Below are 56,356 nucleotides of genomic sequence, written 5' to 3'. Positions count from 1 at the left end.
CTGTCACCGAAAAGGGGGTGACCGCTGTCGGCGGGTGGCCCTACGGTCGGTCCATGACGACCAGCGGCGCGGCCATCGAGGCCGTCGACCTCGTGAAGACCTTCGGTGACTTCACGGCCGTCGACGGCGTCAGCTTCTCGGTGCCGGAGGGCACCGTCTTCTCGATGCTGGGGCCGAACGGCGCCGGCAAGACCACCACCGTCCGGATGATGACCACGCTCTCGCGGCCGACGAGCGGCACGGCCCGGGTCGCCGGTCTCGACGTCGTCCGCGACGCCGACGCCGTGCGCCGCCGGATGGGGCTGACGGCGCAGTCGGCGACCGTCGACGAGCTCCTGACCGGCCGCGAGAACCTGCGCCTCGTCGGCGACCTCTACGGCCTCGACCGGCGCACCGTCCGCCGGGTGGCCGACGAGCTGCTCGAGCGCTTCTCGCTGACCGACGCCGCGACGAAGGTCGTCAAGGAGTACTCCGGCGGGATGCGCCGCCGGCTCGACCTCGCGGCGAGCCTCGTCGCGACCCCGCCGGTCCTCTTCCTCGACGAGCCGACGACCGGCCTCGACCCGCGCAGCCGCGTCGAGCTCTGGGGCGTCCTGCGCGACCTCGTCCGCGAGGGCACGACGCTCTTCCTCACCACGCAGTACCTCGACGAGGCCGACCAGCTGGCCGACCGCATCGTCGTCGTCGACCACGGGCGGGTCATCGCCGACGGGACGCCGCTCGAGCTCAAGGACCGCTCCGGCGCCGCCAGCCTCGTCGTCGCGGTCAGCCGCCCGGCCGAGGTCGAGCGGGCCGCCGAGATCGTCCGCGGCGAGGTCGGCGAGATCCACCTCGACCGCGACGCCCGGCGCATCACCGCCCCGGCCGAGGGGGTCGGGGCGCTGACCCGCATCGCGGCCCGGCTCGACGAGGCCGGCATCGACCTCGACGACATCGGGCTCCAGCGCCCGAGCCTCGACGACGTCTTCCTCACCCTCACAGGGCACCGGGCCGAGTCCGAGGCCGCCGGTGCCACGTCCGACGCGAGCGCCGAGGAGGCCCTGCGATGACCGCTCCGACCACCACCACCGCCGCCGGGCGGCCGTTCCACGCCGAGCACCCGAGCGCCGCCGGCACGAGCCCGGTCCGTCAGGTCTCGGCACTGGTGCGCCGCAACCTGACCCACATCAAGCGCCAGCCCGAGATGCTCACCGACGTCACCATCCAGCCGGTGATGTTCGTGCTGCTCTTCGCCTTCGTCTTCGGCGGCTCGATCGTCGTGCCCGGCGTCGACTACAAGGAGTGGCTGCTGCCGGGGATCATGGCGCAGACGATGACCTTCAGCGCGTTCATCGTCGCCATCGGCCTCAACACCGACCTCGGCAAGGGCATCGTCGACCGCTTCCGGTCCCTGCCGATCGGCCGCTCGTCGGTCGTCGTCGCGCGCAGCGTCTCGAGCCTCATCCACTCGATGATCGGCATCGTCGTCATGTCGGTCACCGGGCTGTTCGTCGGGTGGGGCATCCACCACGGCGTGCTGCGCGGGCTCGCCGGCTACGGCCTGCTCCTGCTCTTCGGCTTCGCGATGATCTGGGTCGGCATCCTCTTCGGCTCGGCGCTGCGCTCGGTCGAGGCCGTGCAGGGCGTCATGTTCACGACGGTCTTCCCGATCACGTTCCTGTCCAACGCGTTCGCGCGCACCGACGTCATGCCCGACTGGCTGCGGTTCCTCGCCGAGTGGAACCCCATCAGCTCGCTCGTCCAGGCGCTGCGTGAGCTCTGGGGCAACGACGGCATCCCGCTGCCGGCCGACTCGGCGCTGCCCCTCCAGCACCCCGTGCTGACGACGGTCATCTGGTCGGTCGGGCTCTCGGCGGTGCTCGCGCCGCTGGCCGTCCGCTCGTTCGTCAACCGGACCCGCGACTGAGCGCAGGCGTCGGTCGTCCGCTCGTCGACGGGCCCGGGGACGTCCGCGGCGGCCGGCCCGTGCTTCGATGACGGCATGACCGCCGTGCGCCTCGTCGACGTCTTCTCCGAGCGAGCCTTCCGGGGCAACGCCCTCGCCGTCCTCCACGACGCCGACGGGATGTCCGACGACGAGATGCTCGCCGTCGCGCGCTGGACCAACCTCTCGGAGACGACCTTCCTCACCGCCCCCACCGACCCGCGCGCCGACTACGGCGTGCGGATCTGGACGATCGGCTGCGAGCTGCCCTTCGCCGGCCACCCCACCCTCGGCAGCGCCCACGCCTGGCTCGAGGCCGGGGGCGTGCCGCAGACCGAGGGCGTCGTCGTCCAGGAGTGCGCGGCCGGGCTCGTCGAGGTGCGCCGCGGCGCCGACCGCCTCGCGTTCGCGGCCCCGCCGCTCGTGCGGTCCGGGGCGGTCGAGGGCGACGAGCTCGCGCGCGTCGTCGCGGCCCTCGGGGTCGCACCCGCGGACGTCGTCGACGCCGCCTGGGTCGACAACGGGCCGGGTTGGCTCGCCGTCCTGCTCGCCTCGCCCGAGGCCGTCCTGGCCGCTGCGCCGGACCCGGTGCTGGCGCGCCGGCTCAAGGTGGGCCTCGCGGCGCGCTACCCGGCCGGGGCGCGCACCGACGGGGTGGGCCTCGAGGTGCGGGCGTTCTTCTCCGACGAGCGCGATTTTGGGGAGGACCCCGTCACCGGCAGCCTCAACGCGGGCCTGGGCCAGTGGCTGGTCCCCGCCGGGCACGCGCCCGAGCACTACGTCGCCGCGCAGGGCACGGTCCTCGGCCGAGAAGGCCGGGTGCACGTCGACGTCGAGGACGGCGTCGTGTGGGTCGGCGGCGCGACGCACACCCTCGTCGACGGCGTCCGGCCCGCCTGAGCGCCCTGCCCGGTCGGACGACGGACGGCCCGGCCCCACGAGGGGGCCGGGCCGTCCGTCACGTCGCCGGAGCGACCGGGCTCAGCCGGTGTAGGGCTTCGCCGCGAGGATCTTGACCTCGATCTGCTTGCCGTTCGGGGCCTCGTACGAGACCGAGTCGCCGACCTTGTGGCCGTTGACGGCCGCACCGATCGGGGACTTCTCGGAGAAGACCTGCATCGAGGAGTCGGTGATCTCGCGGGAGCCGAGGAGGAACTTCTCCTCGTCGCCGAACATGTCGACGGTGACGATCATCCCGGGCTCGACGACACCGTCGTCCTTGGGGGTCTCGCCGATGACGGCGTTCTCGAGCAGCTGCGTCAGCTGGCGGATGCGGGCCTCCATCTTGCCCTGCTCCTCCTTGGCCGCGTGGTAGCCACCGTTCTCCTTGAGGTCGCCCTCCTCGCGGGCCGCCTCGATCTTCTTGGCGATCTCGGTGCGGCCGGGGCCGGTCAGCTCGTCGAGCTCGGCCCGGAGGCGGTCGAAGGCCGCCTGCGTGAGGTAGCTCTGGTTCGTCGTCTCGGTCACGGGTCATCAACTCCTGCGAAGTGCGTAGGGGCGCCGGACCCTCGCGGGCGCGCCGCGGGGTGCTTACGGCAACGGGCCCGGGCCGACCGCCGTCTCGCGGCGCTAGCGTCGGCACGGACCCGAACGTGAAGCATTCAGTCTACCAACGTGCGGCGCTCGCGCCACAATCGTCGCGCGCCGTCGTGCGAGGTCAGCCCGCCGCGACGCGCACGCAGGACTCCACGACGCCGGTCACCGCACGGGCGCTCGTGCGCACCTCGACGACCCGGTGGACGATCGCCGGACCGTCCGCGGGGATGGCGTCCTCGACCGTCCCGACGCGGCCCTTCGACCCGTCGAGCCCGCTGACCCGGCACGTGACGGCCGTGCCCTCCGGCCGCACGAGGTCGTAGCCGACGCGCACGAGGGCGTCGGACTCGACGCGGTAGCCGGTCACCGTGGGGCGCACCTGGCCGGCCGTCGCGGTCCACCCGTACCAGGCGATGCCGGCCACGGCGAGCACGACCGCGGCGAGCGCGAGCAGCGTGCGACGGCCGGCGGGGTCGCGCGGGTCGGGCAGGCGCACGGCTGCTCCCTCGGTGGTCGGCGGGCAGTGAGAGGATGGTCCTCGGTCCATTCTCGGGTACCGCCCGAGCCCACCTGCACGAAGGGTCTCTCATGTCCGAACGGCTCCGGCTCATGTGCGTCCACGCGCACCCTGACGACGAGTCGAGCAAGGGTGCGGCGACGATGGCGAAGTACGCCGACGCCGGCCACGAGGTGCTCGTCGTCTCCTGCACCGGCGGCGAGCGCGGCGACATCCTCAACCCCCGGCTCAAGGACGACGTCCACATCCTGCGCGACCTCGCCCAGGTCCGCCGCGACGAGATGGCGCGCGCCCGGGACATCCTCGGCGTGCAGCACACGTGGCTCGGCTTCGTCGACTCCGGCCTGCCGGAGGGCGACCCGCTGCCCCCGCTGCCCGAGGGCTGCTTCGCGCTCGAGCCGCTCGAGGTGACGACGGAGGCGCTCGTGCGCGAGATCCGTCGCTTCCGCCCGCACGTCGTCACGACGTACGACGAGAACGGCGGCTACCCCCACCCCGACCACATCATGACCCACGACGTCTCGGTCAACGCCTTCGCGGCGGCCGGCGACCCCGACGCCTTCCCCGAGGCCGGGCCGGCGTGGCAGCCGCTCAAGCTCTACTACAACCAGACCTTCAGCCGCGCCCGCATCGAGGCCTTCCACGAGGCGCTGACCGGTCTCGGTCAGGAGAGCCCGTACGCTGAGTGGCTCGAGAACTGGACGCGCACCGAGCGCGTCGTCACCACCCGCGTGCAGTGCGCCGACTGGTACGACCGCCGCGACGCCGCGCTGCTCGCCCACGCCACCCAGGTCGACCCCGACGGCACGTGGTTCCAGGTGCCGCGCGACCTCCAGGCGCAGGTCTGGCCGGTCGAGGAGTACGAGCTCGCGCTCTCGTTCGTCCCGTTCGTCGACGGCGAGGACGACCTGTTCGCCGGCCTGCCGACCGACGTCGCGGAGGCCGACGCCCTCGCGACGAGCCCCGACCTCGCCCTCGTCCACGACACCGTCACGGAGCGTGCCGCATGAACGACTCCCCGCCCGACGTCTCGACCGGCTTCCTCGCGTTCATCGCGTTCACGGTCCTCGCGCTCGCGCTCTGGTTCCTCATGCGCAACATGAACGCGCGGATGCGCCGGATGTCCTACCGCCAGCAGCGGGCCCACCGCGGCCGCGACGAGCAGCAGGCCGGCCCGGCCGACGTCGAGCCGGAGCCCGGCGACGCGCTCGAGGCGGACCCGCGCGACCCGCGGCGCGACGACGGGTCGCCGGGCGCGGTCTGACCCGCTGACCTCCCGCTCCCCGGCGCCGAGCCGTGGATGGGGGGCCGCGCGGCCCGGGCGGCTCAGGCCTGCGGGCCGGTGAGCGCGAGCGAGGCGGCGACGAAGTGCGCCGTGAAGGCGAGCACGGTCAGCGCGTGGAAGACCTCGTGGAAGCCGAACCAGCGCGGCGAGATGTTCGGCCGCTTGGTGCCGTAGACGAGCGCGCCGAGGCTGTAGAGCACGCCGCCGACGACGACCCACGCCATGACCCCGCCACCGGCGTGCTGGACGAGCGGGCCGAAGTAGAAGACCGCGACCCAGCCGAGCATGAGGTAGGCCGGCACGTAGAGCCAGCGCGGGGCGCCGGTCCAGAAGATGCGGAAGGCGACCCCGAGCAGGGCGCCGCTCCAGACGATGAGCAGCATCCGGCGGGCCTGGTCGGCGGGCAGCATGAGGGCGAAGGGCGTGTAGCTGCCGGCGATGATGAGGAAGATGTTCGAGTGGTCCCAGCGGCGCAGGAACGCGCCGACGCGGGGCGACCACGTGCCCCGGTGGTAGACCGCCGACGTGCCGAAGAGGAGCACGGCGGTGCCGGCGAACACGGCGGCCGACACCTTGCCCTCGGTCGTCGTCGCGAGGAGCACGAGGACGATGCCGGCGACGAGCGCGACGGGGGTCATCCCGGCGTGCAGCCAGCCGCGCAGCTTGGGCTTGACGGTGGTGAGGGCGGCCTCGACGCGCTGCTCGAGCGCCTCGAGACGACCGGTCTCGGTGGCGGGGTCGGGCTGCTCACGGGTCATGCGTCCACGGTAACCTACGCGAGCGTAGGTTAGGAACCGGACGAACGGCCCCGCTCCGTGAGGTCGGGCACGGCAGCGCGGAGTACCGTGGGCCGCGGTCGCCCCGCCGGGCGGCCGGATCCGGAAGCGCACGGGAAGGGCGGCTGGCATGCGGCGGCTCAGCGACGTCCTCTACGCCGCGTACGCCAAGCGGGTGGCCCGTCAGCTCGGGGGAGCGCCGGTGCCGCGCCACGTCGGGGTCCTCGTCGACGGCAACCGCCGCTGGGCCAAGCAGCGGGGCGCCGGGACCGAGGAGGGGCACCGCGCCGGCGCCGACAACATCCTCAACCTGCTCGCCTGGTGCGAGGAGGTGGGCGTCGAGCTCGTCACCCTGTGGCTGCTCTCGACCGACAACCTCAACCGCCCGGAGCGCGAGCTGCGCCCGCTGCTCGGCATCATCGAGGACTCCGTCGACTCCATCGCGGCGACGATGCAGTGGCGGGTGAACCCGGTCGGCGCCCTCGACCTGCTGCCCGCGGCGACGGCCCAGCGCCTCAAGGCGGCCGCGGAGCGCACCCGCGAGGTCGACGGGATGCTCGTCAACGTCGCGGTCGGCTACGGCGGCCGGCGCGAGATCGCCGACGCGGTCCGCAGCCTCCTGCACGAGCACGCGACGCGCGGCACGAGCATCGAGGAGCTCGCCGAGGTCATCGACGTCGAGCACATCGCCGAGCACCTCTACACCAAGGGGCAGCCCGACCCCGACCTCGTCATCCGCACCTCGGGGGAGCAGCGCCTCTCGGGGTTCCTCCTGTGGCAGAGCGCGCACAGCGAGTTCTACTTCTGCGAGGCCTACTGGCCCGACTTCCGCAAGGTCGACTTCCTGCGGGCGCTGCGGGCCTACGGGGAGCGCCACCGCCGCTTCGGCGCCTGAGCGGGCGGGACCTTCGGGACGTCCTCGCCGCGGGGTCGTCGGCCTCGGGTGAACGGCCGGTGACGGACGGGGTCGAACGGATGACATCTCGTCCCAGACGTCACACCTGTTCACTGCTGTCACGCGGGTGCCGACACGCCGGTCCTCGCCTCCCGCCGGGGCCCGGAGGCGGTCGTAGCGTCGAGCCACGATCCTCCTCCGACCACCGGGAGCGGCACATGACCTCGACCACGCCGACGGCAGCCAGCACGCGAGCGGGAGAGGAGCCGCGCCGGACCTTCGTCCTCGACACCTCGGTCCTCCTGTCCGACCCCCGGGCCATCCTCCGGTTCGCCGAGCACGAGGTCGTCCTCCCCGTCGTCGTCGTCACCGAGCTCGAGGCCAAGCGCCACCACCCCGAGCTCGGCTACTTCGCGCGCCAGGCGCTGCGGATGCTCGACGACCTGCGCATCAAGGCCGGGCGCCTCGACGCCCCGGTCGAGGTCGGCGAGGTCGGCGGGACGCTGCGCGTCGAGCTCAACCACACCGACCCGATGTCGCTGCCGGCCGGCTTCCGGCTCGGCGACAACGACACCCGCATCCTCGCCGTCGCCCGCAACCTCGCGAACGAGGGACACCTGGTCACGGTCGTCAGCAAGGACCTGCCAATGCGGGTCAAGGCCTCGGCCTGCGGGCTGGACGCCGAGGAGTATCGCGCCGAGCTCGCCGTCGAGTCCGGCTGGACCGGGATGGCCGAGCTCGACGTCAGCGTCGAGGAGATGGACCACCTCTACGAGCACGGCCGCCTCGAGCACGCCGGCGCGGCGGAGATGCCCTGCCACACCGGGCTCAAGCTCATCTCGCCGCGAGGCTCCGGCCTCGGGCGCGTCGGCCCGGACAAGCAGGTGCGGATGGTGCGCGGCGACCGCGACGCCTTCGGCCTGCACGGGCGCAGCGCCGAGCAGCGGATCGCCCTCGACCTGCTGCTCGACCCCGACGTGGGCATCGTCAGCCTCGGCGGGCGCGCCGGCACCGGCAAGTCGGCGCTCGCGCTGTGCGCCGGCCTCGAGGCCGTGATGGAGCGCCGCCAGCAGCGCAAGGTCGTCGTCTTCCGTCCCCTCTACGCGGTCGGCGGCCAGGAGCTGGGCTACCTGCCGGGGTCCGAGGCCGAGAAGATGAACCCCTGGGGGCAGGCGGTCTTCGACACCCTCTCCGCGCTGGTGTCGCGCGAGGTCGTCGAGGAGATCCTCGACCGCGGGATGCTCGAGGTCCTGCCGCTGACCCACATCCGCGGGCGCAGCCTGCACGACGCGTACGTCATCGTCGACGAGGCGCAGAGCCTCGAGCGCAACGTCCTGCTCACCGTCCTGTCGCGGATCGGCCAGAACTCCAAGGTGGTGCTGACCCACGACGTCGCGCAGCGCGACAACCTGCGGGTCGGGCGCCACGACGGCGTCGTGGCGGTCGTCGAGGCGCTCAAGGGGCACCCGCTGTTCGCCCACGTGACGCTGACCCGCTCCGAGCGCAGCCCGATCGCGGCCCTCGTGACCGACCTGCTCGAAGGGCTCGAGGTCTGACCGAACGGCCCCTGACCTGCTCGTCTGAGCGGATGCTCAGGGGCCGATTTCGGCCGTCGACGCCTCTCCACCTAGGCTAAGGTCTCGATTCCGTAACGCCGCTCGTGGCTGCACCACGCCCCGAGCCCCCCACCCCTGGAAGGTCCACCGGTCCCCCATGGCCCGATACACCCCGCGTCACGCCCCGCGTCACGCCGCTCCCAAGCGGTCGCTCGGGCGGACCGCCGTGTCCGTGGTCGGACGGCCGCTGGTCTCGACCAGTCTCGTCGCCGCCGTCGTCACGAGCGGCATCGCCCTCAGCGGCACCTTCGAGGACTCGGCCAACGCCGACGCCACCGCCCTCGCCTTCGACGACTCGGCCACGGCCAGCTCGACGCAGGAGAGCCAGGTCGCCCTCGAGGACGCCGCCCGCGTCGCGTCCGACCGCTCGGCGACCAACGTCCAGAAGTCCGTCGTCGCCGCGAAGGCCGACGCGAAGCAGAAGGCCGAGGCCGCGGCGCTCGCGAAGAAGCGCCAGGTCGCGCAGGAGCGCGCCGCCCGCGCCGCCGAGCGCAAGAAGGTGCTCGAGAACGCGCAGGAGGACCCCAAGTCGGTCGCGCGCCTGCTCCTGCCCGAGTACGGCTTCGGCTCCGGCCAGTGGGGCTGCCTCGAGCAGCTGTGGATCGGCGAGAGCGACTGGCGCTGGTGGGCCGAGAACTCCTCCTCGGGCGCCTACGGCATCCCGCAGTCGCTCCCCGCGAGCAAGATGTCGAGCGTCGCCAGCGACTGGCGCACCAACCCGGTCACGCAGATCAAGTGGGGCCTGGACTACATCAAGCGCTCGTACGGCACGCCGTGCAACGCCCTGTCGCAGTGGCAGGCGCGCTCGCCGCACTGGTACTGAGCGACACCCCCATCACGACGACGGGCCCCGGCAGCATGCCGGGGCCCGTCGTGCTGTGTCGGGGGCGATGACGCGGTCGAGCGTCAGATCTTGCGCAGCCGGATCTTCGTGACGGCGTGGTCGGCGCCCTTGCTGAGGACGAGCGTCGCCCGCTCCCGGGTGGGCTGGACGTTCTCGACGAGGTTGGGCTCGTTGATCGCCGACCAGATGCCGGCCGCGGTCTCGCGCGCCTGCGAGTCGCTGAGGTCGGCGTACCGGTGGAAGTAGGACTGCGGGTCGGCGAACGCCGTCTGGCGCAGGCGCAGGAAGCGCTCGACGTACCAGCGCCGCACCTCGTCGACCGGCGCGTCGACGTAGACCGAGAAGTCGAAGAAGTCCGAGACGGCGATGGTGCTCTCGCCGTCGGGGCGCACGCCCGGGGGCTGCAGCACGTTGAGCCCCTCGACGATGAGGACGTCCGGCTTGCGCACCTCGAGCGGCTCGGGCAGCACGTCGTAGGTGAGGTGCGAGTACTGCGGCGCCTCGACCACGGGCATCCCCGACTTGACGTCGGCGACGAAGCGCAGCAGCGCGCGGCGGTCGTAGGACTCGGGGAAACCCTTGCGCTGCAGCAGCCCTCGCCGCTCGAGCTCGGCGTTGGGGTAGAGGAAGCCGTCGGTCGTCACGAGCTCGACGCGCGGGGTGTGGGGCCAGCGCGACATCAGCTCGCGCAGGATGCGGGCCGTCGTCGACTTGCCGACGGCCACCGACCCGGCGACGCCGACGACGAACGGGACGCGGCTCGGGCGCTCGCCGAGGAACTCGCTCGTCGCGAGCCGCAGGCCGTGGACGGCCTCGACGTAGAAGTGCAGGAGTCGCGAGAGGGGCAGGTAGACGTCCTCGACCTCGCGCAGGTCGAGGCGGTCGCCGAGGCCGCGCAGGCGCGAGATGTCGTCCTGCGTGAGGCTCATGGGGTGCTCCTCGCGCAGCCGGGACCAGGTCCCCCGGTCCAGCTCCACGTACGGGGTCGGCACCCCGGCGGCCCCGGTCACGCCGAGGCGCGCCAGTGCCTGCTCCGTTGCGGTCACCCCTGCATCATTCCGCATCGGTCCTGCGAGACCGCGGAACCCCCGTCCCCACGGGCCGTCCGGACCCGCCGCCGGGGGCCCGCACGGGCCCGCGCCGGTGCTGGGGCGGGGGCCGCCAGCGGATAGGCTGCCCGCCATGTGTGGAATCGTCGGCTACGTCGGCCGGAGCATGGACGGGACGGCGCTCGACGTCGTCATGGAGGGCCTGAGCCGCCTGGAGTACCGGGGCTACGACTCCGCGGGCGTCGCCCTCGTCACCGACGACGGCGTGAGCACCGAGAAGCGCGCCGGCAAGCTCGAGAACCTCCGTTCCGCCCTCGAGGCGCACCCGCTGGCCCCCTCGCGCACCGGCATCGGCCACACCCGCTGGGCGACGCACGGCGGCCCGACCGACGGCAACGCGCACCCGCACCGCGGCGGTGACGGCGACCGGCTGGCGCTCATCCACAACGGCATCATCGAGAACTTCCACGCCCTGAAGAAGGAGCTCCTCGCCGAGGGTGTCGAGTTCCTCTCCGAGACCGACACCGAGGTCGCGGCCAAGCTCGTCGGGCGCGAGTACGACCGTCTCGGCGACCTCACCGAGGCGATGCGGGCCGTCGTCGGCCGGCTCGAGGGCGCGTTCACGCTCCTCGCCGTCCACGCCGACAGCCCCGGCGTCGTCGTCGGTGCGCGGCGCAACAGCCCGCTCGTCGTCGGCCTCGGCGACGGCGAGAACTTCCTCGGCAGCGACGTCGCGGCGTTCATCGGCTACACCCGCCACGCGCTCGAGCTCGGCCAGGACCAGATCGTCACGATCACCCCGGACGGCCACTCGGTCATCGGCTTCGACGGCGCGCCGGCCGAGGGCAAGTCCTACGAGGTCACCTGGGACGCCGCCGCCGCCGAGAAGGGCGGCTACTCGACGTTCATGGAGAAGGAGATCCACGAGCAGCCGCACGCGGTCGCCGACACGCTGCTCGGGCGCACCGACGAGTCGGGTGCGCTCGTGCTCGACGAGGTCCGCATCTCCGAAGAGCGGCTGCGCCAGGTGCGGCGCATCACGATCGTCGCGTGCGGCACCGCCTCGTACGCCGGCATGGTCGCCAAGTACGCGATCGAGCACTGGACGCGCATCCCGGTCGAGGTCGCCCTCGCCCACGAGTTCCGCTACTGCGACCCGATCGTCGACGAGGACACGCTCGTCGTCTCGATCAGCCAGTCCGGCGAGACGATGGACACGCTGATGGCGGTCAAGCACGCCACCGAGCTCGGCGCGATGACCCTCTCGATCTGCAACACGCACGGCTCGACGATCCCGCGCGAGTCCGACGCGGTGCTCTACACGCACGCCGGCCCCGAGATCGCCGTCGCCTCCACCAAGGCCTTCCTCGCGCAGATCACCGCCTGCTACGTCCTCGGGCTCTACCTCGCGCAGCTGCGCGGCGAGACCTACGCCGACGACGCGAAGGCCGTCATGGCCGAGCTCGCCGAGATCCCCGCGAAGATCGAGGACCTGCTCGGCCGGATGGGCCGCGTGCAGGAGATGGCCGAGTTCATGGCCGACACCCGCACGGTGCTCTTCCTCGGCCGCAACGTCGGCTACCCGGTGGCGATGGAGGGCGCGCTCAAGCTCAAGGAGCTCGCGTACATCCACGCCGAGGGCTTCGCGGCCGGCGAGCTCAAGCACGGCCCGATCGCGCTCATCGAGCCCGGCCAGCCGGTGTTCGTCGTCGTGCCCGGTCCGGACACCCCGCACGAGCTGCACAAGAAGGTCGTCTCCAACATCCAGGAGATCCGCGCACGCGGCGCGCGCACCCTCGTCATCGCCCACGACGGCGACGAGGACGTCGAGCCGTTCGCCAGCGAGGTCGTCCGCATCCCGCAGTGCTCGCCGATGCTGGCGCCGCTGCTCGCGGTCGTGCCGCTGCAGGTCTTCGCGCTGCACCTGGCGACGGCCAAGGGCCTCGACGTCGACCAGCCGCGCAACCTCGCGAAGTCGGTCACGGTCGAGTGACGTCGAGGGCGGCGGCATGACGCCGGTGGCGCGGTGATCGTCGGGGTCGGGATCGACGTCGTCGACGTCGAGCGCTTCGGCGCGACGCTCGAGCGCACGCCGCGCCTGGGGGAGCGGCTGTTCACCGAGGGGGAGCGGGTGCTGCCCCTGAACTCGCGGGCGGCGCGGTTCGCGGCCAAGGAGGCCCTGGCCAAGGCGCTCGGGGCGCCCGTCGGCCTGCAGTGGCACGACGCCGAGGTCGTCCGGGGAGCCGACCGCCGGCCGGCCTTCCGGCTGCGCGGCACCGTCGAGGCGGCCGTCGCCGAGCTCGGCATCACGTCCATCCACGTGTCGCTCTCGCACGACGCCGGGATCGCCTCGGCGGTCGTCGTCGCGGAGCGGGAGGAGCAGCGATGATCGAGGGCCACGGGACCGCCGCGGTGTACGCCGCCGAGGAGGCGCTCATGGCGTCGCTCGCGGACGGCGAGCTGATGGCGCGGGCCGTCGAGGGGCTGGCGGCGGTGGCCGCGGCGCGGCTCGAGGAGCGCGGGGGCCGTTCGGTCGTGGCGCTCGTCGGGCCGGGCAACAACGGCGCCGACGCGCTGTACGCGGCGGCCTCCCTGGCCGAGGCCGGGTACGCGGCCGTCGCGCTCGTCGGTGAGACGGTGCACGAGGGGGCGCGGTCGGCGGCCGAGGCCGCCGGGGTCGTGCTGAGCGGTGACGTGGCGCTGGTCGCCGAGGCCGACCTCGTCCTCGACGGCATCCTCGGCATCGGGGCGCGGCCGGGGCTGCCGGAGTGGGCGGCTGCATGGGTGTCGGCGGTGCCGGAGTCGGCGTACGTGCTGGCGGTCGACCTGCCCTCGGGCCAGGACCCGGCCGGCGAGGTCTTCGACGCCGACGGGGTGCTCGCCGACGAGACGGTGACGTTCTCGGTCGCCAAGCCGGTGCACCTGCTGACCCCGACCGAGCAGGCGTGCGGCGCGCTGACCGTCGTCGACATCGGGCTGGAGGTCGATGCCGTCCCCGTGGTGCGCCGCATCGACCACGACGACGTCGCCGGGATGTGGCCGGTGCCCGGGCCGCGGGACGACAAGTACTCGCGCGGGGTGCTGGGCGTCGTGGCCGGTGGGGAGTCGTACACGGGCGCCGCGCTGCTGTGCACGACGGCGGCCGTCGAGGCGGGGGCGGGGATGGTCCGGTACGTCGGGACCCCCACGCCCGAGGGGCTCGTGCGCGCGCACGTGCCCGAGGTGACGCACGGTGTCGGGCGGGTGCAGGCGTGGGTCGTCGGGCCCGGGCTCGACACGACGTCGCGGGCGGCGGGGTCGAAGGCCCAGCTCGACGCCGCGCGCGACGCGCTCGCGGGGGACGAGCCGGTGCTCGTGGACGCCGGCGGGCTGGACCTGCTCAACGCCGCGGTGCTGCGCAAGCGGGCCGAGCGGGTGACGCTGCTGACGCCGCACGCGGGGGAGTGCGCGCGGCTGCTGTCGCGGCTGACCGGCGAGGACGTGGAGCGCGCGGCCGTCGAGGCGGCGCCGCTGCGGCACGCCCGGCGGCTGGCCGAGGTGACCGGGGCGACGGTGCTGCTCAAGGGGTCGACGACGCTCGTCGTGCCGCCGGGTGAGGGCGCGCCGGTGTGGTCGCAGGCGGACGCCCCGGCATGGCTGGGGACGGCCGGGGCGGGAGACGTGCTGGCCGGGGTGGTCGGGACGCTGCTCGCGTCGGGCCTGCGGGCGGACGTCGCGGGAGCCCTCGGGGCGCTGGTGCACGGTGTCGCCGCCGACCGGGCCAACCCCGGTGGACCGGTGCGCGCCCTCGACGTGGCACGGGCCGTCCCGGCGACCGTGGCGGCCCTCCTCCGCCGCTGAGCCGGAAGCGGAGGGACGGGCCGGGCGCGTTCCTGAGAGCGGGGAGCGAATGTGTACCTTCCCAGCCTCCATGCGGAGCGGAAGGTTTCCCTTCCACCCGCAACCACTGCCATCAGGCCGCAAGGTTTCCCTTCCGCCGGCAACCACTTCATTGCGCCGGGGAAGGGAAACCTCGCTGGGTGGAAGGAAGACCTTGCCGGGTGGGAGGGACTCCTTCCGCGGTGGCAGGGAAACCTTCCGGGATGGAAGGGATTCCTTCCGCGGTGGCAGGAGGCTGGGAGAGCACCTGTTGGGGGTCCGCTCTCAGGTTCGAGCGCTTCCGGGTGGGGGCCGCACCTGGCCGGCCCCGGCATCCGCACCGTGACTGCCTCCGCCGATCGGACCGCATCGGGGTCGCGTCTGGTGACCTCCGCGGACCCGGCCCGACCTGCGGTCCTAGACTGGACAGGCTCATGACCGACCACCCCGCCCCCACCGCACCCGCCCGAGCGACCGCGCCGACGGGTGCGTCCGCGTGGGTGACGGTCGACGCGGCAGCCATCCGCGACAACGTCGCCGCGCTCGTGCGTCGCTGCGCCCCGGCCCAGGTCATGGCCGTCGTCAAGGCCGACGCCTACGGCCACGGCCTCGTCACCGCCGCCCGCGCCGCCCTCGCCGGCGGCGCTGCTTGGCTGGGCGTCGCCCAGCTCGAGGAGGCCCTCGCGCTGCGCGCCGCCGGGGTCGACGCCCCCCTCCTCACGTGGATCTACCCGCCGCAGGCCGACCTCGGCGCCGCCCTCGGCGCGGACATCGACCTGACCGTCGGCAGCCGCTGGAACCTCGACGCCGTCGTCGCTGCCGCCCGGGAACGCGGCACCACCGCCCGCGTCCAGGCCAAGGTCGACACCGGCCTCGGCCGCGGCGGCGTCCTCACCGACTGGAGCGAGTTCACGCACGCGCTCGCGGCCGCCGTCGCCGAGGGCGCCGTCCGCGTCACGGGCACGTGGTCGCACTTCGCGTGGGCCGACGCCCCGCAGCACCCGACCGTCCGCGCCCAGCAGGAGCGCTTCGTCGAGGCCGTCGCCGAGCTCCAGGCCGCCGGCGTCGACCCCGGCCTGCGCCACCTCGCCAACTCCGCCGCGACGCTCACCAACCCCTCCGCGCACTTCGACCTCGTCCGCCCCGGCCTCGCGGTCTACGGGCTCTCGCCCGTGCCCGACCTCGGCAGCCCGGCCGACTTCGGCCTGCGCGAGGCGATGCGCGTGACGGCCCGCCTCACCCAGGTCAAGCGCGCCCGCGCCGGCCAGGGCGTCAGCTACGGCCACGAGTACACGACCGACCGCGACACCGTGCTCGGCCTCGTCCCGATGGGCTACGCGGACGGCATCCCGCGGCACGCCGGCAACGCCGGTCCGGTGCAGGTCGGGGGCCGCCGGTACGCCATCGCTGGACGGGTCTGCATGGACCAGTTCGTCCTCGACCTCGGCCCGGACTTCGACGGCGCTCCCGGCGACGAGGTGACCGTCCTCGGCCGCGGAGCCGACGGCGAGCCCACGGCCCAGGACTGGGCGCAGGCCGCCGGCACCATCAACTACGAGGTCGTCACCCGGATGGCCCCCCGTCTGCCCCGGGTCGTGGTCGGGGAGGGCGCCTGATGCCCACCCGTCCCACCGGAGGGCCGCTCGGGCTGCTCGGAGCCGTCGGCGACCGCGTCCGCCGCGGGCCGGCGATGCGCCCCGACCTCGGCGACCCCGTCGAGGGCTGGGGTCACGTCCCGAGCGAGTCGCTGACGGTGCGCACCGACGACGGCGTCGACCTCCACGTCGAGATCGACGCCCCGCGCACCGCGAGCCGCGGCCGCCGCCACCTCGCCGGGCGCACCCCGACGGTCGTCATGGCCCACGGCTTCGCCCTCACCATGCAGTCGTGGGTGCTCCAGCGGCGCGCACTGCTCGACGAGGGGCTGCGCGTCGTCACCTACGACCAGCGCGGGCACGGCCGCTCCTCCACCCCTGACCTCTCCACGTGCACCGTCGCCCGGCTCGGCCTCGACCTCGCCGCCGTCATCGAGGCCACGTGCCCGACCGGCCCGGTCGTGCTCATCGGCCACTCGATGGGCGGGATGAGCGTGATGTCCTTCGCCGGCCAGCACCCCGACGTGGTGCGCGACCGCGTCCTCGCCGTCGCGCTCGTCTCGACCTCGCCGGGCGGCCACGAGGTGACCGAGTTCGGCCTCGGACCGCTCGTCGGTCGCGTCGTCGGCTCCCTCGGGCCGGGCGTGCTGACCCGCCTCTCCCGCCACGCCGGCCCGATCGGCGTCCTGCGCAAGATGGGCAAGGGCGTCCAGGACCTCGCCGTCGCCCGCTGGGCCTTCGACTCCCCGGTCAGCCCGGCCCTGGTCGACCTCGTCGCCGAGATGATCTTCGAGACCTCGTTCGACGTGATGGCGGCCTTCCTGCCCGACATCGACGGCCTCGACCTCGTGCCGTCGCTCCAGGCGCTGACCGGCGTCGAGCTCCTCGTCATCAACGGCGCCGGCGACCTCATCACGCCGGCCTCGCACTCCGAGGACATCGTCCGCCACGTCCCCGGCGCCGAGCACGTCGTCGTCGAGGACGCCGGGCACATCCTCATGCTCGAGCACCCCGACCTCGTCACCGAGCAGCTGCTCGCGCTCATCCAGCGCGCCCGGCGCGCCGTGGCCGAGGGCGTGCCGGTCAGCAGCAAGCCGCGCGTGCGGCGCACCGTCCAGGACATCTCGAAGAAGCGGCGGGCCGGCCGGGCCCGCAGGGAGGCGGCCTCGTGAGCGTCCGTCGGTTCGTGCTGCCCGAGGTCGACGACACCCGGGCCCTCGGCACCGCCCTCGGCGGCGTGCTGCGGGCGGGCGACCTCGTCGTCCTCACCGGCGGCCTCGGCGCCGGGAAGACCACCCTCACCCAGGGCCTCGGCGAGGCCCTCGGTGTGCGGGGAGCGGTGACCTCCCCGACGTTCGTCATCGCGCGCGTGCACCCTTCGACCGTCGGCGGGCCGGCGCTCGTCCACGTCGACGCCTACCGCCTCGGCGGCGCCCTCGAGCTCGACGACCTCGACCTCGACGCGAGCGTCGAGGAGTCGGTCACCGTCGTCGAGTGGGGCCACGGCCTCGCCGAGGGCCTCGCCGACGACCGGCTCGAGGTCGTCCTCGACGTCGACCCCGAGACCGAGCGCCGCACCGCCACGGTCACCGGCGTCGGCGGCCGCTGGGCGGTCGACACCTCCGACGGCGCCGCACCCGACCCCCTCGCACCCCTCGGAGGAGAGCCGTGCTGACCCTCGCCCTCGACACCTCCACCTCGGCCATCGGCGTCGCCGTCCTGCGCGACGGCGAGGAGCCGGTCGTCGGCGTCGAGGTCAACGCCCGTGCCCACACCGAGCTGCTCGCCCCGCTCGTCGAGCGCACCCTCGCGCAGGCCGGCGCGGGCGTCCGCGACGTCACCGACCTCGCCGTCGGCACCGGCCCCGGGCCGTTCACCGGCCTGCGCGTCGGGATGGTCACGGCCGTGACGATGGGCTACGCGCTCGACGTGCCGGTGCACGGCGTCTGCTCGCTCGACGTCCTCGCCGAGCAGGCGCTGGCCGCCACCGACGCCGACGAGGTCCTCGTCGCGACCGACGCCCGCCGGCGCGAGGTCTACTGGGCCCGCTACCGCCGCGGATCCGACGGCGCCGCCGAGGCCGTCACCGAGCCGGCCGTCGAGGCGCCGACCGGCCTGCCCGCCGAGGTCCGCGCCCTGCCCACCGCCGGCCGTGGTCCGCTGCTCTACGCCGACCTGTTCGAGGCGCCGCTGGCCGACGTCCTCGACGTCGACCCCGGCGTGCTCGCACGGGTCGCCGCGCGCCGCCTCGCCGCCGGCACGCCGATGCCCGTCGAGCCCCTCTACCTGCGCCGCCCGGACGCCCTGACCACCGCGGAGCGCGCCGCGCGATGAGCGCCGCGACCCTCCGCGACGCGCGCTGGCCGGACGTCACCGGCCTCGCGGCGCTCGAGGGGTCGCTCTTCCCCGACGACGCCTGGAGCGAGGCGTCGTGGTGGTCCGAGCTCGCGGCCCGGCCGCGGCGCGACTACGTCGTCGCGGCCGACGACGCGGGCACGCTCCTCGGCTACGGCGGGCTCGACCACGGTGGCGACGTCTCGGACGTCATGACCGTCGCGGTCTCCCCGGATGCACGCGGGCAGGGCCTCGGCCGCGTGCTGCTGGCGGACCTCGAGCGACGGGCCCTCTCCCGCGGCGCCGCGCACGTCTTCCTCGAGGTGCGGGCCGACAACGCGCCGGCCATCGGCCTCTACGAGTCGTCCGGCTACGCCGTCATCAGCCGCCGTCGCCGCTACTACCCCGGGGGCGTCGACGCCCTCGTGATGCGAAAGTCCCTCCAGCAGAACGGAGCCGCAGATGGCTGACGAGCCCCTCGTCCTCGGCATCGAGACCTCGTGCGACGAGACCGGTGTCGGCCTCGTCCGCGGCGAGACCCTCCTGTTCGACGCCATCGCCAGCAGCGTCGACGAGCACGCGCGCTTCGGCGGGGTCGTGCCGGAGGTCGCGAGCCGCGCCCACCTCGAGGCGATGGTCCCGACGATCGAGCGGGCCTGCGCCGAGGCCGGCGTCACGCTTCGCGACGTCGACGCCGTGGCGGTCACCTCCGGCCCGGGTCTCGCCGGCGCCCTGATGGTGGGCGTCGCCTCGGCCAAGGCGCTGGCGCTCTCTCTCGGGGTGCCGCTGCACGGCGTCAACCACCTCGCGAGCCACGTCGCCGTCGACATCGTCGAGCACGGCCCGCTGCCTGAGCCCACGCTCGCGATGCTCGTCAGCGGCGGGCACTCCTCGCTGCTGCTCGTCCCCGACGTCACGCACGACGTGCGCAGCCTCGGGTCGACGATCGACGACGCGGCGGGGGAGGCGTTCGACAAGGTCGCGCGCGTCCTCGGGCTGCCGTTCCCCGGTGGCCCGCACATCGACCGCGTCGCGCGCGAGGGGCAGGTCGTCATCGACTTCCCGCGCGGGCTGACCGGCGGGCGCGACATGGAGCGCCACCGCTTCGACTTCTCGTTCTCCGGGCTCAAGACCGCCGTCTCGCGCTGGGTCGCCGCGAAGGAGGCTGCGGGAGAGTCGGTCCCGGTCGCCGATGTCGCCGCCAGCTTCCAGGAGGCCGTGACCGACGTGCTGACCCGCAAGGCGATCGACGCCTGCCGCGAGCACGGCGTCGGTCACCTGCAGATCGGCGGCGGCGTGGCGGCCAACTCCCGGCTGCGGGCGATGGCGCAGGAGCGCTGCGACGCCGCGGGCATCGAGCTGCGCGTGCCTCGCCCCAAGCTGTGCACCGACAACGGGGCGATGGTCGCCGCGCTCGGCGCGCAGATGGTGCTCAAGGGCCGGCCGCCGTCGGACCTCGGCATCCCGGCCGACTCCTCGATGCCGGTGACGGTCGTCTCGGCCTGACGCGCGCTGCCGGGGCCACCCCCGGCGCGGGACCCCTCAGGCGTCGCCGGGGCTCAGCCAGGCGTGCACGAGCGGCACGACGGACGCGCCCTCGCCGGTCGCCGCGGCCACCCGCTTCATCGAGCCGGCGCGCACGTCGCCGGCGGCGAAGATGCCGGGCACGCTCGTCGCGAGGTTCTCGGGCGGCAGGCCGTCGACCCACCGGTCCTTCGGCACGTCGCGCCCGGTGAGGACGAAGCCGCGCTCGTCGAGCGCGACCTCGTCGGGCAGCCAGCCGCAGTGCGGCTCGGCCCCGAGCAGCAGGAAGAGCCCGTACGCCGGGCGCTGCCGCGTCTCGCCGGTCGTGGTGTCACGCAACGCGACCCACTCGAGGCGCCCCTCGCCGCCGGCGTCCACGACCTGGGTGCACGGCTCGACCGCGATGCGCGGGTTGAACTCGATCTCGCCGACGAGGTAGGCCGACATCGTCTCCGACAGCGACGGCCGGCGGACGACCACGGTCACCGACCGCGCGAAGCGCGCCAGGTGCACCGCGGCCTGCCCGGCGGAGTTGCCGCCGCCGACGACGACGACGTCCTGGTCCTCCATCTCGCGCGAGAGCGACATCGCCGCCCCGTAGTTGACGCCGCGCCCGACGAGCGCCTCGACCGAGGGGACGCCGAGGTGCCGGTAGTCGACCCCGGACGCGACGACCACCGACCGCGCGCTGATCTCGAAGTCGCTGCCGCGCAACAGGTGTGGCTCGCCGTTGGCACCTGCGACCAGCTGCTCGACCTCCCACCCGGTGTGGAAGCGCGTGCCGAAGCGCAGCGCCTGGTTGCGGGCCCGCTGGGCCAGCCGCATCCCGGAGACGCCGCGCGGGAACCCGAGGTAGTTGCGGATCATCGAGCTCGTGCCGGCCTGCCCACCGATGGCGCTGCCGTCGAGAACGATCGTCGAGAGCCCCTCGGACGCCGCGTAGACCGCCGTCGCCAGCCCGGCCGGGCCACCGCCGACGACCGCGACGTCGACGACCGAGGCACCGGCGGCGGCGTCCATCTCGCGCTCGGCCTGCGTGTCGAAGAACGAGCGGGCGACGTCCCGCACGGACGTCGCGACGATCGGGTCGCGGTTGGCCGCCCAGACCCGCGGGTAGCCGGCGTCCTCGGGGAAGTGCTCGGCCACGATCCGGCCGATCTCGCTGTCGGGCTCGACCGAGCGGCAGGGGATGCCCATCCGGTCGAAGAAGTCGCGGACCTGCTGGGCCACGACGTCACCGGGCGGCGCGACGATCTTCGCGACGACGACGTCGGGGTCGGTCGCCGTCCAGCCCCACTCGCTGAGCAGCTCGGTGACGGAGTGGTGGAACTCCTCGTCCCGCGTGCCGCGTGGCATGAGGAGGTAGGCGTCGTACTTGCCCTTGGCCATGCCGGAGCGCAGCCGCGGGGCGTCGGAGAGGAACCGGTCGTACGGCGCGACGACGAGCCGGCGCGCCGTCGGCACGAGGTGGCGCCACTCCGCGAACGCGGCGAGCACGTTCTCCTCGTCGGGCAGGCGCGAGTCGGTGACGAACATCGCCACCTGGTGGCCCTGCGCGAGGGCGTCCTCGGTGACGTCGCACGCCTCGCGGCACGAGCCGGCGGTGCGCAGGTCGTACTCGCGCGAGTAGCGCCAGAAGACGTCGAGGAGGGTGTCGGTGTGCTCGCCGGACGCCAGGACGATGACCGGGGCCGGTGCGGTGGAGGGGGAGGCCGTCACCCCGTCGAGCCTAGGCCGGTCCGGGCCGCGGCGGGAGGGGTGCCCGCCGTCAGTCCCCGGACTTCGACGACGACGAGCAGGGGAGAAGGCCCATCCGGTCCTTGAGGTCGAGCACGCGGTGCACCGAGGCATCGACCTGCTGCGCGAAGTCGTCGTCCTTCGCCGCCTTCGCGGCGAGGGCCTCGAGCATCGCGGGGGCCACGGACGCGTCGCCGGTCAGGGTGATGTCGCCGCCCGCCTCGACGAACTTGACGGCGCGCTGCCCGGGGGAGGTGGAACGGACGGACTGCGCGTTGACGTCGTCGGTGATGACGACGCCGTCGAAGCCGAGGTCGCCGCGCAGCATGTCGGTCACGACCGTGCGCGAGAACATCGCCGGCACGCCGGGATCGATCTTCGCGTAGTTGGCGGAGCCGACCATGACCAGGCCCGCGCCGGCGTCGACACCCGCGGCGAACGGCTCGAGGTAGGCGTCGTCCTTCGTCGTCGTCGGGTCCGTGATGCCGGTGCTGTGGAAGTCGGTGTTGTTGCGGATGCGGCCGAGCCCCGGGAAGTGCTTGACCGTCGCCTCGACGCCGCCGTCGAGCATCCCCTCGATGAACGCCGTCGACGCCTTCTCGACGGTCTTGGGGTCCGACCCGTACTCGCGCTCGTACTTGCCGATCGGCTCGTTGCCGCGGCCGAGGTCGGCCGGCACGGTGTCGGTGACCGGCGCGAGGTTGACGTTGACCCCGGCGTCCTTGAGCTCTTCCGCCCAGCCGGCGGCGGCCTTGCGCAGCGCGGAGGAGCTCATCTGCGCCTGCTCGCTCGCGGTCGGCGGCCGGGTGAAGCCCTCGCCGCGCAGCTGGTGGACCTCGCCGCCCTCCTGGTCGGCGGCGATCATCAGGTCGATGCCGGCGGTGGCCTTGCGGGACACGAGCCCCTGGAGGTGCTCGGAGGTGGTCGACACCTTCTCGGCGCCCTCCCAGCCGCCGAGGTAGATGACGTTGCCGACGTGGTCCTTCGTGATGGTCGTGTCGAGCGCGTCGAGGGAGGCGTTGGTGTCGAAGCCGACCATGAGCAGCTGGCCGAGCCGCTGGTCCGCGGTCATCGCCTCGTACGTCGTGTCGGCGCAGGTGGCGGACGCGGTCGGCGACGGGGTCGCCGAGGCCGACGGCGACGCGGCGGTGCTCGGCGCGGACGCGCTGGTCGGGGCCGCCTCGGGGGTGCCGGTCGAGCAGCCGGCGAGGGTGACGGCGAGCGCCCCGGTGAGGGCGAGCGCGGCGCGGCGGGGGTGGGGTCGCGTGGGGGTGGTCACCCGAAAACGCTACGTGACCACCCGGCGGGCCGAGGAATCGCGCTGGTCGCGGCGCCGGCAGCCACCGTCGATCACGCCGCGCGCCGGCGGCTCAGTTGATCGCCTCGATGCCGAGCTCGGCCAGCTCGCCGGAGGAGTCGCGCAGGCGCTGGACGAGCGCGGCGTCCGGGGGTTCCCAGTCGAGCACCTCCGCGACGACGCGGACGCCCTCGGTCGTGCGGTAGGAGCGCGTCGGGTTGCCGGGGAAGCGCTTGTCGGTGACGTTCGGGTCGTCCTCGAGCGGGCCGAGCGGCTCGACCCGGTAGACGCGCGGCGGCCCGTCGCCGCGCGCGAGCTCGGCGGCCAGGGGAGCGCCGTTCGACGAGGCCGTGACGTAGATGTGCCTCATGGGTCTGCCCGTGCCGTAGTTCGAGCGCCATCCCGGCGTCAGTACGTCACCGGGACGGACGTCGGCCCGGGTGCCGTGGAAGAACGGGCCGGGGTCGTCCACGACGCGCTTCGGCGGGGAAGGGTCGCGCAGCAGCACGTCGAGCCGGTGCAGGAGCGCTGCCACGCGGCCGCCGCCCTCCGGCGCCCGGGGGTAGCGGGACAGGACGTCGAGGACGACCGGGCCCGCCCGCCGGGCCGCGGCGTCGAGCACGTACTCGGCGACCACGGGGTCGTCGCCTCGGTACAGCTCGGCGGCACGGGCCGCGTGCACCGCGGCGCCGAGGACGTGCCGCAGCTGCGTGGCGTTGGCGAGCGGGTGCAGGTAGGCGGCGGCCGCGGCGTCACCGGCGGCCGTCGCCGCGTGCTTCGCCGCCTCGGTGGATGCCTCCCGCCCGGCGCGGTGGGCGTCGGTCGCGGTGTGCCGCTGGAGGTTCGAGCGCGGCGCGCCCTGCGCGAACTCGCGGGCCGCGGCCAGGGCGGCCCGCGGCCGGTCGTCGTCGGGGTGCGCTCGGTCCCACACGACGAGCGCCGGCTCGGCGCAGTCGGCGGCGTACCCGGCGACCGCGCGAAGCTCGTCCGTCGTCAGCTCGAAGTCGGCCACCCGCTCGAGTCTGGCACGACGCGTCCGCGACCGCTGGCCCCAGACGGTCACGTGCGGTCAGACACCAGCGACCTACGCGGCGGAATGCCGCAGGTAGCAAGGGGCCCTTCCGATCGAGCTGACGACTTGGGACACTCGGCCATGGGGATGTCCGAGTCTGAGATTGCAGCACTGGTCGGGGTGGCCGTACTCCTGAACGGTCTCGGGGTACTGGCCTGGCGCCGAAGCGTGGTCGGCAGGTGGTTCATGTGGGCGCTCGGCCTTGCGCTGCTCGCTATTCCTGTCGACCCAATGCAACTTCCCGGCATCAGTACAGCCGGATGCGTCGTCGCGCTTGCCCTCACCCCAGTCGGTCCCGTTGCTCTTCTTCGGCATCGCGCGAATCACAAGCCGTTGCCAGCCCGCTAGCTGGGCGCTCTACGCCGCGCACTGACTCAGGTTTCGGTGGCGACCAACCGGTGTCACGAACTGCGCCGAGTAGGCGAGAGGTCGCGCTCGACTATCCGCGGTCAAGCAGGTCGGCGGCATGCGTTGGCCAACTAGCCCGGAGCCGTTGACCCATGTGACTGCCTAACGTCTACAAGGTGGACATGTCGAGTGTCCCTAGCGCGCAGCTGTCGGGCGAGGGGGTCCTCGTATGTCGTAACGACTACCTGTCTTACAGAGCCGTCGCCTGCGGTGACTCTGGAGAGCATATTCGCCACGTGGCGGCGAACGTCAGGGTCTAGATGTTCGAGGGGTTCGTCGAACCAGATGAAGTCCGCTACAGAGGTGAGATGGGCGACAACCAGACGGAGCAGGATGGTCGCCCCTATCCCCTCGCCTGTGCTGAAGGAGTCGAAGGGGACGTCGTGGCCGTGGATTTGTCGGGTGATGGTGCCATCCGCGCGGGTTGTAAGCGAGCCTCGATCTGGGAAGAGTGCTGCCCAGCGCTGATTCACTTCGGTCGCGATCGGACTGACTGTGGTCTCAAGTACTTCATCGAGGGTCGCCTGGGTCGTCTCGGTTGCGACGCGCAGTTTGGCTTCGCGGCGGAAGAGGCGCTCGAGTTCACGCATGGCCTGATCGGCGTCGCGCGCGGCTTCCAGATCGCGTTGCGCCTGAGTGGCGTCTGCCTTGGCCTCGACGAGCGCGTTCATCACCTCGGTGACGGCAAGGCCGGCAGAGTCACGTTCGTCATCCGCGAATGCGGCGGTGTCTGGATGGGTCGGTTCGGCCGGAAGGGCCGGCATGTTCGTGAGGACGGCCTGAAGCTCCAGGAGCTGGGTGCGCTGGTCCGCGAGATCTGTCTCGATGTCCGCCAACTCGGCAGCGCGCTGTTCGAGTGTGGCGAGCTCGTTGTCGGCTTCGATATGGGCATTGTCGATGGTCTGGTCATCGAGGGGACGTCGGCAGACGGGGCAGTCGGCGTGGGACTCGTCGAGTCGTAGGCGATTGGCCGCGACGGCGTCAGCTTGGCTCGCGGCGACGGCGATGTCCACGCGAACGGTGCCCAGTGATTCTTCGAGCGACGCCACGGCGATCCGAATCGTCTCTTCAACAGTCTCCGCTGTGGTCCTGAACCCCGTCTTCTCTGAGATTCTGCGCGCCACTTCTTCAAGTTCTGCGTGGCGGGCTTGACTGGCGGCGAACCAACTTGCGCGCGCATCTTGAAATCGGAAATACTCGCGCACCCTCTCTCGGCGGAGGTGTGCTGCTTCCAGCCGCACCGTTAGCCCCTCCACGCTGACTTGCGTATCTTGGACCAGTTGGGAGAGGTCGGCGAGCCGTTTCGCGCTGGCCGAGTGGGCCTGCTTGATGCTTCGGATCCCGCGATCGTTGTCTTTCTTCAGTCGGTCGAGACGCGAAAGCGCGGAGCGAAGGCCGTCAATACCAAAGAGCCGACCGAGGTGGTTCTCCAAACCGAGGGTGTTCGGTTTGTCGTCAATGCGGTTCGGGGCCGGCATGGTGAGGCGCGCGAGGAACGAAAGGTCAGTCTTGTACTCCGATGTGAGGAGCCCCGGCAGCTCCGCTGATGCTACAGCGGTGCCATCGATGGCGATTCTGGGGCCCGGCTGAGTGTCCCTGCGGGTCCGTGGACGGTTGATGGGCCGGGCGATCGTGAGGACTCGACTGCTGGGAAGGATCAGTTCGACCGTGGCCTCGGCCGAGTCTGCGCCGACCCGGATCGCTGCTTCAGGCGTGGGGCCGAGAGTGCCGAAGAGCGCCCATCGGGCGGCCTCAATCATGGATGTCTTTCCGACACCGTTGGTGGCGACGACGAAGGTCACACCCTCATTGAACTCGATCTCGACGTCGGCGTAGTTACGCCAATTACGGAGCCGGAGACTCTTAATCATCGGGCTCCTCCAAACCGAGTTCGGCGATAGCTGCATCGAAGTCTGTGTCCGATGCGGCGGCGGCGACGAAGCGAGCGACCGCGGATTCGGTTGTTGGTTCGAGTTGCCAACCGGTTAACTTCTCGGGGGTCCGGGCGCGGCTGCCCTCTGTGCGTACACGTGAAGTTGAGTCGAGGGCGTGTCGATGGGCGGCGTCGTGAACGTTGATTCCGTGAAGCCGTGGGTCGGACCCGCCCAGCACCTCCCACGCCACTATCGCTCCGTCTAGGTACTTGGCGAGGGTGTCGATGAGCCCGAAGCCACTGATAGTGAACATCGGAGAGGACGCCTCGCCGATGGGAAGGTTGATCCCGGTGCGCATGTGCGCTCGAGTGAGAAGTACCGACGCCCACTCGCTGGTAGGTCCATCGCTCGGGACGGAGACAACAACTGCATCTGCGTCCCCTTCGATGCGAGTGAGTGGCTCAAGTGCTTCGAGGATCGCCGAAAGGTCGAACATTCGAGGGGGATTGCGGTGTCTGTTCGCGACGACCGCCAAGACCGTGGTGTCGAGGTAGAAGGCCTTAAAGAAGGACTCCAGCGTCAACTCGTTCACGTGCTGTGACATCCGTTGAATCCGATGGCATTGCACCCCCCAGATGCGTGCTTCGAGCTCGTCACTGATCGTCTCGAAGCTTCGCTGCCAGAACCCGTCGGGTTCGGGGTTCACCGTAGCGGCGTGTTCCACATCTGGGTCGGCGGTGAACTGTGGACCGAGGCCCAGATCGTGCCGCCTGTCTGATGCCTCGAGGGCGTCCAGCCGGCCGTCCCAGACCACGGGATGCAGCTGGAGCAATTGATTGTGGAAGTCGTCGCGGTCGGCTTTCGCTGTGGCGTAGTTCCATTGGTCGTGGTCAGCGAGCGCAACTCCTGTTGGCAGCCGGTGCTCGCGGGTAGCGAGAATGACTTCTTCAACCTCTGCTCGCAGGTCTATGACGTCAAGACGGTTGATGAACGCGTCGACGTGAATGTGGGTTCGTAGGGACACGAGTGCCAGCGCGCCGATGCCTAGAACGGTTGCGTCGGGTTCTATCGAGATCGACGTCTCGTCGGCAAGCGAAGCATCGAGCGCGACAGGGACCACTTCGACTGCGTGGGACCCGACTAGATCTCGAACCCACACGAGGAGGGCTTCATCGTGTCCGGCGCGCCAAAGCTCTCCTGCAGCGGGCCGTATATCCGCCGGGTGCGTCGACTGCATGGCTTGCACAAGCCGTGCTGAGACCAGGGGCGTGTCGGATGAGAGTCGTGCAGCTAGGTCTAAAGAGGGTGGTGGAGGGTCCTCGCTTCGCTTCAGGCGGTTGACCCGGATCTTGCAGACAGCGCATCGCGACAGGTGGCGCGCCGCAGCCGGGCTGAAGTCGTCGTTGTCGTTGGAGACGAGATCGCCCGTGTGGTTGCGCGCGGCCGCAAGTTCGCGAGAGGAAAGATGGGGACGGCTGTACATCGTCATCCTTCCGTCCTTGAGGCAGTACTGGTCGGTTCTTGAGACGTCGGACCAGGTCCGTTCGTCCAGTCACGAAACCAATCGGAACACAACTGATCGAGATGACGTAGTGCCCCGCGGGCGTCGTCGTAGGCTGCGAGCAATCTGGCGAACTTTGCGTGGAGCGCCGTCCGCATGGTCGCAGCGCGAGACTTGCTCATTCCGAGAAGGTCACCCAACTCGCGCACGGTCGAGCCCTGGTTTGCATGGAGGATCCGTTCGTTGTCGTCGAGGAGGTCGAAGATCTGCACCGCGATATCACGATCTTCGACCTCTGCATCTGGTGCCGCGTTCGGATCGGGCGGCTCCAATCCGATTTCCAACATTGGGTCCAGGGCTTCTTCGGGGAGAACCCGGCGGACGTCGAGCCGCTCCGCGACGGCATGCGCGATGTCGGCTGCGGACACGGAGCCGTCAGCAGCAGACAGAACTGCGTGGATCATGCCGACGAACGACGCACGGTCAGCGGCAGGAGCGTCGCGCGTCTCGCTCGACCATGCGGGCACAACGACCTCTACCCCCTTGAGGGCGGCGGACAAGGCGCTTGCCGGCGCAACTGACGGATCAATTGGGCCCCCGGCAAGGCGCCAACGACGTGGGTTGGCGGCCGCGACCTCGAACGATGCCTCTGTCTCGGCTACCTCGTTGATGCGACGGATGAGCTTCCCGATGTCAGTTCTTCTCGCTTGATCCCGCAGGAAATTCTGGACGTAGGTATCGAGCAGACGCTCGAAGGAGGGTTGGCTGGTGGCCGAGACGAGGAGCGCCGTGATGCGCCGTTCCCCACGATGGCCGTAAAGAAACTCATGGGCGGTCTCGTAGACGGCGTCTTCGTCTGCCCACGATCGATACCCGGCCGGCGGCGGGAAGTTCCGTGACGTGGCAACGCTTCGGACTGACTCATAGAGCAGCCGGGCGAGTTCGTCATTCCACTGACCGGTCCTCGAAAAGTGGTCGAACGCGCTCATCCGGCCACTCCGACGGTCATCTGGGATCGGCCGCGCGACGAATCCTCAACGAAGCTGATACGCCTGCCCGTGCCCAACTCCATCCGCCTCCCCGTAGCGGCACCGGTAACCCGTTCCACCCGGCCAGCCCTGTTGCTTCGCGTTCCAGCGCTATGACTGCCTCACCGTAGCGAGTGGTGGCCCCGGCACTCGCCTTATCAGGTGAGGAATCTGGCGCACGAGGGCGTCGCCAGCGTCAACCAGCGAAGACCTCGATGAACCCGCTCCACTCGCTCTGCGCGGTCCCTGGACAGATACGGACGGTTCGACGTTCCACCAGGGCGTAACCGAGACAAGCGCAAGTGCCCAGGGAGAAGAACGATGACCGGTCCGAACAAGCGCACAGTGCAGAAGCGTCCCGACGGGAAGTACGAGGTCGTGAAGCCGGGAGCGAGTCGCCCGTCCGCGGTGACCCGAACTCAGGCGGACGGCATCGACCGCGCCCGCACGATCCTCCGCAACGACGGAGGTGGAGAGCTCGCCGTCCGTGCCGGCGATGGCACGATCCGCCGTCAGGACACGATCGCTCCGGGGAACGACCCGCGGAGCAGCAAGGGTTGATGGTGGCCGCATCGCGTGCCGCAGCGACCCGCGTCCGGGCACATCAGAACGCCGGTGTGGGCGCTGGACAGGATCCAGCGGTCCGACGTCTCACATCGGTGAGACGCCTGCCCCGCCCCGGGGACACGCAGTCCGGCGTCCGATACCAAGGAGGAAAGATGGCACGGAAGATCTACTGGGTTCAGTTCATCTCCCAGTCATGGGCAGTGCGCCACTCGCAGCAGACCCTCAGCACCCACGTGCTGAAAGACGACGCGATCGCCGCCGGCGTCAAGGTCGCGAAATTGAACCAACCCAGCTCGCTCAAGATCTGCCGGAGGGACGGCACGATCGAGGACGAGCGAACCTACGGCAACGACCCCTTCCCGCCCAGGGGGTGACATAAGAGTGGGTGCTCGCGTCGGTGGACAGAAGTGCGCCGCGGACACGGGCACCCGCGGACAAACCATTCGAACAACAGCGTCCAAAGGATGACGAGGAGAGGAGTACTGCGATGACAGCAGCGGCCCAGGAACAGGGCAAGAAGAAGGACAAGCAGTTCGAGGCCGTGATCAACGGCACCGAGACACCGCTGGAGCACGACGTGCTGACGTACGAGGAGCTCGGTCAGGTCGCCTACCCGAACCACGACCCGGAGGCGAAGTTCACCGTCACCTACCGCAACGCCGACCCGTCGCACGGCGGCACCCACAACGGCACGCTCGTCGCCGGCGAGTCGGTCACCATCAAAAGGAAGGGCACCACGTTCGATGTCCGGCTCACGACTCGTTCGTAACAGCCCCGACCTGGCCCGCCTGGTGCAGGACGGCTTCGCCGTCCGCATCGTCAACGGGTTCCTTGTCGTGGACGACATCCCGTACGTGGATGACGCTGCTCAGGTCCAGTGGGGTTCCTTCCTCTGCCCACTGGACCTGAGCGGCACCACCGCGGCGCGGCCGACGACGCACGTCATGTGCTTCGTCGGGGGCGTGCCGCGAGAAAAAAATGGCCAGCCGATCAGGCACTTGGTCAACGACAGCGTCGAGAAGTGGTCCGCGAGCGCGGACCTCACGGCAGCCTGTGGATTCTCGCAAAAGCCAGAGGGCGGGTACGGCGACTTCTACGAGAAGGTCACCTACTACACGGCCATGGTCATCGGTCCAGCACAGGCAGTGGACCCCTCGGTGAACCCGTACACCTACAAGCCGATCGAGACCGACGAGGACGACGGTGTCTTCCTGTACGTCGACACCTTCACCAGCCGTGCCGGAATCACCGCGTTGAACGGCCACCTTGCATTGGAGAAAGTCGCCATCGTCGGACTCGGCGGCACCGGTGCACACCTGCTGGACGCGCTTGCCAAGACTCCGGCGCTCACCGTCCACCTCTACGATGCCGATTTCTACCGCACTCACAATGCGTTCCGGGCCCCGGGCGCGGCCAGCCTCAGGGACCTTGAGGCAGGCTTGACGAAGGTCGAGTACTACACGCGCAAGTACTCGGTCATGCGGCGCGGCATCGTCCCCCACCCTGTCAACGTCACCGCTGACAATGTGGGCGAGCTCCTCGACGCTGGCTTCGTGTTCCTCGCCATGGACACCGGGCCCGACAAGAGGGTGGTCATCGACGCGCTCACCCAGCACGGCATCCCGTTCATCGACACAGGCGTCGGCCTCAGCAATGACGCTAATGGCATCGCTGGCCAGATCCGGATCACGACCTCGACCCCGGGATGTAGCGACCATATCGCCCAAGACGAACTAATTTCCTACTTCGCCGGCGACGACGCCGAGTACGACACCAACCTCCAGGTCGACGAGATCAACGCGCTCACCGCCAACCTCGCCATCATCCGCTACAAGAAGTTCCTTAAGTTCTACGCCGACATAGAGCATGAGCACCACACTGTGTTCGTCGTCAACTCCGGCGACCTGCACCACCGGTACGGCGTGAGCGACCTCGCACGTCACGAGGACGGCGACCAGCCTGAGGTCGCCGAACACGATGGCGGTCCCGAAGGGCTCATCGACCATGTGAACCCGGTTGAGGCCATCCAGGATGAACGCGTCGCCGACACCGACGTCGACGGTGACGCGGCATGAATGCGACAACCCTGAACACCGTCTTTACCAAGTCCATCCCCGCCGTTCCGGAGGCAGAGACCCTCTACGTGTCGATGGACTACCAAACCGCCGTCCACCTCTGCGCCTGCGGATGCGGAGCCAAGGTCGTCACTCCCATCGGACCGAACGACTGGGTGCTCACGTTCGACGGCACCGTCACTCTCCTTCCCTCGATCGGTAGCGGACAGCAGCCGTGCCGGTCTCATTACTACATCCGTCACGACCGCATCGACTGGCTACCGCAAATCTCCAAGGCCGCGACCAAGACTGCGCTGGCACGGGACCACGCTGTGCACGATCGGGCGCCGGAAGTGTCGACGATCCGCGAGCCCTGGTGGCGGCGTGCGTGGAGCAGGTTCCAGTCCAGCGATCTGGACTGAGGGGACTTCACGGCTGCCCTGACACCCCGCGTCCTTATGGGCGGTATGACGTGACTATGCGTGCGTCGACAGGAGACGTCGACGCAGCTCCGGGCCCTGGTGTTGCCGGTGACTAGGTGGGTCCTGACGCCGAGGCAGCTCGATCGTGGATGATCGGTCTCGTGCAGCGGATCCCGGTGGTGCTTGATGTCGACACGGGCGTCGATGACGCCTGCGCCCTCCTCCTCGCGGCGCTCCATCCGGGGCTCGACCTGCGGGCCGTCACGTGTGTCGGCGGCAACGCACCGCTCGCCGACGTCGTGCGCAACACACTCGTCGTCCTTGAGACAGCCGGCCGGGCCGACGTGCCCGTCGGCGTGGGTGCCTCCCGTCCCCTCCTCGAGCAGCCGGTCGACGCCCGCCACGTCCACGGCTCCGACGGGATGGCCGACCTCGGGATGCCCGCACCGACCCTCGAGCCGGACGCCCGCATCGCCGTCGACCTCCTGCGCGACACCGTGCTCGGCGCAGCCGAGTCGGGAGAGCCGGTCACCCTCGTCCCCCTCGCCCCGATGACGAACATCGCCCTCCTGGCGCGCGTCCACCCCGAGGCCTTCGCGCGCATCGGGCGCATCGTCTTCATGGGCGGCGGCGCCAACGTCAGCAACGCGACGGCCGCCGCCGAGTTCAACGTCTTCCACGACCCCGAGGCCGCCGCCGTCGTGCTCGACGCCTGCGCTGCCCACGAGGTGCCCGTCGCGATGTACGGCCTCGACGTCTTCTACGACCCCAAGGTCACCGACGCCGACGTCGAGGCGCTGCGCGCCGTCAACACCCCGGTGGCCCGGCTCGCCGCCGACCTCATCTCGTTCCACCACCGGCGCTTCGCCAACGACGGCGCGACCATCGGTGACGCCGGCGCCGTGGCCATGCTCCTCGCGCCCGACGCGGTGCGCGCCGAGCGGCGTCCCGTCCGCGTCGAGCTGTCTGGTACGTGGACGCGCGGGCGCACCATCGTCGACACCCGCGACTGGAGTGGCGACATGGCGCACGACCCCCACGGCGTCTCGCCCGCGATGGTCGAGGTCGCCCTCGAGATCGACGGCCCCCGCATCGCAAGGCTCTGGCTCGACACCGTCGGAGGGGAGGCCCGATGACCGGCCGCGTGCTCGTCCTCGGCTCGCTCAACGTCGACCTCGTGACGCGGGTCGAGTCGCACCCGCGCCCGGGGGAGACCGTGCTGGGGGAGGGCCTGCGCCGCCTCGCGGGCGGCAAGGGCGCCAACCAGGCCGTCGCCGCGGCGGCGGCCGGCGCCGACGTCGCGATGGCCGGCTGCGTCGGCGACGACGACGGCGGTCGCGCCTACCGCGAGCGGCTCGCGCGCCTCGGCATCGACGTCGAGGCCGTCCGCGTCGTCGAGGGCGAGACCTCCGGCCACGCCATCGTCCAGGTGTCCGACGACGGCGAGAACACGATCGTCGTCGTGCCCGGCGCCAACCACCACCTCGGGGCGCCGGAGGTCGACGCCGTCCGCGCCCTCGGGCCGGACGACGTCCTCGTCCTCCAGCTCGAGGTCCCCCTGACCGTCGTCTGCGAGGCCGCGCGGGTCGCCGCCGGACGCGGCGCCCGAGTCGTCCTCAACGTCGCCCCGTGGTCGGGGCTGCCCGCCGACGTCGTCGCCCTCGGCGACCCCGTCGTCGCCAACGAGCTCGAGATGCAGGCGCTCGCCGAGGCGGGGGCCGAGCCGGCCTCGCTGCTCGTGACCTTCGGGGCCAACGGGGCCTCGTGGGACGGCGTGACGATGCCGGCCCACCCGGTCGAGGGCGGCGTCGTCGACACGACGGGAGCCGGCGACGCCTTCGTCGGCGCGCTCGCGGCAGCCCTCGCGCGCGGCGCCACCCGCGAGGAGGCGCTCGACGCGGCGCTCGCCTCCGGCGCCGCCGCCGTCGCGCGCGAGGGCGCGCAGCCCGACCCCTACCTGTGAGTAACTTCGCGCGTCACGGAGCCGCCGAAGGCCGGTAAAGCCGTGTCAGGGTGGCGACATGGCCGCCACCGATGCCGTCCGCACCACCGACCCGACCCGTCGCGCCCAGCCCGCCCTGGACGCCGACCCCGCCGCCCTGCGCGCCGTCCTCGACGGGCCGCACGCCGCCGTCCGCGACGAGGTCCGCGCCGCGCTGGCCGAGCACACCGACCTCCTCGACGAGCAGCGAGACCTGCCCCGGGCCGAGCTGCGCCGCCGGGTGCGCGACCTCGTCGTCGAGATCGGCGAGCGCGGCCAGGCCGCCCACGGCTTCCCCCGCTCGGTCGGCGGCGGTGGCGACATCGGCGCCTCCATCGCGTCGTTCGAGACGCTCGCCTACGGCGATCTCTCCGTCGTCGTGAAGTCCGGCGTGCAGTTCGGGCTCTTCGGCGGCGCCGTGCTCCAGCTCGGGACGCGCGCCCACCACGAGCGGTACCTGCCGGACATCCTCTCCGGGCGGCTGCTCGGCTGCTTCGCGATGACCGAGACCGGCCACGGCAGCAACGTCCAGGCGCTCGGCACCACCGCCACCTACGACCCCGCCACCGACGAGATCGTCGTCCGCACCCCCGACGACGCCTCGCGCAAGGACTACATCGGCAACGCCGCGGAGGACGGCGAGCTCGCGGTCGTCTTCGCCCAGCTCGAGGTCGGCGGCGAGGCCCACGGCGTCCACGCGGTGCTCGTCCCGATCCGCCGCGACGGCGAGGTGCTGGCCGGCGTGCGGGTCGAGGACTGCGGCACCAAGCTCGGGCTCGAGGGCGTCGACAACGGCCGCCTCTGGTTCGACGACGTGCGTGTGCCGCGCGCCAACCTCCTCGACCGCTTCGCGCAGATCGACGACGACGGCACGTACCGCTCGAGCATCGAGAACCCCAACCGGCGCTTCTTCACGATGCTCGGCACCCTCGTCCAGGGCCGGGTCAGCGTCGGCGGGGGAGCGCTCGCGGCATCCAAGGTGGCCATCGAGATCGCCGTCCGGTACGGCCTGCGCCGCCGCCAGTTCGAGGCGCCCGGCACCGAGGACGAGACCCTGCTCCTGGACTACGGGATGCACCAGCGCCGGTTGCTGCCGCTCGTCGCCCGCGCGTACGCCCTGAGCGCCGCCCAGCAGGAGGTCGCCCGGCAGCTGCACGAGGTCTTCTCGCTGGAGACCCCCGAGGCGCCCGAGCGCGACGTGCGCGCCCTCGAGTCGCGCGCCGCCGGCCAGAAGGCGCTCGCCACCTGGCACGCGACGCACGCCATCCAGGAGTGCCGCGAGGCGTGCGGCGGCGCCGGCTACCTCTCGGCCAACCGGTTCGCGGCGCTCAAGGCCGACACCGACGTCTTCACGACGTTCGAGGGCGACAACCACGTCCTGCTCCAGCTCGTCGCCAAGGGGCTGCTCACCGACTACTCCTCGTCCTTCGAGGACCTCGACCAGCGCGGGATGGTCCGCTTCGTCGCCGGGCTGGCCGTCGACACCGTCGTCGAGCTCACCGCGGCGCACCAGCTGCTCGAGCGCATCCGGGACGTGCTGCCGACGGGGCGCGACGGCGCGGACACCGACGCCGGGCTGCTCGACCCCGACTACCACCTGGCGATGCTGCGCTTCCGCGAGGAGCACCAGGTCGCGGGGGTGGCGCGTCGGCTCAAGGCGGGGGTCGACGCCGGCCGGCCGCCGGGCGAGGTGTTCAACGACGTGCAGGACCACGTCATCGCCGCGGCCCGCTCGCACGTCGAGCGGCTCGTCGTCGAGGCGTTCGTCGCGCAGGTGCGGGCCCAGCCGGAGGGGCCGACGCGCGAGGTGCTCGGGGCGCTCTGCGACCTGCACGCGCTCGTGACCATCGAGGCCGACCGCGGCTGGTTCCTCGAGCACGGGCGGCTGTCGGCGCCGCGCTCGAAGGCCATCACGCGGGAGGTGACGGCGCTGCTGCGGCGCCTGCGGCCCGTTGCGCTCGAGCTCGTCGAGGCGTTCGGCATCCCGCCGGAGGTCCTCGGCGCGCGCGACCTCGTCGGCCCCTGACCCGGCCGGGTGACTCAGCATTTCGGGGTCACCCCGAAATGTCCGCGAGACCCCGGAACGGTTCCGGGGTCTCGCGGACGAACCGGGGTCTCGGGCTGCTCACGCCCGCTCTCAGCCGGCGGCCGGCACCACGGGCTCGACGACGATCGCCGTCTGCTGGCCCGCGACCCGCGTGAGCACGACCGTCGCCTGCGCCCCGTCGCCGGCGCCGCGCCCGATCTTCAGCTGCCGCCGCAGCTCGTCGTCGTCGAGCCGGACCCCGCGCTTCTTGACGGTCAGCCCGGTCACGCCGTGCTGCGCCAGCCACGCCCGCAGTGTCTTGACGGTGAACGGCATCGACTCGAGCACCGCGTACCGCCGCGCGTACGGCAGGTCCACCTCGGCGTCCGAGAGCACGTACCCCAGCCCCGTGTCGACCTCGACCCCGAGCGTCGCCCCGGTCACGGCCCCGAGCAGCCCGGCCTGCGTCACGGCGCGGTCCGGCTCGTACAGCCAGGCACCGATCGAGCCGGTGCCCTCGGCCGTCGGTGGGTCCGGCTCGGCCATCGTCTCGTCGACCTCGACCGGCGAGCGCCCGGCCGCGAGGATGCGCGCGCTGCGGCCGGGGCGCTGGGCCAGCGGCCCCCACCAGACGGCGCACTCGAGCACCTCGCCGCCGTACGAGGTCCATTGCGCCTCGGTGCCGAGCGGGATCGCGTCGTGCGGCATCGACGGCGAGAGCTTCGCCCCGGTGGCCGGCACCGCCGTCGCCACCTGGAGGACGAACTGCCACGATGGCCGGATCTCGTCGAGCCGGAACACCCGCTTGATGCGCCCGTGCCGCCCGGTCTTGCCGGGGATGCGGCGTGCCGGGTCCAGCCAGACGCCGACGCGCGAGCGCAGCGGGTCGCGCGGCGGCTCGAACTCCTCGGCGTAGCCCTCGTGGGCGCGGGAGTCGGGCCAGGGCCGCAGGTTGGTGTCGGCGATGGCCGCCGTCACGGGGTCGATGTCGACGGCCTGCACGGTCACGCCGAGCGCCGACATCGCGACGGCGTCGCTGCCGATGCCGCAGCCGAGGTCGTGCACCGTCGCCAGCGAGGCGTTGTAGAAGCGGCCCGCGTGGGTGGCCGCGACCTCGAGCCGCGAGGCCTGCTCGAGCCCGTCGGGCGTGTAGAGGAGGTCGCCGGCGAACTCGCCGAACTTCGCGACGGCCCGCGCGCGCAGCCGCTGCTGGGTGAGCACGGCGGCCACGAAGTCGGCCGCGTGGCCCTCGCGGCGCAGCCGGTCCTGGAGCGCGAACACCGCCGCGGGGTCGTACGGCGGGAGGGAGCGCAGGAGCTCCTTCCCCTCCGGCGACCCCAGGGCTCGCACGATGCCGACGTCCACGGCCGGTCATCCTGCCATCCGCCTTCTCGGGGCCCGGTGCGAACCCTCCGGACGCCCGCGCCGCGCCCGGCTGGCACTCGAGTTGACCGAGTGCTAAGCGCGGCCTAGATTTGCCTCATTGGCACTCGCCCCGTGCGAGTGCCAGCGCACCCCGGGCCGCGGTCGACCCCCGCGACGGCGAGCACGGCCCGGACGCGCACGTCCCCGTCCACTTCGACTCATCCCAGCAAGGGGAGGAGCACACCGTGTCGGTTTCCATCAAGCCGCTCGAGGACCGCATCGTCATCAAGAGCCTCGAGGCCGAGCAGACCACCGCGTCCGGTCTCGTCATCCCGGACACCGCGAAGGAGAAGCCCCAGGAGGGCGAGGTCCTCGCGGTCGGCCCCGGTCGCATCGACGACAAGGGCAACCGGGTCCCGCTCGACGTCCAGGTCGGCGACCGGGTCATCTTCAGCAAGTACGGCGGCACCGAGATCAAGCACGGCGGCGAGGAGTACCTCATCCTCTCCGCCCGCGACGTGCTCGCCGTCGTCGGCTGAGCAGTCCGCTGACGCCGTGACCGCGTCCCGGCGGCCCCGTGCCGCCGGGACGCGTCCGGCATCCCCCTGACCCACGCGACGGGTCGGGCGCACCGCGCCGCCCGTCACCCCCAGCAAAGGACACCCATGGCCAAGGAACTGGAGTTCAACGACTCCGCCCGCAAGGCGCTCGAGCGGGGCGTCGACGCCCTCGCGAACGCCGTCAAGGTGACGCTCGGCCCGAAGGGCCGCAACGTCGTCATCGACAAGAAGTGGGGCGCCCCCACGATCACGAACGACGGCGTCACGATCGCCCGCGAGGTCGAGCTCGAGGACGCCTACGAGAACCTCGGCGCGCAGCTCGCCAAGGAGGTCGCCACCAAGACCAACGACATCGCCGGTGACGGGACGACGACCGCGACGGTCCTCGCCCAGGCGATGGTCAAGGAGGGCCTGCGCAACGTCGCGGCCGGCGCCGCTCCCTCGGGCCTCAAGCGCGGGATGGACAAGGCCGTCGACGCCGTCTCCGAGCGCCTGCTCGAGAACGCCCGCGAGATCGAGTCCAAGGACGAGATCGCCCAGGTCGCCTCGCTCTCCGCGCAGGACACCGAGATCGGCGCCACCATCGCCGACGCGTTCGACAAGGTCGGCAAGGACGGCGTCATCACCGTCGAGGAGTCCTCGACCGCCTCCACCGAGCTCGAGTTCACCGAGGGCATGCAGTTCGACAAGGGCTACATCTCCCCGTACTTCGTTTCCGACCCGGAGCGCATGGAGGCCGTCGTCGAGGACGCCTACGTGCTCATCAACCAGGGCAAGATCTCGGCCATCGCCGACGTCCTGCCGGTGCTCGAGAAGGTCGTCCAGTCGGGCAAGCCGCTCGTCATCATCGCCGAGGACGTCGACGGCGAGGCCCTCTCGACGCTCGTCGTCAACAAGATGCGCGGCACGTTCAACGTCGTCGCCGTCAAGGCCCCCGGCTTCGGCGACCGCCGCAAGGCGATGCTGCAGGACATGGCGGTCCTCACCGGCGGCCAGGTCGTCGCCGAGGAGGTCGGCCTCAAGCTCGACCAGGTCGGTCTCGAGACCCTCGGCCAGGCGCGCCGCGTCGTCGTCACCAAGGACTCGACGGTCATCATCGACGGCGCGGGCGAGGCCTCCGACGTCGAGGGCCGCGTCGCCCAGATCAAGCAGGAGATCGAGCGCACCGACTCCGACTGGGACCGCGAGAAGCTCCAGGAGCGCCTCGCGAAGCTCGCCGGCGGCGTCTGCGTCATCAAGGTCGGCGCGCACACCGAGGTCGAGCTCAAGGAGAAGAAGCACCGCATCGAGGACGCGATCTCCGCGACGCGCGCCGCGATCGAGGAGGGCATCGTCTCCGGTGGTGGCTCCGCGCTCATCCAGGCCGTCGCCGTGCTCGACACCATCGGGCTCGAGGGTGACGAGGCCGTGGGCGCGAACATCGTCCGCAAGGCCGCGGCCGAGCCGCTGCGCTGGATCGCCGAGAACGCGGGCCTCCAGGGCTACGTCGCGGTGGCGAAGGTCTCCGAGCTCCCCGCGGGCCAGGGCCTCAACGCCGCCACCGGCGAGTACGAGGACCTCGTCAAGGCCGGCGTCATCGACCCGGTCAAGGTGACCCGTTCGGCGCTGCGCAACGCGGCCTCGATCGCCTCGATGGTCCTCACGACCGACACCCTCGTCGTCGAGAAGAAGGAGGAGGAGCCGGCTGCCGCCGGTGGCCACGGCCACGGGCACGGCCACTGAGCCCCACCTCCCGCGACACCGCACGCCGCCCGGTCCCCGTCAGGGGGCCGGGCGGCGTCGTCGTGCCGGTCGGCGTCGGCGCCGCGGCGTAGGGTCGGGCGCATGCGGCTGCTCGGGGTGCTCGGCGGGATGAGCTGGACCTCGACGGAGGCCTACTACCGCGGGCTCAACGCGGGGGTCGCTGCGCGGCTCGGCGGGCTGCACTCGGCGCGGCTCCTGCTGCACTCGGTCGACTTCGCCCCGGTGGCCGCGGCCCAGCACGCCGACGACTGGCCCACCACGGCTGCGCTCCTCGCCGATGCCGCCCGCGGGCTGGCGGCCGGGGGAGCGCAGGCGCTGCTCCTCGCGACGAACACGATGCACCGGGTCGCCGACGACATCGAGGCCGCGGCCGGGGTGCCGCTGCTGCACATCGCCGACCCGACGGCCGACGCGCTGCTGGCCGGCGGCCACCGACGGGTCGGCCTGCTCGCGACCCGCTTCACGATGGAGCAGGCGTTCTACGCCGACCGCCTGCGCGCTCGCGGCCTCGACGTGCTCGTGCCCGGGGAGGCCGACCGCGAGCTGGTGCACCGGGTCATCTACGACGAGCTCGTGCGCGACGTCGTCCGCGAGGAGTCGCGCGCCGCCTACCTCGGGGTCGTCGAGCGGCTCGTCGCCGACGGGGCGGAGGCGGTCGTCCTCGGCTGCACCGAGATCGGGCTGTTGCTGAGCGATGGTGACGCCGCGGTGCCGCTCGTCGACACGACGGCGCTCCACGTCGCCGCCGGCGTCGACTGGCTCTGCGCGACCGCCTGACCCCGGGTTCTGCGAGTTCTCGCAACGGCCCTTGCCGCCACTAGTCACACAGTGAATAGTGGGCGCATGACGACGGGACACGTCCTGCTGGGGCTGCTGTCGAGGGGGCAGCAGCACGGCTACGACCTCAAGCGGGCGCACGACGCCGCGTTCCCGTCGGCGCGTCCCATCGCCCCGGGGCAGGTCTACACCGCGCTCGAGCGGGCGGCCTCGAAGGGATGGGTCGAGCTCGCCGCGGTCGAGCGCGACGGGGGCCCGGACCGCCGGGTCTACGCGCTCACCGCGGCGGGCCGCGCCGAGCTCGAGCGCTGGGCCGGCTCGACCGAGCCGCCGGACGCGCTGCTCTCGCACCCGCTGGCGACCCGGGCGACCGTCGCCATGCTCGCCCTCGGCCCGGACGCCGCCCGGGCCTTCCTCGACCGCCAGCGGGTGGCCGTCGTCGACCGGATGCGCGAGCTGACCCGCACCAAGACCGACCCGGCGCTCACCCTCGGTGAGCGCCTCGCCACCGACCACGCCATCGCCCACCTCGACGCGGACGTGAGGTGGCTCGAGGCCGCCGCCGAGCGCGTCGTCGACCTCACCGAGGAGATCCGATGACCCCGCAGCCCCACGCCACCACCGACGTCGAGGCACCCGGCCCGCCGGTGCCCCGGCTCGCCGCGCGCGGCCTCGTCGTGCACCAGGGGCGCACCCGGGCCCTGGCGGGCGTCGACCTCGACGTCGCCGCCGGGGAGCGGGTCGCCGTGACCGGCGCGTCGGGCTCGGGCAAGTCGACGCTGCTCCTCGCCCTCGGCGGCGTGCTCGTGCCGACCGAGGGCAACGTCGCCCTCGACGGCGCCACGCTGTCGCACCTCGCGGAGGCCGAGCGGGCCCGCCTGCGCCGCACCCGCTTCGGCATCGTCTTCCAGTACGGCCAGCTCGTGCCCGACCTCACGGCGGTCGAGAACGTGGCGCTGCCGCTCCTCCTGCTCGGCCGAGGGCGGCGTGACGCCCTCGAGGCCGCCCGGGCCGTGCTCGCCGAGCTGCGGGTCGACGACGTCGCCGACCGGCGGCCCATCGACATGTCGGGAGGGCAGTCGCAGCGTGTCGCCATCGCGCGGGCGCTGGTGACGGCCCCCGACGTCGTGCTCGCCGACGAGCCGACCGGATCGCTCGACAGCGTCGGCGGCGAGCGGGTCATGGCGACGCTGCTCGGCGCGGTGCGCGAGCGCGGGGCGACGCTCGTCGTCGTCACCCACGACGCGACGGTCGCCGCGTACTGCGACCGCGAGGTGCGGCTGCGCGACGGGCTCGTCGTCGGGGCGGGGGAGGGGCGATGACCTGGGCGGGGGCCACCTGGCTGGCCTTCCGTGGCGGCCGGTCCGACCGGCTGCGCATCGTGCTGACCGTCGGCTCGACGGCCGTCGCGGCGGTGTTCGTGCTCCTCGCCGGCGCCGTCGTCACACCGTGGGACCCGGCGAGCGGGACGGCCTACTCCAACGTCCAGCTGTGGACCGAGGCGGGGCTCCGGGGTGGCACGGTGTTCGCCCTGGCTCTGCTCTGCCTGCCCTTCCTCGCCTTCGCCGCGCAGTGCTCGCGCATCGGGGCTCCGGCCCGCGAGCGCCGGTTCGAGGACCTTGCCCGGCTCGGGGCGACCCGGCGCGAGCTGCGGCGGGTCGCCGCGATCGAGAGCGGCCTCGCCTCGGTCGGGGGCGTCCTGCTCGGGCTGCCGCTCTACGCCCTGCTCGCAGTCGTCATCGGCACGATCGGCGCACCGGTCCCCGTGATGCCCGACCTCGTGTCCGCGCCGACCGGAACCGAGTGGACGGCCGACGCCCTTCTCCTGCCGACCGACCGGGTGCCGACCTGGTGGGTGGCCCTGCCCGGCCTTCTCCTCCTGCCTCTCTTCGTCACCGTTGCCGCCTCCGTCGGCGCCGTCCGCCGGGAGCGACGCGGCGCGGACACCTGGTCCGTGCGTCGTCGCACGGCCCGCGCCGTGGGGCTGGTCGTCGGTTCCCTGGTCATCGCCGTGCTGGCACCGTTCGTCGTGGTGGGGGCGAGCGCATGGGCCACGATCTGGTTCACGGCGCTCCTGCTGCTGGCGGTCGTCCTCTTCAGCGGCGGGGCGGTGTCCCTCACCGGCACCCTGGCCGGCGTCGTCGGCTCGGGTCTGGCCGTCCGGTCCGGCCGCGCCGACCTCCTCCTGGCCGGGCGGCGGATGGTCAGCGGGCAGCGACGCGAGGCATCGCGCCTCACGCTGCTGCTCGGCTGCCTCATCGGCGGGGCCGCGCTGGTGTCGCGATCGGAGACCCTCGCCCAGATGGACGTCCAGGGCGACACCGGGGGCTTCTTCGCGCAGACCTACGCGCTGGTCCTCGTAGCCCTCGGGCTGGCGACGGCTGCGAGCGCCCTCGGGCTCCTCGTCGCCGAGGTCGAGGGGATCGTCGAGCGGCGCCGCAGCCTCGCCACCGCCGTCGCGGCCGGGGTGCCGCGCTCCGTCATCGCCCGGGCCGTCGTTCTCGAGGCCGTCGTCCCGGTCGTGCCCGCCGTCGCGGTGACGACGCTGGTCGGCGCGCTGCTCTCGTGGTCCTTCGTCGCCGTCAGAGACGCGGGGTACGGCAGCTTCCCCGTCACGGACGTGCTGGCGTTCGTCATCGCCGTCTCGCTCACAGCCGTCGTCGCGGCCGGGCTGGCGACGCTGGCGCTGCCGGCGAGCACCGACGTCTCCGAGGCGCGCGTCCCCGCCTGAGCCTCGACTTCTTGCCCATCCGCCACCTCCGAACCCCGATCCGGGCCCCTCGGAGGTGGCGGATGGGCAATCAGTGGGGTGAGGGGGTCAGGCGGAGGTGACGCGCAGGCTCCCGCCGCCGTCGAGGGTGACGACGTCACCGACCCGCACCTGGCGCCCGCGGCGGGTGTCGACCTCGCCGTTGACGAAGACGAGCCCCCGCTCGACGACTTCCCGGGCGGTCGCGCCGTCGTCGACGAGGCCGCTCAGCTTGAGCAGCTGGCCGAGCCGGATGGACTCGTCACGGATGGGGACCTCGAGGGCATCGTCGGGCACCGGCTCAGGCTACGCGTGGCCGCGCCCGGACGGCGAGCACGAGTGCCGTCCGGGCGCGGTCCCACGGGCGCGGTCGCCGGCCGTGGGCTCTCGCCCCCACGAACGGTTCCGCGCTGGTGAGGAGCGGCGGACCGTGGGCTCTCGCCCCCACGGTCCACCGCTGCCTCGGCCGACCCCCGGAGGGCCGACCGGACTCCCGCGTGGGGCGGGAGCCGGCTATCGGGTGGCGTCGGTCAGGACGCCAGGTGACGCTGGCGGGCGTAGACGCTCTCGCGCTCGTCCTCGGTGAGACCGCCCCAGACCCCGTAGGGCTCGCGGACGGCCAGGGCGTGCTCGCGGCACTGCTGGATGACGGGGCAGGCCAGGCAGATCTCCTTCGCCGCGGTGGCGCGGCGGGAGCGCTTGGAGCCGCGCTCGCCCTCCGGGTGGAAGAACACCTCGGGACCGACCCGACGACAGGAGCCCTCGAGCTGCCAGTCCCACAGGTCCGCGACAGGGCCCGGGAGCCGGGTGATCTCGGCCATGCTCCACCTCCACGATGATCGTGTGCCGACCCCCTCGGGCGGCACGGGTTTCACCGTATGGGCGGTTTGTCGATGGCAGGGCAAGCGTCGGGTAAGGCTTTGGTCAAGGGTTGCGCGGATGCCTCAGGTCCGCCACCGGAGCGTCCGTCTCGAGGTCGCTCGGGGCGGGCGGCGGCCCGTCCGGGGCAGGGCGGCGGGGGACGTAGAATCGGGTGATGAGCCTCGGACTCGACGAGACGCGCGACACCACCACCCCTGCGGCGCCCGACGCCCCGGCCGTCACCGCGGCGTCGGCGGAGCCCGCGCCGGCCGGCCCGTTCGCGGCCCTCGGCCTCACCTACGACGACGTCCTGCTGCAGCCCGGCGAGACCGACGTCATCCCGAGCGAGGTCGACACCACCTCGCGCCTGACCCGCGGCATCTCGCTGCGCGTGCCTCTCGTGTCCGCCGCGATGGACACCGTCACCGAGGCCCGGATGGCCATCGCCATGGCCCGCAACGGCGGCCTCGGCATCCTCCACCGCAACCTCTCGATCGAGGACCAGGCCTACCAGGTCGACCTCGTCAAGCGGACCCAGACCGGGATGATCTCCAACCCCGTGACGATCGGGCCGGACGCCACCCTCGAGGAGCTCGACGAGATCTGCGGCCGCTACCGCGTCTCCGGGCTGCCGGTCGTCGACCCGGGCGAGCACCTGCTCGGCATCGTCACCAACCGCGACCTGCGCTTCACGCCGGTCGCCGAGTGGGCCGACACGCTCGTGCGCGACGTCATGACGCCGATGCCGCTCATCACCGGCCACGTCGGCATCAGCCACGAGGAGGCGACGAGCCTGCTGCGCCAGCACAAGCGCGAGCGCCTGCCGATCATCGACACCGAGGGCCGCCTGCGCGGGCTCATCACCGTCAAGGACTTCGTCAAGTCCGAGCAGTTCCCGAACGCGAGCAAGGACGCCGACGGGCGCCTGCTCGTCGGTGCGGCGGTCGGCTACTTCGGCGAGGCCTGGGAGCGGGCGACGACGCTCGTCGAGGCGGGGGTCGACGTGCTCGTCGTCGACACCGCGCACGGCCACGCCCGGCTCCTCCTCGAGATGATCGAGCGGGTCAAGAAGGACCCGGCGCTGCGGCACGTCCAGGTCATCGGCGGCAACGTCGCCACGCGCGCCGGGGCGCAGGCCCTGGTCGACGCAGGTGTCGACGCCGTCAAGGTCGGGGTCGGGCCGGGCTCCATCTGCACGACGCGCGTCGTCGCCGGGGTCGGGGTCCCGCAGGTCACCGCGATCTACGAGGCGTCCCTCGCGTGCCGCCCGGCCGGCGTCCCGCTCATCGGCGACGGCGGCCTGCAGTACTCCGGCGACATCGCCAAGGCCCTCGTCGCGGGCGCCGACACCGTCATGGTCGGCTCGCTGCTGGCCGGCTGCGAGGAGAGCCCCGGCGAGCTCGTCTTCATCAACGGCAAGCAGTTCAAGGCCTACCGCGGCATGGGCTCGCTCGGCGCGATGTCCTCGCGCGGCAAGAAGTCCTACTCCAAGGACCGCTACTTCCAGGCCGACGTCACCTCCGACGACAAGATCGTCCCGGAGGGCATCGAGGGCCAGGTCGCCTACCGCGGGCCGGTCGGCGCGGTCGTCCACCAGCTCGTCGGGGGCCTGCACCAGTCGATGTTCTACGTCGGCGCCCGCACCACCCCCGAGCTCAAGGAGCGCGGCCGCTTCATCCGCATCACGACCGCAGGTCTGCGCGAGTCGCACCCGCACGACGTGACCGGCATCGTCGAGGCGCCGAACTACAGCTCGAAGGGCTGAGCGGCGCCCGGCTCGTGCCGTGCGCCAGGACGACGTAGGGTGCGGCGGATGCGCCGTGTCCTCGTCCTCCTGCCGCTGCTCGTCGCGGCGCTGGCCGGGGGCTGCGGCACCGCGGACGGCTCGGCCGAGCCGTCGCGCGCGGCCACCCGGTCGGCGCCCGCGCTGCCCGAGCGGGCCCCGACCCCCTCACCGGTTCCGGTCGAGGGCGGCCTCGTGAGCGCCGTCCCGCGGCCCACGCCGGCCACGCCCACGGGCTCGTCGTCCGCCGCCGGCACCTCCGGGACGTCGGGGAAGGCGGGGTCGGCGAGCCTCGTCGGCGACACCCGCAACCAGGTCGTCTGGGCGCCGCTGTCGGACCCCTCGGCCGTGCGCTCGGAGGGCTCGGTGGGCTCGACGAAGGCGTGGTCGACGTCGAAGGTGCTCGTCGTCGCGGCCTACCTCGACACGGTCGTCGACGGCGACCCGTCGCGCATCCCGTCGACCGAGCGGGGCTGGATCCGGGCCGCGCTCACGGCGAGCGACGGCGACGCGGTCGTCGCCGTCCGCGAGCGCATCCCGGGCAGCCCCGGTGCGGCCATCACCTCCGTCCTGCGCTCGATCGGGGACACGAGCACGGTCGCGCCGGACCGCAGCCAGGGCGCGATGTCGTGGAGCCCGCGCGAGCAGGTGCGCTTCATGGCGGCGCTCGCGGCGGGCCGGGTCGTCAGCCCCGAGGCGAGTGCGTTCCTCCTCGAGCAGATGCGCCCGATCCCGCAGCACCGCTGGGGCCTCGGGACGATCGGGGCGTCGGCGTTCAAGGGCGGCTGGCTCACGCCGTCGTCGGAGACCCGGCAGATGGGCATCGTCGACGGGTACGCCGTCGCGATCATCACCGTCGGCCAGGGGCCGGCCGTCGTGCAGACCGACGGCGACGCGGCGCACGTCGAGCAGATGAACCGGCTCGCCGCGATCCTCGCGACCCGCCTGCGCTGACGCCGCCCGCCCGGCCGGGGTCAGGCTCTGGTGAGGGCGTCGCGCCAGGAGCGGGCGGCCATCCCGCCGTCCGCGGAGCGGTCGACCGAGTCGGCGGCGAGCAGGGCGTGGACGATCGCCCGGGTCACGCAGCCCGCGGCGGCGTCGTGCAGCTCGACGAGGTCGAACGGGTCCGGGGCCGGGCGGGCGCCGGTCGCGAGCGTGAAGACGGTGTCGCCGTCGAAGGCCGTGTGCACCGGCGAGAGCGCGCGGGCCATCCCGTCGTGCGCGACGGTGGCGAGCCGGCGGCACCCGGCCTTGCCGAGGGCGGCGTCGGTGGCGACGACCGCGAGCGTCGTGGCGCGCCCGGGACGCGGCGCCTCGGCCCGGCCGGCGCGGATGGCCTCGACCTCGGCGCGCCGGGCGGCGAGGTGACGCTCCAGTGCCGCGGGTGACGGCGGCGGCACCGGGCCGAGCTCGTCGCCGAGCGCCCACGCCGCCCCGAGCAGCGACCCGTCGGCGGCCAGCGGCGACCCGACGGCGTTGACGACGACGAGCGCCCCGACCGTCGCCCCCGACTCCAGCACCGCGGACGCCGTCCCGACCCCGCCGCGCAGGCCGCCGGCCCGCGCCCCGGTGCCCGCCCCGACCGACCCCTGCACCACGGGGCCCGACGCCGCGGCGGCGTGGGCGGTCGCACCGTCGGCCGGCCCCGGGTGGTGCCGCCAGACCCCGGCCCGCCCGAGGTCGAAGACGATGGCCGACGGGACGATCGGCACCCGCTCGTCGGGACCGGGACCGACCGGCCACCCGCGGCCCGCGGCCCAGACGGCGTCGGCCACCCCGTCGGCGGCGGCCAGTCCGAAGGCGCTGCCGCCGGCCAGGACGACGGCGTCGACGGCGTCGACCGCGTTCGCGGGGTCGAGGAGGTCGGTTTCGCGGGTGCCGGGCCCGCCGCCGCGCACGTCGACGCCGCCGACCGTCCCCGGCGGCGGCAGGACCACGCTGACACCGGTCAGCCAGCCCGGCTCGTCGCGGGTGGCGTGGCCGACGAGGACGCCCTCGACGTCGGTGATCGCGTTGTGGGTCCCGGGTCGCACGCCCCCAGCATGGCCGATGCCGGCCCCGCGGGCTGCGGGGCCGGCATCGGCACGGGTGGGGCGGGGTGCGTCAGTGGATGACGACCGGGGGCGCCACCTCGTCGGCGTCCGCGCCCTCGAGGAGGTGCGACTCCTCGTGCTTGCGCGGCAGGAACGCGGCCGAGACGAGCGTCAGGGTGACGAAGCCGGCGGCGAACCAGAAGGTGTGCGCGTACGCGTCGGCCGCGACCTCCGCCACCCGCGCCCCGAGGGCCGCGACGGCGGCCTGCGGGTCGCCGGCCTGCTGCTGGAGGAACTGCCCGACGAGCGGGACCTGCGCGAGGACGCCCTGGGCGGCCTCCGGACCCTTGGTCTGGAGGGTCTCGAGGTAGAGCCCGCCCTGGCCGACGAGCGGCCGGTCCTTGAAGGCGTTCGTGAGGATGACCGAGAAGATCGCGACGCCGATCGAGCTGGCGACCTGCTGCGTGATGTTGAGCAGCGTCGTGCCGCGGGCGACCTCGTGGTGGTTGAGCGTCTTGAGCGCCGAGGTCATGATCGGCATCATCGTGCCGCCCATCCCGAGGCCCATGACGAAGAGGATCGGGATGATGAAGCCCCAGTGCGAGGAGTCGGCCTCGATCTGGGTCAGCGCGAACATGCCGCCGGTGATGAGCAGCAGCCCGAACGGCACGATCCGGCCGACCGGGAAGCGGTCGACGAGGGCGCCGGCGACGGGCATCGTCAGCATCGCGCCGAGGCCCTGCGGGGCGAGGATCCAGCCCGCCGAGAGCGGCGTCTCGCCCTGCACCTGCTGGAGGAACTGGGGGATGAGGAGCAGCCCGCCGAAGAACGCCGCCGCGAAGATGAACATCGTGATGATGGCGACCGTGAGGTTGCGGTTGCGGAAGAGCCGCAGGTCGAGCAGCGGGTGCTGCGGCCGGAAGCTGTAGAGCACGAACGCGACGATCAGGACGACACCGACGAGGCCGGGGACGATGACCTTGGCGTGGCCGACGCCCCCCTGCTCCGGGATCGAGGAGACGCCGTAGAGGAAGAGCGCGAGGCCGGGCGACATCATGAGCACGCCGCGCCAGTCGAGGGACTCGGACGGGTGCGGGCGGTCGGCCGGGAGCGCGAAGAAGGCGTACCCGAGGGCGAGCAGGCCGATCGGCAGGTTGATGAGGAAGATCCAGTGCCAGCTGAAGTGGTCGATCAGCCAGCCGCCGAGGATCGGGCCGAAGATCGGGCCGAGCAGCATCGGGATGCCGAGGACGGCCATGAGCCGGCCCATCCGCTTCGGGCCGGCGGCGCGGGTCATGATCGTCATGCCGAGCGGCATGAGCATGCCGCCGCCGAGGCCCTGGAGCACACGGAAGGCGACGAGCATCTCGATGCTCGTCGCGGCGGCGCAGAGCACCGAGCCGGCGGTGAACAGGGCGACGGCCGTCATGTAGAGGCGCTTGGTGCCGAAGCGGTCGGCGGCCCACCCCGAGAGGGGGATGACCGTGGCGAGCGCGAGGGTGTAGCCGGTGACGGTCCACGCGACGGTGGAGTAGTCGAGCGGCACGCCGTCGACCGCGAAGTCCTGCTGCAGCGTGCGCAGCGCGACGTTGACGACGGTGATGTCGAGGATGGACATGATCGCCCCGAGGACGACGACGCCCGCGATCTTGAGGACCGCGGCGTCGATCTTCTCGGGGTACTCCGGGGGCGCCGCGGGGGCGGGTGCTGCTGTTGACACGTGGGCTCCATGTCGGGTCGAGAGGCGGGTGGCCGCGCCGGGCGGCGAGAGGTCGCCGGACCCGCACGGGCGGGTGGCGACGGTGCCGTGGACCAGTGTGACGCAGCCCACCGACAGGCGGGTAACCATTTCCGGTGCCCCGGTCTTCCCGGTCACGGGGGAGCGGGCCGAACGGCCGATGCGGACGTCGGTAGGCTGCGCGGGTGACCGAGATCGAGATCGGCCGTGGCAAGCGCGGTCGCCGGGCGTACTCCTTCGACGACATCGCCATCGTGCCCTCGCGGCGCACGCGCGACCCCCAGGAGGTGTCCACCGGCTGGCAGATCGACGCGTACCACTTCGACCTGCCGGTCATCGCGGCGCCGATGGACTCGGTGATGTCGCCCGAGTCGGCCATCGCGTTCGGTCAGCACGGCGGCCTGCCGGTGCTCGACCTCGAGGGCCTGTGGACCCGCTACGAGGACCCGGCGCCGCTGCTGGCCGAGATCGCGACCCTCGACCCGGCGCTCGCGACGCAGCGGATGCAGGAGATCTACCGCGCCGAGATCCAGCCCGAGCTCGTCACCGAGCGGCTGCGCGAGATCCGCGCCGCGGGCGTCACCGTCGCCGGCGCCCTCACCCCGCAGCGCACCCAGCAGCTGTGGAAGACCGTCGTCGACGCCGGGGTCGACCTCTTCGTCATCCGCGGCACGACGGTCTCGGCCGAGCACGTCTCCGGGCGCGCCGAGCCGCTCAACCTCAAGCGCTTCATCTACGAGCTCGACGTGCCGGTCATCGTCGGCGGCGCGGCCTCGTACTCCGCGGCGCTGCACCTCATGCGCACCGGCGCGGCCGGCGTCCTCGTCGGCTTCGGCGGCGGCGCGGCGCACACGACCCGCGTGACGCTCGGCATCCACGCCCCGATGGCCTCCGCGATCGCCGACGTCGCGGCCGCCCGCCGCGACTACCTCGACGAGTCCGGTGGCCGCTACGTGCACGTCATCGCCGACGGCGGGGTCGGCACGAGCGGCGACATCGTCAAGGCCGTCGCCTGCGGCGCCGACGCCGTGATGCTCGGGGCCGCCCTGGCGCGCGCCACCGACGCCCCCGGCCGCGGCTTCCACTGGGGCGCCGAGGCGCACCACCCCGAGCTTCCGCGCGGCCACCGCGTGCACGTCGGTGCCGTCGCACCGCTCGAGGAGGTCCTCTTCGGCCCGAGCCGCGTCGCGGACGGCACGACCAACCTCGTCGGGGCGCTGCGGCGCGCGATGGCGACCTCGGGCTACCTCGAGCTCAAGGAGTTCCAGCGCGTCGAGGTCGTCGTCGCGCCGTACCAGCGCAGCTGACGCCGACCCGCCGGCGACGCCCCACGCCCCGGTCCGCCCCACGCGCCACGCGCGTATCGGGTGACCCGATACGGCCGCGCTGCACCCGGGAACCGTTCCCCGGGAAGGCGCAGGGTTCCCGGGTGGAGCGTGCTGCCCGAGCGTCAGCGGGTACCCTCGGGGGGTATGAGGACCGTCCCGCTCGTGGCCGGTCCTCGGCGTGCCCTCCGGGCGGCGCTGCTCCTGCCGCTGCTGGCCGGGGTCCTCGCGATGCACGTGCTCCTGCTCTGCTCCGACGGCGGCGCCGACCACGCCGGGCACGGCGGTGCACCGATGGCCGGGATGCCCTCGGTGCCGCTGATGGCGACGATGCCGGTGACGCCCGCGACCGACGCGGTGGCCGAGCACGTCCACGGCGCGGCGACGACCGACGTCGTCGCGACGACCGCGGCGGTGCTCGCGCGCGACGTGGCGGACGCCGACGCCGGCTCCCTCCTCGGGATGTGCCTCGCCGTCGTCACCGCCGGGCTCGTGCTGGCCCTCCTCGGCCGCCGCTCGACCCCCGCGACCCGTCCACGGACCCGTCGCCGCCTCCACCCCCTGGGGCGCCGGGCGGCCCGTGCCCCTCCACCCGCCCCGCTCCGTCACCTCCTCTGCGTCTCGCGGACCTAGGCCGACCCCGGCCTCCCGTCCCGCAGATCCCCGCAGAGAAGAGGTAGTCCCCCCATGTCCACCACCACGCGCCGTCGCGCCCTGTCCGCCGCGGGCGCCGTGCTCGCGCTCGCCCTCGCCGGCTGCTCCGGCGACCACGACGCCACCGCCGGCAGCCCGATGCACCAGGGGTCGATGCACCCCACGAGCGGCGCAGCCACCACGGCCGACCCCTCCGCCGACCACGACCAGGCCGACGTCATGTTCTCGATGATGATGGTCCCGCACCACGAGCAGGCCCTGGAGATGGCCGAGCTCGTCCCCTCCCGCTCCGACGACCCCGCCCTGCGCGACCTCGCGCAGCGCATCGAGCAGGAGCAGCAGCCCGAGATCGACCGGATGCGCGGCTGGCTCGACTCCTGGGGCGCCGGCTCCGCCTCCGGCATGGGCTCGATGGGCCACTCGATGACCGGGATGATGTCCGAGAGCGACATGGCCGAGCTCGCGTCGCTGAAGGGCGCGGCGTTCGACCGGCGCTGGCTGACGATGATGGTCGAGCACCACGAGGGCGCCATCGAGATGGCCCAGGACGTCCTGCGCTCGGGCCGCCACACCGGCACCCGTGAGCTCGCCGGCGCCGTCATCGAGACCCAGCAGCGCGAGATCGACGAGATGAAGACCATGCTCGCGTCCTGACCGCCGTCCGGCCCGTCTCCCCGGGGTCTCACCCCCGGGGAGACGGCGCCCGCAGCGCCCCTGACCGGGTGCTTCGCCGGAGCAGGTGACGGCGGCGCGGCCGGTGATTACCCTGCGGTAATGCCCGACGTCATCGTGGACCCGGAGACCGACCCCCGCGCCACCTACGCGGTCGACCCGGCGCGGGTGCGCGCCCTCACCGCGCGCGTCGTCGCCTCGGGGGAGCCGCTGACGACGCACACCCCGATGACCGGCGCGCCGCTCGCGACGCTGCCGACCTCGACCGCCGCCGACGTCACCGTCGCCGTGGCCCGGGCACGCGCCGCGCAGCGCCGCTGGGCCGGCGTGCCGCTCGCGCAGCGCTCCCGGCTGCTCCTCGCCCTGCACGACCTCGTGCTCGAACGACGCACCGAGCTGCTCGACCTCGTGCAGCTCGAGTCCGGCAAGGCGCGCAGCCACGCCTTCGAGGAGGTCGCCGACGTCGCGATCGTCTGCCGGCACTACGCGCGCCGCGGCCCCGGCCACCTCGCACCGCAGCGTCACCTCGGCGTCTTCCCGCTGCTGACCCGGAGTACGGAGCACCACCGGGCCAAGGGCGTCGTCGGCATCGTCTCGCCGTGGAACTACCCGCTGAGCCTCGCGGTGACCGACGCCCTGCCGGCGCTGCTCGCCGGCAACGCCGTCGTCCTGCGACCCGACCCGCAGGGCACGCTCACGGCGCTCGCCGCCGTCGCCCTCATGGTCGAGGCCGGCTTCCCCGACGACCTCGTCCAGGTCGTCCTCGGCCCCGGCGAGACCGGCGGCGCCGTCGTGGCCCAGGCCGACTACGTCTGCTTCACCGGCTCGACGGCCACCGGCCGCGAGGTCGCCGCCGCGGCCGGACGCCGCCTCGTGGGCGCGAGCCTCGAGCTCGGCGGCAAGAACGCCGTCTACGTCGCCGACGACGCCGACCTGCGCCGCGCGGTGCCCGGGGTGCTGCGCGCCTGCTTCGCCTCGGCCGGCCAGCTGTGCGTCAGCGCCGAGCGGCTCCTCGTCCACGAGGCCGTCGCCGACGAGTTCCTCGGCCGCTTCCTCGACGCCGTCGCGGGACTGCGGCTCTCGACCGCGCTCGACTGGGACGCCGACATGGGCAGCCTCGTCGGGCCGGCGCAGCTCGATCGCGTGCTCGGCCACGTCGACGACGCCGTCGCCAAGGGCGCCACGGTGCTCGCCGGCGGCCGGGCGCGACCCGAGATCGGGCCCTACGTCGTCGAGCCCACGGTCCTCGCCGGCGTGACCTCCGCGATGGCCTGCCGCGACGAGGAGACCTTCGGGCCGGTCGTCTCGCTCTACCGGGTGGCCGACGACGACGCGGCCGTCGCCCTCGCCAACGACACCGAGTACGGCCTCAACGCCTCGGTGTGGACGCGTGACGTCCGCCGCGGTCGTGCGCTCGCCGCCCGCATCCAGGCCGGCACGGTCAACGTCAACGAGGGCTACGCCGCGGCGTGGGGGAGCATCGGCTCGCCGATGGGCGGGATGAAGGCCTCCGGGCTCGGCCGCCGGCACGGGCGCGAGGGCATCCTCAAGTACACGGAGGCGCAGAACGTCACCGTCCAGGGGCTCGTCAACGTCGCGGACCTCCCGGGGCTGCGCGGCGCCCGCTACGCCTCCGCCCTGACCGGGGCGCTCCGGGCGATGCGCGCGGCGAGGCTGCCGTGAGCACGTCCGAGGGTGCGGAGCCGGACGTCGACGTCGTCGTCATCGGGTCGGGGTTCGGCGGCTCGGTCGCCGCGCTGCGGGCCGCCGAAAAGGGGTACCGGGTGCTCGTGCTCGAGGCCGGCCGGCGCTTCGAGGACGAGGACTTCGCCCGCACCTCCTGGGACCTGCGCCGCTTCCTCTGGGCGCCGCGCCTGGGCTGCTACGGCGTCCAGCGCATCCACCGGCTGCCCGACGTCGTCGTCCTCGCCGGGGCCGGGGTCGGCGGCGGTTCGCTCAACTACGCCAACACCCTCTACCGCCCGCCGTCGGCGTTCTACCGCGACCCGCAGTGGCGCGACCTCGCCGACTGGGAGGCCGAGCTCGCGCCGCACTACGACACCGCGAGCCGGATGCTCGGCGTCGTCACCAACCGCTGCGACGGCCCGGTCGAGCAGGCGATGCGCGGCGCCGCCGAGGACCTGGGCGTCGCGGACACGTTCCGGCACACCCCGGTCGGCGTCTACTTCGGGCGACCGGGCCAGACGGTCGACGACCCCTTCTTCGACGGCGCGGGCCCGCGGCGCACCGGCTGCACCGAGTGCGGCAACTGCATGGTCGGCTGCCGGGTCGGCGCGAAGAACACGCTGATGAAGAACTACCTCGCGCTCGCCGAGCGGCTCGGGGTCGAGATCCGGCCGATGCGCACCGTCACGCGCCTCGGGCCGGTGCCGGGCTCCGACACCGGCGACGGCAAGCCCCTGTACCGCGTCCTCCACGAGCGCACCGGACCGCTGGCCGGCCGCGACCGGCAGGTCGTCACGGCCCGGCGCGTCGTCGTCGCCGCGGGGACGTGGGGCACGCAGACGCTGCTGCACGCCATGCGCGACGTGGGCGAGCTGCCCTCCCTCTCACCGCGACTCGGCCACCTGACGCGCACCAACTCCGAGGCGCTCGTCGGCGCGATGACGCAGCACGCGCCCCGCGACGTCGACCTGACCCGCGGCGTCGCCATCACGACGAGCTTCCACGTCGACGTCGACACGCACGTCGAGAACTGCCGCTACGGCGTCGGCTCGAACGCGATGGGCCTCCTCGCGACCCTCGCCGTCCCCGGCGGCACGGGCCGCCCCCGCTGGCGTGAGTTCGTGCGGATGGTCGCGCGCGACCCGCGCCCGCTCCTCCGGATGCAGCCGACGGCGCGGCGGTGGAGCGAGCGGATGGTCGTCGGCCTCGTCATGCAGAGCCGCGACAACTCGATCCGTGTCTCGCTGCGCCGGCGGCTCGGGCGCCGGGTCCTCACCTCGCAGCAGGGGCACGGCGAGCCGAACCCCACCTACATCCCGCAGGGGCACCGGGCGATGGAGGCGCTGGCCGGCCGGATCGCCTCCGCGACAGGGGAGTACACGGTGGCCGGCGGCTCGTGGCCCGAGGTCCTCGACGTCCCGATGACCGCGCACTTCCTCGGCGGTGTCCCCATCGGCGCGTCGCCGGAGACCGGTGTCCTCGACCGGCACCAGCGCGTCTGGGGCCACCCCGGCGTCTCGGTGCTCGACGGCTCGGCGGTCTCGGCGAACCTCGGGGTCAACCCGTCCCTGACCATCACCGCGCAGGCCGAGCTCGCGATGTCCGCCTGGCCGGTGGCGGGGGAGCCGGACCGTCGTCCGAGCCAGGCCGAGCTGCTCGCCGACGCCGCCGTCAAGGCGCCGCGCCGCGGCCGTTCCGCCACCGTCGGGGCACCCGTTCGGGTGGCCGGCTGACCGAACGGCCGGTCGTCCCGGCTGATCGTCCGTCCTGCGGGCGCACGGCGCGCGCCGGCCCGCTGCCCGGCCCTACCGTGGCGGGACCCAGTCGTCCGTCCTCGGAGGTCGTCGTGTTCCAGCCCCCGCACCACCGGGCCACCCCCGGTGCGTACGGCGAGCGCCGTTGCCTCGGCCCGCTCGGAGCGCGCCTCGTCGCCGCCATCGCCGCGACGAGCGCCGTCTCGGTCCTGCTCCTCGCCACGCCCGCGGGTGCGGGGGACCTGCCGACCGCCGGCCCGTCGGTGGTCCACGAGGCACCATCGCGCTGAGGCCCGGCTCCGGCCACGCCCCGTCGTCGGTGGGCCGCGCCATGATGGCCGTCGTGGTGGACGAGCGGACCTGGTCCTTCGAGGCGACGCTGTGGCGGTGGCGCGACGGCTCGTGGCACTTCGTCACGGTGCCGGCGCAGGTCAGCGACGAGGTCGACGAGGCGGTCGGCGACGCGACCGGCGGCTTCGGGTCGGTCCGGGTGCGCGTGCGGGTCGGTGGCACCACCTGGCTGACGAGCCTCTTCCCCTCGGCCGAGCAGGCCGCCTACGTCCTGCCCGTCAAGAAGGCCGTCCGGGCCGCCGAGGGGCTGGCCGAGGGCGGTGCCGTCCGGGTCGTGCTGACCCTCGCCGGCTGACGGCCGCCACCGTCCGCCACCGACCGGAGAGCGTCGCGGCGTCCGGCGGGGCCGTCGACCTCCCGTAGCGTTGTCCCCGTGGAGAGCATCACCGGTCCGGTCGTCGACATCATCGGGTCCGTCGGCGAGGTCGGGGTCGGCGGGCTCATCGCCCTCGAGACGATCCTGCCGCCCATCCCGTCGGAGGTGATCCTGCCGTTCGCCGGGTTCGCCGCGGCCGACGGCCGGCTCAACGCGCCGCTGGCCTGGGTGTGCGCGACGATCGGCTCGCTCCTCGGCGCCGCGGTCCT

57 protein-coding genes (2 of these 57 cut by a window edge) are annotated in these 56,356 nt (G+C 72.8%); 42 read left to right on the top strand and 15 right to left on the bottom strand.

The window, feature by feature from the left end; all coding sequences use genetic code 11:
- The 4 genes from J3473_RS15265 to J3473_RS15250 form a co-directional block, all read left to right on the top strand.
- Positions 1-21, top strand: the end of a protein-coding gene (locus J3473_RS15265; protein WP_207024763.1) for a glutamate mutase L. Its footprint begins 1,296 nt before the window's first position; the window shows 21 of its 1,317 coding nt (coding positions 1,297-1,317); the start codon falls outside the window, past its left edge; its stop codon occupies positions 19-21.
- A 32-nt stretch (positions 22-53) separates the two neighbouring features.
- Positions 54-1,049 carry an ATP-binding cassette domain-containing protein gene (locus tag J3473_RS15260; RefSeq protein ID WP_207024761.1) on the top strand — a complete coding sequence of 332 codons (996 nt, stop codon included), beginning with the start codon at positions 54-56 and terminating at the stop codon, positions 1,047-1,049.
- Entirely contained in the window at positions 1,046-1,906 is an 861-nt protein-coding gene (locus J3473_RS15255) for an ABC transporter permease (RefSeq protein WP_207024758.1), read from the top strand. The genes J3473_RS15260 and J3473_RS15255 overlap by 4 nt, the downstream gene beginning before the upstream one ends.
- A 75-nt stretch (positions 1,907-1,981) precedes the next feature.
- Positions 1,982-2,824: a PhzF family phenazine biosynthesis protein gene (locus tag J3473_RS15250; protein ID WP_207024756.1), complete on the top strand. Its 843-nt coding sequence runs from the start codon at positions 1,982-1,984 to the stop codon at positions 2,822-2,824.
- Positions 2,825-2,905: 81 nt separating this feature from the next.
- On the opposite strand, the gene greA is transcribed toward J3473_RS15250, so the two are convergent.
- Both greA and J3473_RS15240 read right to left on the bottom strand, forming a co-directional pair.
- Positions 2,906-3,391 carry a transcription elongation factor GreA gene (gene greA, locus J3473_RS15245; protein WP_030528854.1) on the bottom strand — a complete coding sequence of 162 codons (486 nt, stop codon included), beginning with the start codon at positions 3,389-3,391 and terminating at the stop codon, positions 2,906-2,908.
- 190 nt (positions 3,392-3,581) lie between these two features.
- Positions 3,582-3,956, bottom strand: coding sequence for a DUF4307 domain-containing protein (locus J3473_RS15240; RefSeq protein WP_207024755.1), 375 nt, complete (start codon positions 3,954-3,956; stop codon positions 3,582-3,584).
- Positions 3,957-4,048: 92 nt separating this feature from the next.
- Between J3473_RS15240 and mca the strand changes: the two genes are divergently transcribed.
- Both mca and J3473_RS15230 read left to right on the top strand, forming a co-directional pair.
- A complete protein-coding gene (mca, locus tag J3473_RS15235; protein WP_207024753.1) occupies positions 4,049-4,987 on the top strand; it encodes a mycothiol conjugate amidase Mca in 939 nt (312 codons plus the stop codon).
- Positions 4,984-5,241 carry a hypothetical protein gene (locus tag J3473_RS15230; protein ID WP_030528851.1) on the top strand — a complete coding sequence of 86 codons (258 nt, stop codon included), beginning with the start codon at positions 4,984-4,986 and terminating at the stop codon, positions 5,239-5,241. Before mca ends, J3473_RS15230 begins: the two co-directional genes overlap by 4 nt.
- Before the next feature lie 62 nt (positions 5,242-5,303).
- Here J3473_RS15230 and J3473_RS15225 read toward each other — a convergent pair whose 3' ends face one another.
- Positions 5,304-6,020: a hemolysin III family protein gene (locus tag J3473_RS15225; RefSeq protein WP_030528850.1), complete on the bottom strand. Its 717-nt coding sequence runs from the start codon at positions 6,018-6,020 to the stop codon at positions 5,304-5,306.
- A 148-nt stretch (positions 6,021-6,168) separates the two neighbouring features.
- Here J3473_RS15225 and J3473_RS15220 point away from each other — a divergent pair, with 148 nt between their 5' ends.
- The 3 genes from J3473_RS15220 (at position 6,169) to J3473_RS15210 (ending at position 9,372) form a co-directional block, all read left to right on the top strand.
- Positions 6,169-6,933 carry an isoprenyl transferase gene (locus J3473_RS15220; protein WP_207024751.1) on the top strand — a complete coding sequence of 255 codons (765 nt, stop codon included), beginning with the start codon at positions 6,169-6,171 and terminating at the stop codon, positions 6,931-6,933.
- Between the two features lie 218 nt (positions 6,934-7,151).
- On the top strand, positions 7,152-8,489 hold the full coding sequence (locus J3473_RS15215; RefSeq protein WP_207024749.1) for a PhoH family protein: 1,338 nt from the start codon (positions 7,152-7,154) through the stop codon (positions 8,487-8,489).
- 226 nt (positions 8,490-8,715) lie between these two features.
- Complete coding sequence (locus tag J3473_RS15210; RefSeq protein ID WP_207024747.1) at positions 8,716-9,372, top strand: hypothetical protein; 657 nt, start codon at positions 8,716-8,718, stop codon at positions 9,370-9,372.
- An 83-nt stretch (positions 9,373-9,455) separates the two neighbouring features.
- On the opposite strand, the gene coaA is transcribed toward J3473_RS15210, so the two are convergent.
- Positions 9,456-10,439: a type I pantothenate kinase gene (coaA, locus tag J3473_RS15205; RefSeq protein WP_242525901.1), complete on the bottom strand. Its 984-nt coding sequence runs from the start codon at positions 10,437-10,439 to the stop codon at positions 9,456-9,458.
- Positions 10,440-10,575: 136 nt separating this feature from the next.
- Between coaA and glmS the strand changes: the two genes are divergently transcribed.
- The 9 genes from glmS to tsaD all read left to right on the top strand — a co-directional run bounded on the left by glmS (position 10,576) and on the right by tsaD (position 19,735).
- On the top strand, positions 10,576-12,435 hold the full coding sequence (gene glmS, locus J3473_RS15200; protein ID WP_207024746.1) for a glutamine--fructose-6-phosphate transaminase (isomerizing): 1,860 nt from the start codon (positions 10,576-10,578) through the stop codon (positions 12,433-12,435).
- A gap of 33 nt (positions 12,436-12,468) precedes the next feature.
- Positions 12,469-12,831, top strand: a complete 363-nt coding sequence (locus tag J3473_RS15195) for a holo-ACP synthase (RefSeq protein WP_030528844.1) — start codon at positions 12,469-12,471, stop codon at positions 12,829-12,831.
- The gene (locus tag J3473_RS15190; RefSeq protein ID WP_207024744.1) at positions 12,828-14,282 is read left to right on the top strand and encodes a bifunctional ADP-dependent NAD(P)H-hydrate dehydratase/NAD(P)H-hydrate epimerase; all 1,455 of its coding nucleotides are present in this window, start codon (positions 12,828-12,830) and stop codon (positions 14,280-14,282) included. The genes J3473_RS15195 and J3473_RS15190 overlap by 4 nt, the downstream gene beginning before the upstream one ends.
- A 452-nt stretch (positions 14,283-14,734) precedes the next feature.
- The gene (gene alr / locus J3473_RS15185) at positions 14,735-15,916 is read left to right on the top strand and encodes an alanine racemase (protein ID WP_207024742.1); all 1,182 of its coding nucleotides are present in this window, start codon (positions 14,735-14,737) and stop codon (positions 15,914-15,916) included.
- Positions 15,916-17,067, top strand: coding sequence for an alpha/beta fold hydrolase (locus J3473_RS15180; RefSeq protein WP_207024740.1), 1,152 nt, complete (start codon positions 15,916-15,918; stop codon positions 17,065-17,067). The genes alr and J3473_RS15180 overlap by 1 nt, the downstream gene beginning before the upstream one ends.
- The gene (gene tsaE, locus J3473_RS15175) at positions 17,064-17,570 is read left to right on the top strand and encodes a tRNA (adenosine(37)-N6)-threonylcarbamoyltransferase complex ATPase subunit type 1 TsaE (RefSeq protein ID WP_207024738.1); all 507 of its coding nucleotides are present in this window, start codon (positions 17,064-17,066) and stop codon (positions 17,568-17,570) included. Before J3473_RS15180 ends, tsaE begins: the two co-directional genes overlap by 4 nt.
- Positions 17,564-18,229, top strand: coding sequence for a tRNA (adenosine(37)-N6)-threonylcarbamoyltransferase complex dimerization subunit type 1 TsaB (tsaB, locus tag J3473_RS15170; RefSeq protein ID WP_207024736.1), 666 nt, complete (start codon positions 17,564-17,566; stop codon positions 18,227-18,229). Before tsaE ends, tsaB begins: the two co-directional genes overlap by 7 nt.
- Positions 18,226-18,699, top strand: coding sequence for a ribosomal protein S18-alanine N-acetyltransferase (gene rimI, locus J3473_RS15165; RefSeq protein ID WP_207024734.1), 474 nt, complete (start codon positions 18,226-18,228; stop codon positions 18,697-18,699). The genes tsaB and rimI overlap by 4 nt, the downstream gene beginning before the upstream one ends.
- Positions 18,692-19,735: a tRNA (adenosine(37)-N6)-threonylcarbamoyltransferase complex transferase subunit TsaD gene (gene tsaD, locus J3473_RS15160; protein ID WP_207024732.1), complete on the top strand. Its 1,044-nt coding sequence runs from the start codon at positions 18,692-18,694 to the stop codon at positions 19,733-19,735. The genes rimI and tsaD overlap by 8 nt, the downstream gene beginning before the upstream one ends.
- A 36-nt stretch (positions 19,736-19,771) precedes the next feature.
- Here tsaD and J3473_RS15155 read toward each other — a convergent pair whose 3' ends face one another.
- From J3473_RS15155 to J3473_RS15130, 6 genes are all read right to left on the bottom strand, one after another.
- Positions 19,772-21,472, bottom strand: coding sequence for an FAD-dependent oxidoreductase (locus tag J3473_RS15155; protein ID WP_242525900.1), 1,701 nt, complete (start codon positions 21,470-21,472; stop codon positions 19,772-19,774).
- A gap of 49 nt (positions 21,473-21,521) precedes the next feature.
- Positions 21,522-22,769, bottom strand: coding sequence for a glycoside hydrolase family 3 N-terminal domain-containing protein (locus J3473_RS15150; RefSeq protein WP_242525899.1), 1,248 nt, complete (start codon positions 22,767-22,769; stop codon positions 21,522-21,524).
- A 91-nt stretch (positions 22,770-22,860) separates the two neighbouring features.
- Entirely contained in the window at positions 22,861-23,799 is a 939-nt protein-coding gene (gene arr, locus J3473_RS19750) for an NAD(+)--rifampin ADP-ribosyltransferase (RefSeq protein ID WP_207024727.1), read from the bottom strand.
- Positions 23,800-24,338: 539 nt separating this feature from the next.
- On the bottom strand, positions 24,339-26,138 hold the full coding sequence (locus J3473_RS15140) for an AAA family ATPase (protein ID WP_207024725.1): 1,800 nt from the start codon (positions 26,136-26,138) through the stop codon (positions 24,339-24,341).
- On the bottom strand, positions 26,131-27,630 hold the full coding sequence (locus J3473_RS15135; protein WP_207024723.1) for a hypothetical protein: 1,500 nt from the start codon (positions 27,628-27,630) through the stop codon (positions 26,131-26,133). Before J3473_RS15135 ends, J3473_RS15140 begins: the two co-directional genes overlap by 8 nt.
- Positions 27,627-28,631, bottom strand: a complete 1,005-nt coding sequence (locus tag J3473_RS15130) for a hypothetical protein (RefSeq protein WP_207024721.1) — start codon at positions 28,629-28,631, stop codon at positions 27,627-27,629. The genes J3473_RS15135 and J3473_RS15130 overlap by 4 nt, the downstream gene beginning before the upstream one ends.
- Positions 28,632-28,991: 360 nt before the next feature.
- Here J3473_RS15130 and J3473_RS19810 point away from each other — a divergent pair, with 360 nt between their 5' ends.
- The 8 genes from J3473_RS19810 to J3473_RS15090 all read left to right on the top strand — a co-directional run bounded on the left by J3473_RS19810 (position 28,992) and on the right by J3473_RS15090 (position 35,720).
- Positions 28,992-29,231: a DUF2188 domain-containing protein gene (locus J3473_RS19810; RefSeq protein WP_207024719.1), complete on the top strand. Its 240-nt coding sequence runs from the start codon at positions 28,992-28,994 to the stop codon at positions 29,229-29,231.
- Positions 29,232-29,389: 158 nt separating this feature from the next.
- Positions 29,390-29,611 (top strand): DUF2188 domain-containing protein, encoded by a 222-nt coding sequence (locus J3473_RS15120; RefSeq protein WP_207024718.1) that lies wholly within the window; start codon positions 29,390-29,392, stop codon positions 29,609-29,611.
- Positions 29,612-29,724: 113 nt separating this feature from the next.
- Positions 29,725-30,006 carry a multiubiquitin domain-containing protein gene (locus J3473_RS15115; RefSeq protein ID WP_207024716.1) on the top strand — a complete coding sequence of 94 codons (282 nt, stop codon included), beginning with the start codon at positions 29,725-29,727 and terminating at the stop codon, positions 30,004-30,006.
- On the top strand, positions 29,981-31,312 hold the full coding sequence (locus tag J3473_RS15110; protein ID WP_207024714.1) for a ThiF family adenylyltransferase: 1,332 nt from the start codon (positions 29,981-29,983) through the stop codon (positions 31,310-31,312). The genes J3473_RS15115 and J3473_RS15110 overlap by 26 nt, the downstream gene beginning before the upstream one ends.
- The gene (locus J3473_RS15105) at positions 31,309-31,713 is read left to right on the top strand and encodes a DUF6527 family protein (protein WP_207024712.1); all 405 of its coding nucleotides are present in this window, start codon (positions 31,309-31,311) and stop codon (positions 31,711-31,713) included. Before J3473_RS15110 ends, J3473_RS15105 begins: the two co-directional genes overlap by 4 nt.
- A 179-nt stretch (positions 31,714-31,892) precedes the next feature.
- Positions 31,893-32,849, top strand: coding sequence for a nucleoside hydrolase (locus J3473_RS15100; RefSeq protein WP_242525898.1), 957 nt, complete (start codon positions 31,893-31,895; stop codon positions 32,847-32,849).
- Positions 32,846-33,676 carry a PfkB family carbohydrate kinase gene (locus J3473_RS15095; protein ID WP_030528822.1) on the top strand — a complete coding sequence of 277 codons (831 nt, stop codon included), beginning with the start codon at positions 32,846-32,848 and terminating at the stop codon, positions 33,674-33,676. The genes J3473_RS15100 and J3473_RS15095 overlap by 4 nt, the downstream gene beginning before the upstream one ends.
- 58 nt (positions 33,677-33,734) lie before the next feature.
- Positions 33,735-35,720 carry an acyl-CoA dehydrogenase gene (locus J3473_RS15090; RefSeq protein ID WP_207024708.1) on the top strand — a complete coding sequence of 662 codons (1,986 nt, stop codon included), beginning with the start codon at positions 33,735-33,737 and terminating at the stop codon, positions 35,718-35,720.
- A gap of 111 nt (positions 35,721-35,831) precedes the next feature.
- On the opposite strand, the gene J3473_RS15085 is transcribed toward J3473_RS15090, so the two are convergent.
- Positions 35,832-37,085, bottom strand: coding sequence for a class I SAM-dependent methyltransferase (locus J3473_RS15085; RefSeq protein WP_207024706.1), 1,254 nt, complete (start codon positions 37,083-37,085; stop codon positions 35,832-35,834).
- A 245-nt stretch (positions 37,086-37,330) separates the two neighbouring features.
- Between J3473_RS15085 and groES the strand changes: the two genes are divergently transcribed.
- The 6 genes from groES to J3473_RS15055 all read left to right on the top strand — a co-directional run bounded on the left by groES (position 37,331) and on the right by J3473_RS15055 (position 42,896).
- Positions 37,331-37,624 (top strand): co-chaperone GroES, encoded by a 294-nt coding sequence (gene groES / locus J3473_RS15080; protein WP_030528819.1) that lies wholly within the window; start codon positions 37,331-37,333, stop codon positions 37,622-37,624.
- A 126-nt stretch (positions 37,625-37,750) separates the two neighbouring features.
- Complete coding sequence (gene groL / locus J3473_RS15075; protein ID WP_030528818.1) at positions 37,751-39,367, top strand: chaperonin GroEL; 1,617 nt, start codon at positions 37,751-37,753, stop codon at positions 39,365-39,367.
- Positions 39,368-39,469: 102 nt separating this feature from the next.
- Entirely contained in the window at positions 39,470-40,165 is a 696-nt protein-coding gene (locus J3473_RS15070; protein ID WP_207024704.1) for an aspartate/glutamate racemase family protein, read from the top strand.
- A gap of 66 nt (positions 40,166-40,231) precedes the next feature.
- Positions 40,232-40,765 (top strand): PadR family transcriptional regulator, encoded by a 534-nt coding sequence (locus J3473_RS15065; RefSeq protein ID WP_207024702.1) that lies wholly within the window; start codon positions 40,232-40,234, stop codon positions 40,763-40,765.
- Positions 40,762-41,487: an ABC transporter ATP-binding protein gene (locus J3473_RS15060; protein WP_207024700.1), complete on the top strand. Its 726-nt coding sequence runs from the start codon at positions 40,762-40,764 to the stop codon at positions 41,485-41,487. The genes J3473_RS15065 and J3473_RS15060 overlap by 4 nt, the downstream gene beginning before the upstream one ends.
- Positions 41,484-42,896, top strand: coding sequence for an FtsX-like permease family protein (locus J3473_RS15055; RefSeq protein ID WP_207024698.1), 1,413 nt, complete (start codon positions 41,484-41,486; stop codon positions 42,894-42,896). The genes J3473_RS15060 and J3473_RS15055 overlap by 4 nt, the downstream gene beginning before the upstream one ends.
- Before the next feature lie 87 nt (positions 42,897-42,983).
- On the opposite strand, the gene J3473_RS15050 is transcribed toward J3473_RS15055, so the two are convergent.
- Complete coding sequence (locus J3473_RS15050; RefSeq protein WP_207024696.1) at positions 42,984-43,211, bottom strand: RNA-binding S4 domain-containing protein; 228 nt, start codon at positions 43,209-43,211, stop codon at positions 42,984-42,986.
- A 233-nt stretch (positions 43,212-43,444) separates the two neighbouring features.
- Positions 43,445-43,735, bottom strand: a complete 291-nt coding sequence (locus J3473_RS15045; protein WP_030528815.1) for a WhiB family transcriptional regulator — start codon at positions 43,733-43,735, stop codon at positions 43,445-43,447.
- A gap of 215 nt (positions 43,736-43,950) precedes the next feature.
- On the opposite strand from J3473_RS15045, the gene guaB reads away from it, so the two are divergent.
- Entirely contained in the window at positions 43,951-45,540 is a 1,590-nt protein-coding gene (guaB, locus tag J3473_RS15040; protein WP_226902063.1) for an IMP dehydrogenase, read from the top strand.
- A 48-nt stretch (positions 45,541-45,588) separates the two neighbouring features.
- Complete coding sequence (locus tag J3473_RS15035) at positions 45,589-46,512, top strand: serine hydrolase (RefSeq protein WP_207024694.1); 924 nt, start codon at positions 45,589-45,591, stop codon at positions 46,510-46,512.
- A 20-nt stretch (positions 46,513-46,532) separates the two neighbouring features.
- Here J3473_RS15035 and J3473_RS15030 read toward each other — a convergent pair whose 3' ends face one another.
- Positions 46,533-47,591: a P1 family peptidase gene (locus J3473_RS15030; protein WP_207024692.1), complete on the bottom strand. Its 1,059-nt coding sequence runs from the start codon at positions 47,589-47,591 to the stop codon at positions 46,533-46,535.
- Positions 47,592-47,661: 70 nt separating this feature from the next.
- Positions 47,662-49,440 carry a DHA2 family efflux MFS transporter permease subunit gene (locus J3473_RS15025; protein WP_207024690.1) on the bottom strand — a complete coding sequence of 593 codons (1,779 nt, stop codon included), beginning with the start codon at positions 49,438-49,440 and terminating at the stop codon, positions 47,662-47,664.
- Positions 49,441-49,514: 74 nt separating this feature from the next.
- On the opposite strand from J3473_RS15025, the gene J3473_RS15020 reads away from it, so the two are divergent.
- From J3473_RS15020 to J3473_RS14985, 8 genes are all read left to right on the top strand, one after another.
- Positions 49,515-50,636 carry a GuaB3 family IMP dehydrogenase-related protein gene (locus tag J3473_RS15020; protein WP_030528810.1) on the top strand — a complete coding sequence of 374 codons (1,122 nt, stop codon included), beginning with the start codon at positions 49,515-49,517 and terminating at the stop codon, positions 50,634-50,636.
- 165 nt (positions 50,637-50,801) lie between these two features.
- The gene (locus J3473_RS15015) at positions 50,802-51,287 is read left to right on the top strand and encodes a hypothetical protein (RefSeq protein ID WP_207024688.1); all 486 of its coding nucleotides are present in this window, start codon (positions 50,802-50,804) and stop codon (positions 51,285-51,287) included.
- Between the two features lie 54 nt (positions 51,288-51,341).
- On the top strand, positions 51,342-51,962 hold the full coding sequence (locus J3473_RS15010) for a DUF305 domain-containing protein (RefSeq protein ID WP_207024687.1): 621 nt from the start codon (positions 51,342-51,344) through the stop codon (positions 51,960-51,962).
- Positions 51,963-52,082: 120 nt separating this feature from the next.
- Entirely contained in the window at positions 52,083-53,663 is a 1,581-nt protein-coding gene (locus tag J3473_RS15005) for a succinic semialdehyde dehydrogenase (RefSeq protein WP_207024685.1), read from the top strand.
- Positions 53,660-55,399 carry a GMC family oxidoreductase gene (locus J3473_RS15000; RefSeq protein WP_207024683.1) on the top strand — a complete coding sequence of 580 codons (1,740 nt, stop codon included), beginning with the start codon at positions 53,660-53,662 and terminating at the stop codon, positions 55,397-55,399. Before J3473_RS15005 ends, J3473_RS15000 begins: the two co-directional genes overlap by 4 nt.
- Positions 55,400-55,512: 113 nt before the next feature.
- On the top strand, positions 55,513-55,710 hold the full coding sequence (locus J3473_RS14995; protein ID WP_207024680.1) for a hypothetical protein: 198 nt from the start codon (positions 55,513-55,515) through the stop codon (positions 55,708-55,710).
- Positions 55,711-55,763: 53 nt separating this feature from the next.
- Positions 55,764-56,066 carry a DUF1905 domain-containing protein gene (locus J3473_RS14990; RefSeq protein WP_306790189.1) on the top strand — a complete coding sequence of 101 codons (303 nt, stop codon included), beginning with the start codon at positions 55,764-55,766 and terminating at the stop codon, positions 56,064-56,066.
- 78 nt (positions 56,067-56,144) lie between these two features.
- Positions 56,145-56,356: the 5' portion of a DedA family protein gene (locus tag J3473_RS14985; protein WP_207024679.1), read on the top strand. It continues 493 nt past the right edge of the window; only the first 212 of its 705 coding nucleotides appear in the window; its start codon is at positions 56,145-56,147; its stop codon lies off the right edge, out of view.

This window comes from Phycicoccus sp. DTK01 (assembly GCF_017312765.1).
GTDB classification, from domain to species: Bacteria; Actinomycetota; Actinomycetes; order Actinomycetales; family Dermatophilaceae; genus Phycicoccus; species Phycicoccus jejuensis.
Note: the sequence above shows the minus strand (reverse complement) of the source record. Positions and strands in the feature narration are given on the sequence as shown.

Coding starts and splice junctions, on each gene's coding strand:
- J3473_RS15115 (WP_207024716.1), top strand. CDS start 29,725: ATGACAGCAGCGGCCCAGGAACAGGGCAAGAAGAAGGACAAGCAGTTC.
- J3473_RS15060 (WP_207024700.1), top strand. CDS start 40,762: ATGACCCCGCAGCCCCACGCCACCACCGACGTCGAGGCACCCGGCCCG.
- J3473_RS15105 (WP_207024712.1), top strand. CDS start 31,309: ATGAATGCGACAACCCTGAACACCGTCTTTACCAAGTCCATCCCCGCC.
- J3473_RS15255 (WP_207024758.1), top strand. CDS start 1,046: ATGACCGCTCCGACCACCACCACCGCCGCCGGGCGGCCGTTCCACGCC.
- J3473_RS15250 (WP_207024756.1), top strand. CDS start 1,982: ATGACCGCCGTGCGCCTCGTCGACGTCTTCTCCGAGCGAGCCTTCCGG.
- alr (WP_207024742.1), top strand. CDS start 14,735: ATGACCGACCACCCCGCCCCCACCGCACCCGCCCGAGCGACCGCGCCG.
- J3473_RS15260 (WP_207024761.1), top strand. CDS start 54: ATGACGACCAGCGGCGCGGCCATCGAGGCCGTCGACCTCGTGAAGACC.
- J3473_RS15015 (WP_207024688.1), top strand. CDS start 50,802: ATGAGGACCGTCCCGCTCGTGGCCGGTCCTCGGCGTGCCCTCCGGGCG.
- J3473_RS19810 (WP_207024719.1), top strand. CDS start 28,992: ATGACCGGTCCGAACAAGCGCACAGTGCAGAAGCGTCCCGACGGGAAG.
- rimI (WP_207024734.1), top strand. CDS start 18,226: ATGAGCGCCGCGACCCTCCGCGACGCGCGCTGGCCGGACGTCACCGGC.
- J3473_RS15005 (WP_207024685.1), top strand. CDS start 52,083: ATGCCCGACGTCATCGTGGACCCGGAGACCGACCCCCGCGCCACCTAC.
- J3473_RS15130 (WP_207024721.1), bottom strand. CDS start 28,631: ATGAGCGCGTTCGACCACTTTTCGAGGACCGGTCAGTGGAATGACGAA.
- tsaD (WP_207024732.1), top strand. CDS start 18,692: ATGGCTGACGAGCCCCTCGTCCTCGGCATCGAGACCTCGTGCGACGAG.
- J3473_RS15070 (WP_207024704.1), top strand. CDS start 39,470: ATGCGGCTGCTCGGGGTGCTCGGCGGGATGAGCTGGACCTCGACGGAG.
- J3473_RS15230 (WP_030528851.1), top strand. CDS start 4,984: ATGAACGACTCCCCGCCCGACGTCTCGACCGGCTTCCTCGCGTTCATC.
- J3473_RS15090 (WP_207024708.1), top strand. CDS start 33,735: ATGGCCGCCACCGATGCCGTCCGCACCACCGACCCGACCCGTCGCGCC.
- J3473_RS15055 (WP_207024698.1), top strand. CDS start 41,484: ATGACCTGGGCGGGGGCCACCTGGCTGGCCTTCCGTGGCGGCCGGTCC.
- J3473_RS15035 (WP_207024694.1), top strand. CDS start 45,589: ATGCGCCGTGTCCTCGTCCTCCTGCCGCTGCTCGTCGCGGCGCTGGCC.
- glmS (WP_207024746.1), top strand. CDS start 10,576: ATGTGTGGAATCGTCGGCTACGTCGGCCGGAGCATGGACGGGACGGCG.
- J3473_RS15120 (WP_207024718.1), top strand. CDS start 29,390: ATGGCACGGAAGATCTACTGGGTTCAGTTCATCTCCCAGTCATGGGCA.
- J3473_RS15110 (WP_207024714.1), top strand. CDS start 29,981: ATGTCCGGCTCACGACTCGTTCGTAACAGCCCCGACCTGGCCCGCCTG.
- J3473_RS15220 (WP_207024751.1), top strand. CDS start 6,169: ATGCGGCGGCTCAGCGACGTCCTCTACGCCGCGTACGCCAAGCGGGTG.
- guaB (WP_226902063.1), top strand. CDS start 43,951: ATGAGCCTCGGACTCGACGAGACGCGCGACACCACCACCCCTGCGGCG.
- J3473_RS15010 (WP_207024687.1), top strand. CDS start 51,342: ATGTCCACCACCACGCGCCGTCGCGCCCTGTCCGCCGCGGGCGCCGTG.
- J3473_RS15135 (WP_207024723.1), bottom strand. CDS start 27,630: ATGACGATGTACAGCCGTCCCCATCTTTCCTCTCGCGAACTTGCGGCC.
- mca (WP_207024753.1), top strand. CDS start 4,049: ATGTCCGAACGGCTCCGGCTCATGTGCGTCCACGCGCACCCTGACGAC.
- J3473_RS15045 (WP_030528815.1), bottom strand. CDS start 43,735: ATGGCCGAGATCACCCGGCTCCCGGGCCCTGTCGCGGACCTGTGGGAC.
- J3473_RS15065 (WP_207024702.1), top strand. CDS start 40,232: ATGACGACGGGACACGTCCTGCTGGGGCTGCTGTCGAGGGGGCAGCAG.
- J3473_RS15215 (WP_207024749.1), top strand. CDS start 7,152: ATGACCTCGACCACGCCGACGGCAGCCAGCACGCGAGCGGGAGAGGAG.
- J3473_RS15095 (WP_030528822.1), top strand. CDS start 32,846: ATGACCGGCCGCGTGCTCGTCCTCGGCTCGCTCAACGTCGACCTCGTG.
- groL (WP_030528818.1), top strand. CDS start 37,751: ATGGCCAAGGAACTGGAGTTCAACGACTCCGCCCGCAAGGCGCTCGAG.
- J3473_RS15180 (WP_207024740.1), top strand. CDS start 15,916: ATGCCCACCCGTCCCACCGGAGGGCCGCTCGGGCTGCTCGGAGCCGTC.
- J3473_RS15225 (WP_030528850.1), bottom strand. CDS start 6,020: ATGACCCGTGAGCAGCCCGACCCCGCCACCGAGACCGGTCGTCTCGAG.
- J3473_RS15140 (WP_207024725.1), bottom strand. CDS start 26,138: ATGATTAAGAGTCTCCGGCTCCGTAATTGGCGTAACTACGCCGACGTC.
- J3473_RS15025 (WP_207024690.1), bottom strand. CDS start 49,440: ATGGTTACCCGCCTGTCGGTGGGCTGCGTCACACTGGTCCACGGCACC.
- J3473_RS15190 (WP_207024744.1), top strand. CDS start 12,828: ATGATCGAGGGCCACGGGACCGCCGCGGTGTACGCCGCCGAGGAGGCG.